Consider the following 56,186-nt stretch of genomic DNA (forward strand, 5'->3'; position numbering starts at 1 on the left):
AAAAATTCATTCTGCTTTCAGCGAGATGCGTGCAAACGCTTTTTTCCCCGCCTGGCATACATGACTCTTGCCTAGCTCGAAGACAAACGAACGATCAACCACTTCCCCATCAACACGCACACTGCCTGCTGCCAGAAGATCACGCGCCGCCGCAGCATTCTTGACCAGCCCTGCCTTATTAAGGACAGACGAGATCGGCATAGCCTCAGGCGCAAGCAACTCCACTTCCGGCAAGTCGTCCGGCAGCTCGCCATCCTTCATGCGGTTGCCTGCCGAGCGATGAGCACTGGCTGCTGCCTCTTCCCCATGGAACCGGGCAACAATCTCTTCGGCCAACTTGATCTTGATGTCACGAGGATTAGCGCCCGCCTCGACGTCTCGCTTGAACTGATGGACCTCATCCATGGACCGGAAGCTGAGCAACTCGAAGTAGCGCCACATCAAACTGTCTGGCATCGACACCAGCTTGTTATACATGACGCCCGGCGCCTCCTGGATACCCACATAGTTACCAAGGGACTTGGACATCTTCTTGACACCATCGAGCCCCTCGAGCAGCGGCATGGTGACGATGCACTGGGATGCCTGCCCGTAGGCACGCTGCAACTCACGCCCCATTAGCAGGTTGAATTTCTGATCGGTACCACCCAACTCGACATCAGCACGGAGCGCAACGGAGTCATAGCCCTGAACCAGCGGATAAAGGAACTCATGGATGGCGATAGGCTGATTGGTAGCATAGCGCTTACTGAAGTCATCCCGCTCAAGCATTCGCGCCACGGTGTACTGAGAAGACAAACGAATGAAATCGGCCGGTGACAGCTGGTCCATCCAGGTGGAATTGAACGCCACTTCGGTGCGTTCAGGGTCCAGGATCTTGAAGACCTGAGCCTTGTAGGTCTCGGCATTCTCCAACACCTGCTCACGGGTCAGTGGAGGACGGGTAGCACTCTTCCCACTAGGGTCCCCAATCATCCCGGTGAAGTCTCCGATCAGGAAGACCACCTGATGCCCCAGCTCCTGGAACTGACGCAGCTTGTTAATCAGAACGGTATGCCCCAAGTGCAGATCAGGCGCCGTCGGATCGAAGCCAGCCTTGATGCGCAGCGGCCGCCCCGTCTTGAGCTTCTCGATCAGCTCCGCTTCGACCAGTACTTCTTCCGCGCCGCGCTTGATAAGCGCCAGCTGCTCCTCAACCGACTTCATGTAAGGCCCCGTGCCACGTAAATACAAAAGGGAACCAAACATACAAGATCGCTGACTAATTACAAGTTTTGCGCCCGCGGCCAGACCGACCGCCGAAAGGTCGGTTCTCAAGGTTGCCTGAGGGCCTATTTGATTATATTTTAGGCAGTTAGATCACTTTCTTAATAACACCACACGCCATGACGCATAACGTTCCCAAAGCGCCGCGCTATCCGAAGAGCCACCTGCTGGCCGCAAGCGGTGTAGCTGCGCTTCTGAGCCTGGCCTTGCTGGTGTTCCCGTCTCGGGAAGTCGAGGCGAAGAAGACCTACATCAATCTGGACATGGACAACAGTGCCGAAGCACTGATTCAGGAGAAGGACGATCTCCGACAGGGCCTATCCAGCGAAGGCGAGGCGATCACTCCCTTTGCCACCATTGCGCCGTCCGCAGATGCCAAGGACAGCGCTGATAACGATTCCAGCACGGACAAGCAGGATGCTTCCACTTCAGCCTCCTTATCGAACGCACCTGTCGACCCTGGTCTGAAGACCGTCAAGGTCGAAAGTGGCGATACACTGTCCACACTGTTCGCCAAAGTCGGCCTGTCCGCGAGCGTGCTGCACGAGATTCTCGACAGTAGCAAGGATGCCAAGACGCTCACCCGCCTCAAGGTCGGCCAGCCCTTCGAGTTCCGGCTGACCCCGGAAGGCGAGCTCCAGAGCCTTCATTCCCGGCTTAGCGATCTGGAATCAGTAACGCTCGCCAAGACCGAAAAAGGCTACGACTTCAAGCGCGACATCGCCAAACCCGACATTCATTCCGCTTACGCGCACGGCGTGATCGACAGCTCTCTGTTCCTTTCCGCCAAACGCGCCGGTCTCTCACACAACCTGACGATGGACCTGGCAAACATCTTCGACTACGACATCGACTTTGCCCTTGATATCCGTGAAGGCGACGAGTTCGAAGTCATCTATGAGAAAAAGACCGTCAACGGCAAAGAAGTAGGCTCAGGCGCTATCCTCGCGGCGCGGTTCACCAACCGCGGCAAAACGTACACCGCTGTCCGCTTTGCCAATGCCCAGGGTATCGCCAGCTATTTCCGTGATGACGGCACAGCGATGCGCAAAGCCTTCATCCGCACTCCCGTGGATTTCGCTCGAATCAGCTCTCGCTTCTCGTTGGGCCGCAAGCACCCCATCCTGAACAAGATCCGCGCGCACAAGGGCGTTGACTACGCCGCCCCACGCGGAACACCGATCAAGGCAACGGGTGATGGCAAGGTCATGCTCGCCGGGCGTCGTGGTGGTTACGGTAATGCCGTGATCATCCAGCACAGCGGCAAATACCGCACCCTCTATGGCCACATGCAGGGCTTTGCCAAAGGGATCAAGACCGGCGTAAGTGTCAAACAGGGACAGATCATCGGCTATATCGGCACTACCGGGCTCTCCACTGGCCCACACCTCCACTACGAGTTCCAGGTCAACGGCCAGCACGTCGACCCGCTCAGCGTGAAGCTTCCAATGGCCGACCCACTCATCGCCAGTGAGAAGAAGCGTTTCCTGCAACTGAGCAAACCGCTGATGGCACGCATGGACCAGGAAAAGGCCACCATGCTCGCTCAGAACAAGCAGCAGTAACTGCCGCATGCCGCACTACATCGGGGTCATGTCCGGCACTAGTCTGGACGGGCTGGACATCGCCCTGATCGTGCAGGAAAGCCGCACGCGGCTCCTCGCTTCCCATTACATCCCCATGCCTGCCGACTTGAAGGAGGATCTCCTCAAGCTCTGCACCCCCGGCAATGACGAACTCGCCCGCGCAGCCCTTACCGAGCAGCGCTGGGTCCGGCTCGCTGCACAAGGCATCCAAAAACTCCTGCAACAGACGGGACTCACCCCTGATTCCATTCGAGCCATTGGGAGCCACGGCCAGACGGTACGCCACGAACCCGCCCTCGGCTTCACGATCCAGATCGGCAACTGCGCACTCCTTGCAGAGCTGACCGGCATCACCGCGGTCGGCGACTTCCGTCGTCGGGACATGGCGGCGGGTGGACAAGGTGCGCCCTTGGTGCCCGCCTTCCACGAAGCCCTTTTCGGCAACGATGCCCATCGGGCCGTCCTGAACGTCGGTGGTTTCAGCAACCTCTCGCTGTTGCAGCCGGATCGCCCGGTCTTCGGTTTCGACTGCGGCCCCGGCAATGTCCTGCTGGATGCCTGGATAGCCCGCCATCAAGGCAAACCCTACGATGCGGATGGCGAATGGGCCGCCAGCGGCAAGATCGACGCCGCCTTGCTCCAGGCACTGATGGCAGACGACTTCTTCTCGACTCAAGGCCCCAAAAGCACGGGGAGGGAGCACTTCAACCTGCCGTGGCTGGACCACAAACTGGCACGAATGAGCACACAGCCCGCTGCCAAAGATGTCCAAGCCACTCTGTTGGAGTTCACCGCACGTACCGCCATCGACGCCCTGCTGGTGGCACAAGCGCATACCGACGAACTACTGGTCTGCGGTGGTGGTGCCCGCAATCACACGCTGATGAAGCGATTGGCCGAGTTGCTCCCCTCTTCCCGGGTTTGCAGCACCGATGAGGCGGGCGTACCTGCGGACTGGATGGAAGCCATGGCCTTTGGCTGGCTCGCCCACTGCTGCCTGGAAGGTATTCCTGCCAATCGCCCAAGCGTGACCGGCGCCAAAGGCCCCCGCATCCTCGGCGCGATTTACCCCGCCTGAAACGAAAAAGCCGTGCATGAGCACGGCGTTCGACAAACGAGATCCAATCAGATCGAGAAGGATTGCCCGCAACCACAGGTGGTGGCCGCATTCGGATTCTTGATCACGAAGCGCGAGCCCTCCAGGCCTTCCTGGTAATCCACCTCCGCGCCTGCCAGATACTGGAAGCTCATGGGGTCGACTACAAGACTCACGCCGTCACGCTCGACGATGGTGTCGTCGTCGGCCACCTCTTCATCGAAGGTGAAGCCGTACTGGAACCCGGAGCAGCCGCCACCGGTGACGAAAACGCGGAGCTTCAGGCGCGGATTGCCCTCTTCATCGATCAGGTTCTTCACCTTGCTTGCGGCTCCCTGGGTGAACATCAGGGCGGTGGGGGTGAAGGATTCGACACTCATGATGCAACTCTCCCGGCTTGACGCCGCCATACTGCGCTATGGCGGCGCATTATCCGCTTACCCTAGAAAACTGGTCAACTATTAAGCATCGGCCTCATCGACCCGCGACGGCAGCTCAAGCGGCTTGGCCGACTCCTTGATCTGGCCCAGGCGCCCGTCTATCTGCGCTCCCATCGCCATCTCCATCAACCCATACAACACCGTACCCTTGACCCGCGCCCGCGCGCCCAGTTCCAGGTGCTCGCTCGCGTACACATCACCCTGCACTTCCCCATCAATGATCACGTGGGGCGCACGGATCTCACCCTGGACCAGCCCGTCCACGCTGATGCGCACCATGCCCTCAACGGCAGACAGATTGCCCGTAAGGCGCCCATCAACCTGAACCGCGCCCTGGAAGCGCAGGTCGCCCACCAGTTCAGCACCGGTCGCGATGATGCTGGTCTTGCCGCTGTAGCGCTGCAGGTCTGCCTTGGGTTTCTGCTTGTTCCACATAGATTCATGACTCCTCGTCGGTCCAGTCGAACGTGCGCAACAGCGGCTCACGCTGCCCCTCCACCCGCGCACTCACCTCGATGCGACGTGGAACGAAGCCTTCCGGCAACTCCAGTTCGATGAAGCGCCCGGCATCGGGAATGGCCTGGAAATACTTGAATGAAAAAGGCACGCCGCCCTTGGGCAGGTCCTTCGCCAGCTCAGCCAGGAGCAAGGCCGTCTCCTTGTTCCCCTGGCGACCCAGGATGCGAATCGATAAAGCCCCAGCGAGGGCACGCTCGTCCTTGCCCACCCGGCTCAGCATCAGGCGCATACGGTAGCGGGACGGCATGTCCGTGCCGTGCACCTCTAGGGCGCGAATACGCAACCCATCCGCCTGGCGGTCGGGAGCCAGCACGCCCTTGTAGACCGCCAGCTCCTGCTGCAAGGCAAAAACCTGCTCCTCCATCATCTTGATAGCCTGCCGACTCTGCTCATTGGCCTGCTGGCCCAAGCGCTCGCCGCTCTCCAGCACCGCCTGGCGCTGACGCAGTTGCTCCAGTTCGCGAGCCTGCTGCTGATTCTCTTGCAACAACTGGTCCCGCTGCTCGACCACGTCGCGGGAACGCTCAGCCTGCTGCCAGCCACCGGCAAAGAAGGAGGCCGGCAACGCCAGAACCAGTGCGCACAGCACCAGCCTCAACAGACGTTCGCGACGCGGATCACTGACACGAACTTCCCAACTGGCCATCAGCGAGCGCAGTCCGCGGATCGAAGCAGGAAGGATGAGAAAAGAGCCATGCGAAACCACCTAGCCAGAGCGGCCCATTGCAAAGGCGCCGATGATAAAGCCCGATCCGCCATGGGCCAACCGTCAGGGTGACGCGCTGCCACCTGTGCCTCTACTATCGGACCGATCTCACACAACGGACATTTTCCATGCTCTACCTCTGGCTAAAGGCCCTGCACATCATCGCCGTCGTCTGCTGGTTCGCCGGCCTCTTCTATCTGCCGCGCCTGTTCGTCTATCACGCTGCGGCGGAAGACCAACCCAGCCGAGAGCGCTTCTGCATCATGGAGCGCAAGCTCTACCGCGGCATCATGGGCCCCTCGATGATTGCCACCCTCCTGCTGGGCGGCGCGATGCTCTACCTCAACCCTGGTTGGTTCAGCCAGGGCTGGCTGCACGCCAAACTCACTCTCGTGGTGCTGCTGATCGGTTACCACCATGCCTGTGGCGCGATGCTCAAGCGCTTCGCCCGTGGCGAGAACGCCCGCAGCCATGTCTTCTACCGCTGGTTCAACGAAGTCCCTGTGCTGTTCCTGCTGGCCATCGTCATTCTGGTCGTGGTCAAGCCCTTCTGATCCCATCCAAGAGGACCGTCGGATGTCACTGCCCGCCCTGCTTGAGAATCGCCTGCGTCTGCCCCTCGTCACCGCTCCGATGTTCCTGGTCTCGGTACCGCCCATGGTCCTGGCCAGTTGCAACGCCGGTGTCGTCGGCAGCTTCCCCGCCCTGAACCAGCGCGAGAGTGCCGGCTTCGCCGCCTGGCTTGATGAAATCACCGCTGGGCTGGCAGCCGATGCAGCCCCCTACGCCGTCAACCTGATCGTCCACGGCAGCAACCCCCGCCTGCAGGCCGACCTGGCCATCTGTGTGGAAAAAAAGGTCCCCATCGTCATCACCAGCCTTGGCGCCGTGAAGGAAGTGGTGGACGCCGTGCACGACTACGGCGGCCTGGTATTCCATGACGTCACCACCCGGCGCCATGCCGAAAAGGCTGCAGAAGCGGGTGTAGACGGGCTGATCGCCGTCGCAGCAGGCGCCGGTGGGCACGCCGGAACCTGGAGCCCCTTCGCCCTGGTCGCCGAGATCCGCCAGTTCTTCGACAAGACCCTGCTCCTGGCCGGCTGCCTCAACCACGGCCACGAGATCCTAGCGGCCCAGCTCCTCGGGGCGGACCTCGCCTACCTGGGCACTCGCTTCATTGCCACCCGGGAGAGCCAGGCCAGCGCCGCCTACAAGCAAATGCTGCTGGACGCACGGGCGGCCGATATCGTCCACACCCCCGCCGTCTCGGGCGTTCCGGCCAGCTTCATGCGCCAGAGCCTGGAGGCCGCCGGATACGACCTCACCCGCCTCAACGACAAGGGGGACGTCAACTACGGTGAAAAACTCAAACCCGTGAGCGACGAAGCCAAGGCCTGGAAGACAGTCTGGTCAGCGGGCCAGGGCGTCGGAGGCATCCACGACCTCCCCTCCATCGATGAGTTGGTGCAGCGCCTCGACAGCGAGTACCGTGCTGCTGTCCAACGCATCTCCCACCTGGCACAGCCTTACCAGGGATGAAGCGTCGCCGTCTGCTCGCCGGCCTCGGAGCGCTGGGCACACTGGGGCTGTGGGCGGCCCGCCCCACCGACCGGGGCGCGCCTCATGCGCCTTACTTCGCCCAGTTGCAGGCCCTGCTGCACCAGCAGGGTGGCGGCGTGCCCCAGCTGGTGATCGACCTTGATCGCCTGGACGCCAACGCGGACCTGTTGAACAGCCGTCTAGGCAGCATGAAACTGCGCCTGGTGAGCAAATCGCTCGCCTCAACGGCTCTGCTCGACTACCTCGCCAAGCGCCTAGGCACTCGGCGTTTCATGGTCTTCCATCAACCCCAGGTTAACCAACTGGCCGAGGCGTTCCCCGACAGCGACCTACTGCTCGGCAAGCCCCTGCCGGTCGCCGCAGCCCTGGCCTTCTACCAACAACTCCCCGCGGCTGCAGCATTCAACCCCGACCGGCAGCTCACCTGGTTGATGGACAGCCCGGAGCGCCTGGTGCAATACCGCGACATGGCACTCGCCCTGCAGCGCCCGCTGTCCATTGCCCTGGAAATCGATGTCGGCTTGCGTCGCGGCGGTCACACCTCACCCGAGCAGTTTGCTGCCAGCCTCTCACTGATCGAACATCATCCCGACGTGTTCACGCTGCGTGGGCTGATGGGCTATGACGCCCAGGTCGCCCATGCGCCCTTCTGGAGCGGGGGCGCCCTCGTGCAGGCCAACACCTGCTACCGAGCCTTCCTGGAACAGGCCATGCGCGCAGGCAAGGTCTGGCCAGAAACACCTTTGTTGAATGGCGCCGGCAGCCTCACCTGCATGCAACACCTGTCTGGAGCCAGCCCACTAAACGAAATCGCCGTGGGTTCGGCGCTACTCAAACCTTCGGACTTCGATACCGAAAGCCTCAGCGCCTACCAGGCAGCCTGCTGGATCGCCGCTCCCGTGCTCAAAACGGTCAACGGCGACCTGCCCTACCTTGAGAGCGCCCATGGCCTCATGAGCAGTTGGGACCCGAACCGCGAACAGGCCTTCTATTTATATGGCGGTGGCTGGCAAGCCATCCCGGCCTCACCAGCCGGACTCGCCTACGACCCGCTCTATGGCCGCAGCGCCAATCAGGAGCGGCTGATCGGCTCCGCAGCCAATCGACTGCAACCCGATGACTGGGTGTTTCTCCGTCCACACACTGCCGAAGGACTCCCGGCACGATTCGGCTCCATGAGCCTGTTGCGGCGCGGCCGTCTCGTCGGGCGCTGGAAACCCTTGCCTACAGCGTGAAGCCCCCCGCTTTTTCCTGCCTCCACGGCTTGTAAGCCAGGCGCTGCCACCAGTACGCTTGGCCATCCTCAACCCTACAGCCGACAAGGATGCCCGCATGTCCGACGCTCGCTACAAGATCGTATTCGAAGGTGAACTGATGCCCGGTGCGGCACTGGACTCGGTCAAGGAGAACCTCGCCCGCCTGTTCAAGAGCGACGCCGACAAGATCGAAGCCCTGTTCAATGGCCGTCCCGTTGCCCTGAAGCGCGACCTCGAGGACGGCGAAGCGGACAAGTACCTGGCGGCCCTGCAGCGCGCCGGTGCCAACGTCCGCAAGGAGCCCGACATCGCCGCCGGACTGAGCCTGGTGGAGACCGAGGACCACCCCACCCCGGATGCCTCGCCCCAGGCCGAAGAAGACCAACCCAACATGACCTGTCCCAAGTGCGGCCATGAACAGCCCAAGGCAATCGAGTGCAAGGCCTGCGGCATCGTCATCGAGAAGTTCCTGGCCCGCCAGGCCCAAAAAGCCGAAAGCGCGCCGGCCGTGATGGCGCCGGCAACCGGTGCAGCATCGCCCTATGCCACGCCCCAAGCGCAGGTAGGTGAAGCCCTGCCGGAGTTCGGCGAACTGCGCCCCTTCGGTGTCACCGGTCGAATCGGCAGGATGCGCTACCTCGCCTGGTCGATGGTCCTGATCCTGGCAGCCCTGCCGATCGTGGGCCTCACCGCACTGCTGATGTCCGAGTTCCCGGTGATCGGCGGTATTCTTTTCGCACTCGAAATTATCGCTCTGGTGGTGGTCAACGTTCAGTTCGGTGTCCAGCGCCTGCATGACATCGGCTGGTCGGGCTGGTTGTACCTGCTGAACTTCGTCCCCTTCGTCGGCTCGGTCTTCCCGATTCTGATGATGGTGATTCCCGGCACCCAGGGCCCCAACCGTTATGGCCAGATCCAGCCGCCGAACAGCACCTCGGTACTGGTCATGGCCTGGATCTCCATCGGCAGCGGCATCCTCGCCGTCCTGGCCATCATCGGCGTGCTGATGTTCGCCGGCGCCGGTGCCCTCAGTGCCCTGGACTCCGACTTCTCCGGCAGCAGCTACGAGATGCCGGCCGACGTGGACAGCAGCGATTACGCCGCCACTCCCGCCGACGAAGCGGAGTACTCGGATGACCAGGGCATGGAAGCCGAAGCACCGGCCGAACAGGACGACTACGAGTCGAACTGAGCAACCTCCCGGGGCCGGCGCTGTCCAACCCGGCCCCACCAGGAGATTAACGATGCCCCGCTATGCCCTCATCACCGGCGCCTCCAGCGGCCTGGGACTGGCCCTCGCAGAGGCCCTGGCTCGCCGGGGTCGCCACCTGATCCTGGTGGCTCGCCAGCGTGATGCGCTCGAGAGCATCGCCTATGAGCTGACCCAACGCTTTGGCGTCGAGGTCCTCTACCGCACCTGTGACCTCGCCGAACCCCTCCAGCTATCCGGCCTGCTGCATGAGCTCAACCAGGGCGGTCGCCAGATCGACCTGCTGGTCAACAACGCCGGCATCGGCAGTGCCGGCCTCTATGTCCAGCAACCGTGGAGCCGTGAACAGGAGCTGATCGAGTTGAACATCCTCGCCCTGGCACGGCTCTGCCATGAGCTCGGTGGCGCCATGGCCGGGCGGGGCGAAGGGCAGATCCTCAATGTCGCCTCCGTTGCCGGGTTCCAGCCCGGCGGCTGGATGAGCAACTACTACGCCAGCAAAGCCTACGTGCTGCACTTCTCCGAAGGCTTGCGCGAAGAGCTGAAGCGCCATGGTGTGAAGGTTTCCGTCCTCTGCCCCGGGCCCGTGCGCACCGCCTTCTTCCGCCATGCCCGCATGGTCGGGGAGAAGCTGGAGAGCTCGCCCCTGCTGATGAGTGCGGAAGAGGTGGCGCTGTACACCGTACGCGCCCTGGAAAAGAACCGCGCCATCATCATCCCAGGCTGGCGCAACCGCCTGGCGGCAATAGCATCACGCTTCATGCCGCGCTGGCTGACACGTCGACTCACTGCCCGCATCAACCGCCGATTCGTGGCCGGCTGAACGCGCCCGCTCAGTCCGCGCGCACGCAGCGGCTGGCTGCCCAGCTGCGCAGGGCCGCCAACTCTTCCGACATGATCACCGACAACGGCGCCGTCCCATGCAACTGCTGCAGGAGCAGCGCCTGGCTGACATCGCTTTGCGCTGCCTGGGCGGCGTAGTACATGCCCACGACGGCCTGCTCGATCTCGGCACCGGAAAATCCATCGGACGCCGACGCCAGTGCCGACAGATCGAACAGAGCAAGGTCCATGCCCCGGCGGGACAGGTGGATGCGGAAGATCTCCGCGCGGGTCGCCGGGTCCGGCAGGTCGACGAAGAACAGCTCGTCGAAACGCCCCTTGCGCACCAGCTCCGGCGGCAGGCGATGAATGGCGTTGGCGGTGGCGATCATGAAGACCGGCGCCTTGCGCTCAGACATCCAGGTCAGCAGCGTCCCGAGCACACGCTGGCTCACACCCCCGTCATGGTCGCCGCTGGCCAAGCCCTTTTCGATCTCGTCCATCCACAGCACGCACGGCGCCATCTGCTCGGCGAGGCGAAGCGCCTCCCGCAGGTTGCGCTCGGTCTCACCGAAGAACTTGTTGTACAGGCAGGCGAAGTCCAGGCGCAGCAGGGGCAGTCCCCAAAGGCCGGCGACCGCCTTGGCGGCCAGGCTCTTGCCGCCGCCCTGTACCCCCACCAGCAGCATGCCCTTGGGCCGGTCCTCGGCCTTGCCATCGATGAAGGCCCCCTGGCGCTCACCGAGCCAGCGCTTGAGGTTGGCCAGGCCACCCACCTCGGCAAAACGTGCCGTGTCGTATTCGAAGCTGAGCACGCCCTCCAGGTCCAGCAGTTGGAACTTGGTCTTGTTCAGTTCCGGCAGGTCTTCCTGGGTGATGGCGCCGTCATCACAGATCACATTGCGGGCCAGGGAGCGCGCCTCACCATGGCTGAGCCCCCGCAGGTTCTTCACAACCTGCAGGAGGGTACGGTTGTCGGTACGCACCCGGGCGCCACGGTTGCGCTCGCTCCAGCGGGTCGCTTCCTCCCGGACGATGGCCAGCAACTCATCCTCGCTGGGCAACGCCAGGGCGAAGCGGGCGCTGTAGCGCTGCACCTCCGGCGGCAGGCGCAGGGCATGGGACACCAGCACCAGGGTCGGGCGCTGGGGCGAGTCGGCCATCGCCACTTCCTTCAGCAAGCGCACCAGCCGGGGGTTGTCCTCCAGGAACGGGTGCAGGTCACACATCACGTACAGGCTGGATTGGAGGTCGCCCTTGATCAGGCGCAGGGCCTTCTCCGGGTCGACCGTCTCCTCGCCCCCCAGAGGCTCGCCGCCGAAGCCGAGACGCTGCAGTCCCTCGGTCACCGACCAGGTGAACAGGCTCATGCCCCGCTTGACCGCAAGGGTAGTAAGGGTCTCCAGCACGCGTTGCTCATCCCAGGACTCGATGACGATGAGCTTGACCTTGGAATCGAGCACCAGGCCCAGGTCGTGGATGTCGTTCTTCACACAGGCTCCTTGTGGGTTTCACTGCTGGCCGGAGTCGATGGTCCGCCGCTAGACTCGGGCGATTCTTATATCAGCCCGCAGAACCCAGGTGGACTGTCTGTTCTGCAAAATAGTCGCTGCGCAGATCCCGGCACGTACGCTGTACGAAGACGATCACATTGTCGCGCCCCATGGCATCGCCCCACAGGCGCCGGTGCACTTCCTAGTCATCCCCAAGCGACACATCGAGACCCTAAACCACCTAAACCGAGGACGACCGTGAACTGGCCGGGCAGGCGGTCTACCACCACGTCCACATGCACCTGCTCGGGCAGCGCCAACTGGACTGGCCCCCGGGCTGAGCCTCAAGTCAGCGGGCAGCGCCGGAATGCGACTGATCCCGATCAAGCCCGGAGGGGAGCAATGGAGTAAACTCTCCGCCAGTTTTCGCCTGTCGAGGTGCCCCATGGCTACCGAACGTCACTACTCTCCCGCCGACCGCCTGCTGCTGCAGGCCGATGCCGCCCTCAAGACCCTCCTGCCGTTCAAAGGCCAGCCTTACCGCCCGTCGCCCGCCAACCTGCAGGACGATGCGCCGATGAGCGAGGACGACACACGCCACGTGGCCGGCCTGATGCGCATCAACCACACCGGCGAGGTCTGTGCCCAGGCGCTTTACCAGGGCCAGGCGCTGACCGCCAAGCTGCCCGAGGTGCGCCAGGCAATGGAACACGCCGCCGAGGAGGAGATCGACCACCTGGTCTGGTGCGAGCAACGCATCCGTGAACTGGGCAGCCGCCCCAGCGTGCTCAACCCGCTGTTCTATGGTTTGTCGTTCGGCGTGGGCGCAATGGCCGGTCTGATCAGCGACCGCGTCAGCCTGGGCTTCGTCGCGGCCACCGAGGACCAGGTCTGCAAGCATCTGGACGAGCACCTGCACCAGATCCCGCCGCAGGATGCCAAAAGCCGAGCCATCCTCGAACAGATGCGGGTCGACGAGGAACACCACTCCACCACCGCCTTGGAAGCCGGCGGCCTGCGCTTCCCCGCCCCGGTGAAGTTCGGCATGACGCTGCTGTCCAAGGTCATGACCAAGAGCACCTACCGGATCTGACCCGGGCACAGCACGTTAAAACAAAAGGGCGCCGTTCGGCGCCCTTTGTCATTCCAGCTCGCAGCCCTCAGCGGGGCATGTTGCGGGCATAGAAGATTTCCAGCATCTCGTGGCGCACACGCTCTTCCACCTGCTGCCGCTGTTCGGCGGTCAGGTTGGAGGCGGCATCGCCGAACAGGTAGTTGTCCAGTTCGAAGTCCTTGAGCAGCATCTTCGTGTGGAACAGGTTCTCCTGATACACATTCACGTCGGTCATCTGGTACGCGTCGCGGGTGTCGTCGGAGAGGTAGTTCTGGATCGAGTTGATCTCGTGGTCGATGAAGTGCTTGCGCCCTTCCACGTCACGGGTGAAACCACGCACACGGTAGTCGACGGTGACGATGTCGGAGTCGAACTGGTGGATGAGGTAGTTCAGGGCCTTGAGCGGCGAAATCACGCCGCAGGTGGACACGTCAATGTCCACACGGAAGGTCGCAATGCCTTCCACCGGATGGATTTCCGGGTAGGTGTGAACGGTGATGTGGCTCTTGTCCAGGTGAGCCAGGATCGTCTCGGGCAACGGGCCGGGGGATTCCTCAATCTGGCTGTCGGTAGGCGTCACCGGCTGCTCGGAAATGAGGATGGTGACGCTCGCTCCCTGGGGATCGTAATCCTGCCGGGCGATGTTGAGGATATTGGCACCGATGATGTCGACCACGTCGGTGAGGATCTGGGTCAGGCGTTCGGCATCGTACTCTTCGTCGATGTACTGGACGTAGGCCTGCTGGTCCTCGGGGGTTTCCGCGTAGCAGATGTCATAGATGTTGAAGCTCAAGGTCTTTGTCAGGTTATTGAACCCGTGGAGCTTGAGTTTGCTTTTCACCGTTTGTGAACTCTCGTCGTGTGCGGCTCTGCCGCGTGGTTGAGCATGCCCGTCAGAAGCGCACGACACTTCTGCGTAGGACGGTTTACACCTCTTCGCGATGGCGATTGTGGTTATCGGTTCTGGGGCAGAAGACCCCTGGAATTCGAGGGGGCGCATTATGCAGATGACGAAAGCCATCTACCAGAGTTTGCGCCCCCAATATGATGATCGGATGTCGAAGGCTCAGCCGAGTTCAACGATCTCGTAGTCGTGGGTGATCTCGACGCCCGCACGCCCCAGCATGATGGAGGCGGAGCAGTACTTCTCGGCAGACAACTCGACGGCACGCTTGACCTGGGCTTCCTTGAGGCCTCGGCCTTTAACCACGAAATGCACATGGATCTTGGTGAACACCTTCGGGTCCTCTTCAGCGCGCTCGGCTTCGAGGAACGCCTCGCAGCTCTCCACCGGCTGGCGCGACTTCTTGAGGATGCTCACCACGTCGAAGTTGGTGCAGCCCCCCAGCCCCAGCAGGAGCATCTCCATCGGCCGCACGCCGAGGTTGCGGCCACCGCTTTCCGGCGGGCCGTCCATCACCACAGCATGGCCGCTGCCGGACTCGCCGAGGAACAGGGCCTCGCCCGCCCACTGGATACGCGCTTTCATCACCAGACTCCAGGCTCTGAGAAAAAGGGGCGCCAGCTTATCACAGCGCCTGGCGACACCCCGGCGTCACATACGCTGGTCGAATAGTTACCCGGCAGTTGTTATCTGTGTCTCAAAATCGGCTCACCGGTCACGGTGCGTCTGTTAAGCTGACGTCGGATAACTGGCACACTTAGCCAGATAACTAATAAGAATGTGCCTGTTGGACAAGGGCTTATCTATTTATATTTCGGGACTCGGGCATGGTAGCTATTACCCTCACTCCAAAGATCAAGAACCTAGACAAGCTTCTCGCGCATTGTCATCGCCGTCGTTACACCGCCAAGAGCACCATCATCTATGCGGGCGACCGCTGTGAAACGCTCTTCTTCATCATCAAAGGCTCCGTCACCATCCTGATCGAAGACGACGATGGTCGTGAAATGATCATCGCCTACCTCAATGCCGGGGACTTCTTCGGTGAGATGGGCCTGTTCGAAAAGGAAGGCGCCGAGAAAGAGCGCAGCGCCTGGGTCCGTGCCAAGACCGAATGCGAAGTGGCCGAGCTCAGCTATGCCAAGTTCCGTGAACTGACCCAGCAGGACCCGGAAATCCTCTACGCACTGGGCAGTCAGATGGCCGACCGACTGCGTAACACCACCCGCAAGGTGGGCGACCTGGCCTTCCTCGACGTGACCGGCCGTGTTGCCCGTACCCTGCTGGACCTGTGCAAGCAGCCCGATGCCATGACCCACCCCGATGGCATGCAGATCAAGATCACCCGCCAGGAAATCGGCCGGATTGTCGGCTGCTCCCGCGAAATGGTCGGTCGCGTGCTCAAGAGCCTGGAGGAACAGGGCCTGGTGCACGTCAAGGGCAAGACCATGGTGGTCTTCGGGACACGCTGAGACGCGCATATGAAAAAGCCGGCAGGACGCCGGCTTTTCCATGTGCACATCGATCAGTTCGGGTCGGCGCTCAGCTTGACCCGCCCACGCTCCGGGAAGAACAACCGACGCAGTTCGGTCCCAGGCTCCTCGGCACGCATGAACGCCTCGCCAACCAGGAAGGCGTAGACCTCACTCACTTCCATCAGCTCGACATCCGCCCGGTTGAGAATGCCGCTCTCGGTGATGACGATGCGGTCGCGCGGGATGCGCGGCAGCAGGTCCAGTGTGGTCTCCAGACTGACATCGAAGGTGTGCAGGTTGCGGTTGTTGATGCCCACCAGCGGCGTATCGAGGGTCTTCAGTGCCCGCTCCAGCTCATCGCCATCGTGCACTTCCACCAGCACATCCAGCCCCACGTCCTTCGCCGTGGCAGCCAGCTCCGCCATCTGCAGGTCGGACAGCGCCGCAACGATCAGCAGGACACAATCGGCGCCCAATGCACGGGCCTCCACAACCTGATAGGGATCGATGAGGAAGTCCTTGCGGATCACCGGCAGGGAGCAGGCCGCCCGGGCTTCCTTCAGGTACTCATCGGCACCCAGGAAGAAATCCACATCGGTGAGCACCGACAGGCAGGTGGCGCCACCGTCCTGGTAGCTGCGGGCGATCTGTGCGGGCACGAAGTTCTCGCGGATGACGCCCTTGCTCGGGGACGCCTTCTTCACCTCGGCGATGACCGCCGGTTCGCGCAGCGCGACCTTGTCCTGCAAGGCCTGGGCAAACCCGCGTGGTGCATCGGCCGAACGGGCCAGCGCTTCCAGTTGGCTCAGCGACGTGCGAGCACGTCGCTCGGCGACTTCCTCGGCCTTGCGGGCGAGGATCTTTTCTAGGACGGTCGGGACGCTCACGCTTCGTTCTCCACTCGGAACACCGCGGTGAAGGAGGCCAGTTCCTCCAGCTTCTCGCGGGCAAGGCCGGTGTGCAGGGCATCGTGGGCCAATTGCACACCCTCTTTGAAGGTGCTCGCGTGGTCCGCTGCATAAAGCGCAGCGCCGGCGTTGAGCACGATCATCTCTGCGGCCTTCTGGCCGTTCTCGGTCTTGCGACGCCCCAGGGCATCGCGGATCAGTTCAAGGGACTGCTGCGGGCTGTCCACGGTCAGGCCGATCAGGCTCTGGCTCTTGATGCCGAAGTCCTCCGGCTGCACCTGATATTCAGTGACCACACCGTCCTTCAGCTCGGCCACATGGGTCGGTGCCGCCAGGCTCAGCTCGTCGAGGCCATCCTTCGAATGCACCACCAGGATGTGCTGGCTACCCAGTCGCTTGAGCACCTCGGCCAGTGGCCGGCAAAGTGCCTGGCTGAACACCCCCACCACCTGGTGCTTCACACCGGCCGGATTCGTAAGCGGGCCGAGCATGTTGAACAGTGTGCGCAGCCCCAGCTCGCGACGCGGGCCGGCGGCGTACTTCATCGCCTTGTGGTGGACCTGGGCGAACATGAAGCCGACGCCGACATGCTCGATGCAGCGGGCCACCTGCTCGGGTTTCAGGTCCAGGTAGATGCCGGCGGCCTCCAGCACGTCGGCGCTACCGGTCTTGCCGGACACCGCGCGGTTGCCGTGCTTGGCCACCTTGCCCCCTGCGGCCGCGACCACGAAGGTCGCCGCCGAGGACACATTGAAGATGTTGGCGCCATCGCCGCCGGTGCCAACCACGTCCACCACGCGATCCAGGCTCGACAGCTCCACACGGCTGGCCAGCTCGCGCATCACCGACACGGCCCCGACGATCTCGTCGATGGTCTCGCTCTTCATGCGCATACCCATCAGGAAGGCACCGATCTGCGCGTCGGTGCACTGCCCGGTCATGATCTGGCGCATCACCGCCTGCATTTCCTCGGTGGTCAGGTCCAGTTGGTTGACCACGCGGCCGAGGGCTTCCTTGATGTCCATGTCAGCGTACCCCGCCCTGTTGCTTGAGGAAGTTGGCGAACAGCTCGTGCCCCTGCTCGGTGAGTATGGACTCCGGATGGAACTGTACACCCTCGATGTTCAGGGTCTTGTGGCGCAGCCCCATGATCTCGTCCACCGAACCGTCTTCGTGCTGGGTCCAGGCAGTCACCTCCAGGCACTCCGGCAGGGTTTCGCGCTTGACCACCAGCGAGTGGTAGCGGGTCACCGTGAGCGGGTTGTTCAGGCCCTGGAACACACCCTGGTCATGGTGGAAGACCGGGCTGGTCTTGCCGTGCATCGCCTGGCGCGCCCGCACCACATCGCCGCCGAAGGCCTGGCCGATGCTCTGGTGGCCCAGGCACACGCCCAGGATCGGCAGCTTGCCGGCGAAATGCAGGATGGCCTCCAGCGACACCCCCGCCTCGGTGGGGGTGCACGGCCCCGGGGAGACGACGATGCGCTCGGGCTTGAGCGCCTCGATCTGGGCGATGCTCAGCTCGTCATTGCGGATCACATGGACATCGGCACCCAGCTCACCCAGGTACTGCACCACGTTGTAGGTAAAGGAGTCGTAGTTATCGATCATCAGCAACATGGCAGGGTCCTCAGGCGTCAGTCTTGGTGGTCTGCTCGGCGAGCGCCACGGCACGGAACATGGCGCGGCGCTTGTTCAGCGTCTCCTCCCATTCCAGTGCGGGGACCGAGTCGGCAACGATGCCGGCGCCAGCCTGCACGTGCAGTTGCCCATCCTTGATGACCGCCGTGCGGATCGCGATGGCGGTGTCCATGTTGCCGTTCCACGCCAGGTAGCCCACGGCACCGCCGTAGACCCCGCGCTTAACCGGCTCCAGTTGGTCGATGATTTCCATCGCACGGATCTTCGGCGCCCCCGACAGGGTGCCCGCCGGCAGGATCGCCCGCAGCGCATCCATCGCGGAGACGCCGTCCTTCAACTGGCCGGTGACGTTGGAAACGATGTGCATCACGTTGGAATAGCGCTCGATCACCATCTTCTCGGTGACCTTCACCGAACCGGTGGCGGACACGCGCCCCACGTCATTGCGGCCCAGGTCGATCAGCATCAGGTGCTCGGCCAGCTCCTTGGCGTCGGACAGCAGGTCCTCTTCCAAAGCCAGGTCGGCATCCTCGGTGGCGCCACGGGGACGGGTGCCGGCAATGGGGCGCACGGTGACCAGGCCATCCTCGACCCGCACCAGCACCTCCGGCGAACTGCCCACCACATGGAAGTCGCCGAAGTTGAAGAAGTACATGTAGGGGGTCGGGTTGAAGCAGCGCAGCGCCCGGTAGAGGTCGATCGGCGCTGCCTCGAAGGGCACCGACATGCGCTGGGAAATCACCACCTGCATGCAGTCGCCCGCGAGGATGTATTCCTTGATCTCGCCCACTGCCCGCTCGTAGTCCTCGCGGGTGAAGCTGGAGCGGAAGTCGCTCTGCAACTCCACCGGCAGGCTCGGGTCGACACCCAGGCGCGGCACCACCGGCTGGCGGAGTGTCTGCCGCAGCGCATCGAGGCGGGCCTGGCCCTGCTCGAAAGCGTCTGGCTGGCTCGGGTCCACCAGCACGATGGCGTGCAGCTTGCCTGCCAGGTTGTCGAACACGATCACCGCATCCGACACCATCAGCAGGATGTCCGGCGTGCCCAGGGGGTCAGGGTTCGGGCAGTTGGCCAGGCGCTTCTCGACATAGCGCACGCAGTCGTAGCCGAAGTAGCCCACCAGGCCGCCATTGAAGCGCGGCAGGCCGTCGATGGGCGCGACCTGGTAACGCTCCTTGAATGCCTCGACGAAGGCCAGCGGGTCTTCGCTGTCCACGGCCTCCACCACCTGGTCATCGACGCTGACGCTGACCCTCGCGCCATGGGCACGCAGCACCGTGCGACTGGCCAGGCCGATGATGGAGTAACGCCCCCACTTCTCGCCGCCCTGGACCGACTCCAGCAGGTAGGAGTACGGCGCATCGGCCAGCTTCAGGTAGAGGGAAAGCGGGGTGTCGAAGTCCGCCAGGGTTTCGAAGGCGAGCGGGATGCGGTTGTAGCCTTGGGCGGCCAAACGCAGGAATTCATCGCGGGTCATGATCTGCCTCGTGGGGCGAGGAGCCCGGGTGGGCTCCTGGATAAAAGACGTCGGTGTGCAAGCGCGCCGGACCGGTCCGGCCAGAATGGAATCAGGCGCGCCAGCGCCAACGGGCCACGGCCTTGATGATTCGCATGGAGGCTCGTTCGAGCCAGAGCTTGCAGGGAACCAGCACGTTTCTATCTCTTCTATGAGGCAGATGATCTGGGGAGTCGGGCGACATTAGCGCAGCGCCGTGTGCGGCGCAACCGCCAGGCAGCAGCTCGCGCAGGTCGTCCACCACCAGCGCCGGCTCCTCCTCGTCGATGGGCCGACCGTGGTTGTAGCCGTAGCTCAGCGCCACGCACTTGACCCCCGCCGCCTTGGCGGCCAGCACATCGTTGCGCGAGTCGCCGATGAACAGCGCCTCGTTGCGACTGACCCCGGTCATGTGCATCACATGCAGCAGCGCAGCCGGGTCCGGCTTCTGCTGGGGCAGGGTGTCGCCGGCGATGATCAGCGGGAAGTAGCGCCCCAGCTTCATCTGGTCCAGCAACGGCGCCACGAAACGCTCGGGCTTGTTGGTGATCAGCGCCAGCTCGATCTTGCGCTTGCGCAACCACTTCAGGGTTTCCGCCACGCCCGGGTAGACCTCGGTCAGCGCATGGCTGTCGGCATAGGCCTCCAGGAAGATCTCCAGGGCTTTCTCCGCGTCCTCGTCATGCACGGCGCTGTGGTCGATGCCACCAGCCAGGGCCCGGCGCACCAGCACCCGCGCACCGTTGCCGACCCAGTCGCGCACGCGCTCGACCCCGGCGGGTGGACGCCCGAGGCTGACCAGCATGCGGTCCACTGCGGCGGCCAGGTCCGGCACCGAGTCGATCAGGGTGCCGTCCAGGTCGAACATCACCAGACGCGGCAGGCGGCCGTCGAACAGCCGTTGCAGCGCGTTCATCAGGCCTGGGCCAGCTCGGCGCGCATGGCGGCGATGACTTCGGCGTAGTCCGGCGCATTGAAGATGGCCGAGCCGGCGACGAAGGTGTCGGCACCTGCGGCGGCGATCTCGCGGATGTTCTTCACGTTCACCCCACCGTCGATCTCCAGGCGGATGTCGCGGCCCGAGGCCTCGATCAGCGCACGGGCTTCGCGCAGCTTGTCCAGGGTACCGGGGATGAACTTCTGCCCGCCGAAACCGGGGTTCACGCTCATCAGGAGGATCATGTCCACCTTGTCCATCACGTACTTCAGGCTGTCCAGCGGAGTGGCCGGGTTGAACACCAGGCCGGACTTGCAGCCACCGTCGCGGATCAGTTGCAGGGAGCGGTCGATGTGCTGGGTCGCTTCCGGGTGGAAGGTGATGTAGGTGGCGCCGGCTTCGATGAAATCGCCGATGATGCGGTCCACCGGGGAGACCATCAGGTGCACGTCGATGGGCGCGGTCACGCCGTACTTGCGCAGCGCCGAACACACCATCGGGCCGATGGTCAGGTTGGGCACGTAGTGGTTGTCCATCACGTCGAAGTGGACGATGTCGGCGCCGGCAGCGAGCACCTTGTCCACATCCTCGCCCAGGCGTGCGAAATCGGCGGACAGGATCGACGGGGCGATGGCGAAGGGTTGCATGAGAGACCTCGGTGCAGAATCACGGTGGCGCGGATTGTAGCCGCATTCGTTTTTCACCGGTGACAATCGCGACATTCAGTCCTGAATGCGACAGACAGAGGAGCGAAGAATGGGTGCCTATACAACGGTGGCTGGCTGGATCGAACTGGATTACTCACTCACGACTGAAGAAATCGCAGGGTGTATTGAGACCACAGGGGAAGACGTTGCGAGACTGCTGAATGACGACCAGAAAGCGCTTTATCGAGGCGGCTGGATGATTCAACCCGAAGCGATCAACGGCTCTCGATTCGTGTTCTTTGGTGCGCCGATCAGAACGGCAGCCATTCCCTACATCCGATCCCAAGTGATGGCGCTTTCACGTTTGGTAGCGTGCGGCGATGACTACACCATCCACCCAAGCGGCCATTTTCTTCTGACTGAGGACGGCACTCACGGCATCCCGGATATGGAGTGGATCATCGAAGAGGGGCACATCAGCGACAGGCTGAAGTGAGTGCGCGCCTGGGAGCGCGCATGAACGCAGGGCCACGCCCTCGTTGTGAACGAGCACAACGAGGGAGTCGCCCTATATGGAAGTCACTCCGGCATGGAGGTACGCATCTTCTCGCTGCGGCCGCGCAGCCACTCCAGGGTCAGCAGCAGCACCACCGAGAAGCCGATCAGCAGGGTTGCCGCCGCGGCGATGGTGGGGCTGAGGTTCTCGCGGATGCCGCTGAACATCTGCCGGGGCAGGGTCGCCTGCTCGGGGCCGGCGAGGAACAGCGTCACCACCACCTCGTCGAAGGACGTGGCGAAGGCGAACAGCGCCCCGGAGATCACACCCGGTGCGATCAGCGGCAGGGTGACGCGGAAGAACGTGGTCAGCGGCGGCGCCCCCAGGCTGGCGGCGGCACGCACCAGGTTGTGGTTGAAGCCCTGCAGGGTGGCCGACACGGTGATGATCACGAAGGGCACGCCCAGCACGGCGTGGACCATGATCAACGACAGGTAGCTGTTGCCCAGGCCCATCGGCGCGAAGAACAGGTAGCTGGCGACACCGACGATCACCACCGGCACCACCATCGGCGAGATCAGCAGACTCATCACCAGCGCCTTGCCGCGGAACTCGCCCCGGGTCAGGCCGATGGACGCCAAGGTGCCGAAGACCATCGCCAGCAGGGTCGCGGCGGGCGCCACGATCATGCTGTTGGTCAGCGAGCGCATCCACTCGGCCGAGCTGAAGAAGTCGGCGTACCAGCGCAGGGAGAACCCCTGCAGCGGGTACACCAGGAAGGTGCCGGAGTTGAACGACAACGGCACGATCACCAGCACCGGAAGGATCAGGAACAGCAGCACCAGGCCGCAGAGGATGCGCAGGGTGTAGAACCACAGGCGCTCGACCGGGGACATGTAGGGACTCAGCATTTCTTATCTCCTCAACCCAGGCGCAGGCGGCCGGCGCCCACCAGCCAGCTGTAGACGACATAGAGCACCATGGTGGCCAGCAGCAGCATCCCGCCCAGGGCGGTGGCCATGCCCCAGTTGATGGTGGTGTTGGTGAAGAAGGCCACGAAGTAGCTCACCATCTGGTCATTCGGGCTGCCCAGCAGCGCGGGGGTGATGTAGTAGCCGATGGACAGGATGAACACCAGCAGGCAGCCCGCGCCCACGCCGGCCACGGTCTGCGGGAAGTACACCCGCCAGAAGCTGGCGAACGGGTGGCAGCCCAGGGAGATTGCCGCCCGCATGTAGCTGGGGGAGATGCCCTTCATCACGCTGTAGATCGGCAGGATCATGAACGGCAGCATGATGTGCACCATCGCCACGTACACGCCGGTGCGGTTGAACACCAGTTGCAGCGGCTGGTCGATCAGGCCCAGCTTGAGCAGCGCGCCGTTGATCAGGCCGCCGGATTGCAGCAGCACGATCCACGCCGCCACGCGCACCAGGATCGAGGTCCAGAACGGCAGCAGTACCAGGATCATCAGCAGGTTGCTCTTGCGCGTCGGCAGCGTCGCCAGCAGGTAGGCCAGCGGGTAAGCCAGCGCCAGGCAGAGCAGGGTGATCACCGCGCCCATCCAGAAGGTGCGGGCGAAAATGTCCAGATAGATGGCCTGGTCCGGCGTGGTCGGGGCCACCTCGCCGAGGTCGTCGATGCGATGGTCGACCGCCGCCAGCAGGTAATAGGGGGTCAGGTTCGAGACGTTGCGGCGAATGGCCTGCCAGTAGGCCGGGTCGCCCCAGCGCTCGTCGAGCCCCTCCATGGCGTCCTTGTAGGAGCCCGGTTCGTTCTTGAACGGCAGTGCCCGCGCGGTCTTGGCCATCAGGCTGCGGTAGCCGGCCAGCTCCATGTTCAGGCGTTTGGACAGATCACCGATGGTCTGTTTCTTGCGCGCATCGGCCAGGTCCAGGGCCAGCGCCTTGTAGACCGGCTCGGCGGGCAGGGCCTTGCCGTCCCAGGTGCCGATGGCTTCCACGGTACGCGGCAGGGCTGACACCACTTCGGGGTTGCTCACGCTCTTGTAGAGCAGCGCGCCGATAGGCACCAGGAAGGTCAGCAGAAGGAACAGCAGCAAGGGCAGGATCAGCGCCTGGGACTTCAGGCGGTTGACCCGTTCGGCACGCGCGAGGCGCTGCTTCAGGGTTGGGCCGGTGACGACAGTGGCCATGGCGAACTCCGGTGGATCTCTGGGTACTCCCCTCCCCCGCGAGAAGGAGGGGATGTGCTGGGTGGCCGGTTACTTGGCGGCCCAGGAGTTGAAGCGCTGCTCCAGCTGCTCGCCGTAGTCAGCCCAGAAGGTGACGCTCATGGCGACCTGGTCCTTGATGTTCTCCGGGGTGGTCGGCATGTCCTTGAGCAGCGCCTTGTCCAGCAGCGGCACCGCCTGCTTGTTGGCCGGGCCGTAGGCGATGTTCTCGGAGTAGATCTTCTGCTGCTCGGGCTTGACCGAGAAGGCGATGAATTCCAGCGCAGCGTCCTTGTCCTTGGCGCCCTTCGGAATGGCCCAGGCGTCGAAGTCGTAGATGCCACCGGCCCAGACGATCTTCAGGTTGCTTTCCTTCTGCACGGCGGCGATGCGGCCGTTGTAGGCGGAGCTCATGACCACGTCACCGGAGGCGAGGAACTGCGGCGGCTGGGCGCCGGCTTCCCACCACTGGATGCTGGGCTTGATCTGGTCCAGCTTCTTGAAGGCGCGGTCCTGACCCTCTTTGGTGGCCAGTACGGTGTAGACGTCCTTGGGCGGGACGCCGTCGGCCATCAGGGCGAATTCCAGGGTGTACTTGGCACCCTTGCGCAGGCCGCGCTTGCCTGGGAACTTGCTGGTGTCCCAGAAATCGGCCCAGCCGGTGGGGGCGGTCTTCAGCTTGTCGGCGTTGTAGGCCAGCACGGTGGACCAGACGAAGAAGCCGACGCCGCAGGGCTGGATGGCCCCCGGGACGAAGTCTTCTTCCTTGCCGAACTGGGCCGGGTCCAGCTCTTCGAACAACCCCTCGTCGCAGCCACGGGCCAGCTCGGGGGACTCCACTTCCACCAGATTCCAGGACACGCTGCCGGTGTCCACCATGGCCTTCACCTTGGCCATCTCGCCGTTGTACTCGCCGGCAATGATCGAGTTGCCGGTGGTGGCCTGGAAGGGTTCGTAGAACGCCTTCACCTGGGCATTCTTGTTAGCGCCGCCGAAGGATACGACGGTCAGGTCGGCTGCCATGGCCTGTGCGGCACATGCCAGCCCCAACGCAAGGGCAGTGAGCTTCAAGGATTTGGACATTGTTGTTCTCTCCATAGTGCAAGTGCAGGGTTGGGGTTAAGCCTCGGGCAGGCGTCAGCCGTCCACCGCCGCCGGGTCCAGCGCGCGGACATGCTCCACATGCCAGCCAAGCGGCACCACGTCACCGACGGACAGGGACGGGTCCAGCTCGGCAATGGGCTGCTTGACGAAGAAATCGGAATGACCACAGACCTCCAGGCGAATGCGCACGTGGTCGCCCAGGTAGATGAACTCTTCCACGCGGCCGGAGAAGCGGTTGGCACAGGACTCGCTGGCGCTGTTCAGGCGCACGCGCTCCGGGCGCACCGAGAGGGTCACCGGTTCGCCGGGCTGGCCGACCTTGACCGCCAGGGCCTGGATCTTCTCGCCGCGCGGCAGCACCACCACGCACTGGTCACCGTCACGGCTGAGCAGTTGGCCGTTGATGCGGTTGTTCTCGCCGATGAAGTTGGCCACGAAGGTGTTGCAGGGGAACTCGTACAGTTCGCGCGGCGGGGCGATCTGCTGGATCTCGCCCTGGTGGAACACGGCCACTCGGTCGGACATGGTCAGCGCCTCGCCCTGGTCGTGGGTCACGTACACCACGGTCACGCCCAGGCGCTGGTGGATGTGCTTGATCTCCATCTGCATGTGCTCGCGCAACTGCTTGTCGAGTGCGCCCAGCGGCTCGTCCATCAACACCAGTTGTGGCTCGAACACCAGGGCACGGGCCAGGGCCACGCGCTGCTGCTGGCCGCCGGAAAGCTGGGCGGGGTAGCGGTTGCGGAAGCTGTCGAGCTGGACCATGGACAGCGCACGCTTCACGCGCTCGCTGATATCGGTCTTGTTCATGCCACGCACGGTGAGCGGGAAGGCCAGGTTCTCGGCCACCGTCATGTGCGGGAACAGGGCGTAGTTCTGGAACACCATGCCGATGTCGCGCTTGTGCGGCGGCACGTTGTTGATCGAGCGACCAGCCAGGAGGATCTCGCCATTGGTCGGGGTCTCGAACCCGGCGAGCATCATCAGGCTGGTGGTCTTGCCGGAACCGGAGGGGCCCAGCAGGGTCAGGAATTCGCCTTTGCGAATGTCCAGGTTGAGGTCTTTGACGATGAGGGATTCGCCGTCGTAGCTCTTCTGCACGCCACGGAAGCTGACCAGTACATCGTTCGCCGGAATCGAGGCCATCACCGCACCTTTTTTGATTTTTGTTTATGCCGTGCCGAGAGACTAGAGAAGCCGGCAGGCCACGAAAATCGGGCGCCATGAGACTTTGCTATCAGGGTGGCAGAGGATCGCCTGTAGGGATCGCCCTACAATCCAGAGCGATCCGCTCGGACATTCCCAGGCTGGAACACGGCCGCACCTTCCCTGGCGAAAGCCGCTTCAGAGCAGCTTGTGCTCCACCGCGTACTTCACCAGGTCCGCCACCGAATGCACCGCCATCTTCTGCATCAGGCGGGCCTTGTGGGTGCTCACCGTCTTGCTGCTGACGGCCAGGTGCTGGGCGATCTCGTTTACCCCCTCGCCCCGCACCAGGCGCTCGAACACCGAGAACTCCCGCTCCGAAAGCAGCGCGTGGGGCGGTCGCGAGTCGGTCAGGCCGACTTCGAACACCATGCGGTCGGCCAGGTCCGGGTCGATGTAGCGCCCGCCGGACGCCACCTTGCGGATCGCCGTGAGCAGCAGCGCCGGGTCGCTGTCCTTGGTGGCGTAGCCGGCGGCGCCGATCTTCAGTGCGCGCGCCGCCATCTGTGCCTCATCGTGCATGGACAGCACCAGCACCGCCGGCGGGTTGCTCAGCGCACGGATGCGCGGAATCGCCTCCAGGCCGTTGACCCCGGGCATGGAGATGTCCAGCAGCACCACCTCGCAGGGTGTGTGCCGCAGGGTTTCGAGCAGTTGCTCGCCATTGCTCGCCTCGCCGACCACGGACAGGTCCTTGGCCAGGCCAATGAGCTGCTTGATGCCCTCACGGACGATGGTGTGGTCTTCGGCCACCAGTACTCGGATCACGCGGTCGTCTCCTTCTCCAGGGGAATGCGCACCTCCAGGGTGCTGCCTTCGCCCGACTGGCTGTGGATGGACAGGCTGCCGCCCAGCATCAGCACGCGCTCACGCATGCCCACCAGGCCGAACGATGCCCCCGGACGGCAGGCATCGGGGTCGAAACCTATGCCGTCGTCGCTGATGGAAAGCCGCAGCCAGCCGTCTTCCGGGGCCAGCTCCAGCTCGACGCTCTGCGCGCGGGCGTGGCGCAGCACGTTGGTCAACGCTTCCTGCAGGATGCGGAACAGCCCGATGGCCTTGGCATCGGACAGCGCCGGCGGCGCCTCAGGCACCGTCACCAGGCAGGGGATGCCGCTGCGCGCCTCGAAGCGCCGGGCCTGCCATTCGATGGCCGAGCCGATGCCGGCGTCGAGGATCGGCGGGCGCAGCGCCGTGGCCACGTCGCGCACCAGTTGGAAGAGCTGGGCGATCAGGCGCTTCATGCTGTTCAGGCGCTCGCCCAGGCCGGCATCGCTGCCGCCGTAGGCCAGCTCGCACATGGAGGTTTCCAGCTTGAGCACGGTGAGCACCTGGCCGAGTTCGTCGTGCACTTCTCGGGCGATGCGAGCCTTCTCCTCCTCCCGCACACTTTCCAGATGCGCCGACAGGTCACGCAGTTGCGCCCGCGAGGCGGCCAATTCCAGCTCGATGCGCTTGTTGCCGGTGATGTCCCAGACCACGCCGTCCCACACCGCGCGACCATCCTCGAAGACCCGCGCACTGGCCTTGATATCGGCCCAGCGCTGCTCGCCGTCGCGGGTAAGGATGCGGCCCTGCCAGTGCCAGTCGCGGTCCTCCGCCAGGGCGGCCATCTGGCTGGCCCAGTAGCCGGCCTCGTCATCCGGGTGGACCAGCCCGCGAATGCCGCGCCCGGTGTTCAGCAACTCCTCGGCGCTGTACCCCACCAGCGCCTCGCTGCCGGCGCCGATGAAGGCGAACGCCGCATGGGCGCTGCCACTGGGCCGCTCCAGTCGGAACACCAGCCCGGGTACGTTGGAGGCGATGCCCTTGAGCCGCGCCTCGCTCTCCTCCAGCGCTTCGTGAGCGCGGCGGCGTTCGGTGATGTCGGTGAGGAACACCACCAGGTATTCGGAGGTGCCGAAGCGCAGGAAGCTCAGTGACACGTCCATGGGCACCAGGCGCCCATCCTCGCGCTGGCAGAGGGTCTCGATGTTCTGCGCGCTCTCGCTGCTGTTGCGCGCACGGCGCCAGAGGTTGAGCCAGCGGTCCATCGTGAGATCCGGCTGCAGGGCCGAGAGCGGGCGGTCCACCAGCCCGCCCGGTGCGTAGCCGAGCATCTGCTCCACCGCCCGGTTGGCGTAGCGCACATGGCTGTCCCAGTTGACCCAGAGGATGCCCACGGTGCTGTGGTCGATGGAGAACTGCGTCAGCCGCAGGGCTTCCTCCGCCGCCTCCCGCAACTGGATCGCATGGCGAGCCTCCAGCAGGCGCTTCTCCAGCGCACGCTGCTGCCGCCGCAACCAATAGATGATGGCGCCCGCACTGGCGAGCAACAGGCCGAACAGCAGGCAGAGGTTCTGCCAGAAGCCCGGGGACTCACTGGCACGCGGGTAGCGGGCCTGCAACCAGCGCTCGTGCAACTGATCCAGGTCCTTCGGCGGGATCGCCCGCAGGGCGACGTCCACCAGGGTGGACAGCTCCGGCCAATCACGCCGCGTGGCGACCCGCAGCAACTGCGGGAAGCCGATGTCCGCCACCACAGCCAGGCCGGTGAACTCCTGCTCGCGGGACAAGCGGCTGAGCTGTGCCTCATCGATCACCGCGTAGCGCACCTGCTGCTCCAGCACCGCACGCAACGCCTGGCGCTCGCTGGTGACCGGCTGCAAAGCAAGGCCGGAATAGGTGGCCCGCAGGTAGTCGGCCACCGGGCTCGGCGAGCGCAGCGCCACAGGCTCGTTCGCACCGAGCTGTTCGATGTCCACCGCGCCGGTGGTGGCACTGCGCTCGCCCACCATCAGTTGCGGCACCCGCATGTAGGGGTCGGAGAACAACCACAGGCGCAGGCCGGCGGGGGTCTGGATCAGGCCGGGGGCGATGTCCACCTGCCCATTGCGCAGGGCGTGCTCCAGCTCAGCCATCTCGTTGAAACTGCGCCAGACGAGCTGCACGCCGAGTTCCGTGGCCAGGCGCTCCATCAGCTCGACGTTGAGGCCGGAGAGTTGCTGCAAGCGGCGATCCAGTTGCGCATAAGGTGCCTGCAGCATGATGCCGACACGCAGTTCGGCATGATTCTTCAGCCAGGCACGTTGGCCGTCATCAAGGGGCAGCGTCGACGCCGGCTGCGCCAGAGACAGTCCCGGCAGCAGGCAGGCGAACAGGATGGACAGGCACAACGTGCGAATCATGCGACGGGACACCACGACGACCCGGGATCTGGGGCGGACATACCTTACTCCAGCGCCGCCCCTGGAGGCGAAGGCAGGCCTGACAAAAAAACAGCCAACCTATAGGCTTCCGCCAGTTGCCCCACCCGGACGCCTGCCATGCCCCGCCTTCCTTCCATCCTCGCGCCCCTTGCCCTGGTTCTGCTCTGCACTGCCGCCCTGGCCGAAGACCCGCCTGCCGGGAACAGCGATCAGGCACCGACCGAAGGCAATGAGCAGCCGGCCGAGAAGCCGGTGGAACGGGCGCCACTCGACGAGCGCAGCGAGGAGGATGCCAAGGCCCTTGAGCAGCGCCTGCCACTGAGGGAGCAACAACGGCTGGGCGCAGGCAGCGAGCAGTTCCTCGCTTTGTGGCGGCCCGCCAATGTCGCCGAGCCCTATGGGGTGGTGATCCTGCTACCGGGGGATGGCGAAAACGCGGACTGGCCCCGGGCGATCGCACCACTGCGAACCAGGTTGCCGGACGTGGGCTGGCACACCCTGAGCCTCACCCTGCCCGACCCGGCCGGCGATGAACCCCCACCGCGCCCGGCAGGCACCTCGCTGCCTGCGGCCAGCGAAGGAAGTACGCCTGCAGAGCCGCCGAAGCCCGAAAGTGCAGACCCGGCCGATCCGCCACCACCGACGGAGCAGGCCGGCACCACCGAGCCCAGTGCTGATCCGCCCCCCCCTCAGCCCACCGCCGAAGAGCGACGCAAGGCTCAAATCGAGCGGATCGCCGCACGGATCCAGGCGGCCGTCGACTTTGGCCGCCAGCAACAGGCCACTACTGTCGTCCTGCTAGGGCATGGTACTGGCGCCTGGTGGGCGGCACGTTTTCTGACCGACAACCCATCCAGTGGCATCGAGAACCTGGTGATGGTGGCGGCGGACGTGCCGGCTGGCTACGAGCCCCCGCTTGAGGAGCTGGCCACACGCCTACCCCAGGCAGTGGGGGATCTCTACTACCAGGAAGTCCCCGCCGCTGCCGCAGCGGCCCTCAAGCGTCTGCAGGCCAGCAGGCGGGTCAAGCATCTGGACTATGTACAGGTACCGCTGGCGAACTGGTCCGCCAGCCGCGATGCCAAGCAGGAGCAACTGCTCCGTCGGGTACGTGGCTGGCTGGACAACCACCTGGGAAGAGCCGCACCGAACAGTCCGGTGAGCGGCGGCGCTACGGCGCCCACGCCACCAATAGCGCCGCCGACGCCGAGCATCTGATCAGCGGAAGCCGTGACGCTCGCGGATAAGGTTGTAGGCGTTGTGCAGCTCACGGGTCCGCTCGGTGGCCTCGCGCACCCGCTGCGGGGTGGCGCCTGCACCCGCAAGCTTGTCGGGGTGGTGCTGGCTGATCAGGCGCCGGTAGGCCCGTTTGATGACGGCAGGCTCGCTGTCAGCAGCCACGCCCAGTAACGCCAGCGCCTCCTGATAGGCACCGCCGCGCTGCACCGGCGCACCGCTGGGCCTGTCGAAACCGACGCTGAGCGCTTCCACTTCGTTGGCCGGCCAGTCCAGCCATTGCCCCCATTGCAGGATCAGCTCCCGCTCCTGACGACCGATGCGCCCATCGGCGGCCGCCATCTGCCAGCAGGCGCGCAGCAGGGCTTCGCCCGCCGCGCGCTGATGGCGCAGGCGACGCAGCGGCCGGCGCAGGTCGCCCTCACCGTTCTTGCCACGGGTAAAGGCCTTGATGGCACGACGCTGGGCGGCGTCGTCCAGCCCGAGGCGACGCATTTCGGCACGGGCCTGCTGGATGTGCACTTCGAGCACCCGTCCTCCACTCTTGGCCAGGCGGCCGAGGAGGCGGAACAGCAGCTCATGCTCATCGCGGCGGCGCACCCACTGGACCAGGCGTGACCAGGAGTTGAGCTTGAAACGCCGGTCCGCCACCTGGCCCAGTAAACCGCCGAGCAAGGCACCGGGGATGCTGGCGATGAACATGCCGGCGACGACACCCAGGAGGGTCATGGGCCAGAACATCTCAGCGGCCCGCCTCGACCAGACGCTCGACTTCAGCCAGGCGCTCCAGGGTGCCCACATCCACCCAGTGGCCCGGGTGATGCTCACCACTCACCTGGTCGTGTGCCATCGCGTCACGCAACAACGGGGCGAGCTTGAAGGCGCCGGCGTGGCAACCGTCGAACAGGCGCGGGTCGAGCACGGCGATGCCGCTGTAGGTCAGCCCTGGCTTGCCAGGCACGCCATCGCTGACGCGCCCTTGGTGGAGTTGGAAATCGCCACCCGGGTGATGGGCCGGGTTGTCCACCAGGACCAGGTGGGCCAGGCCGTCGAGCGGTGTGCGCAAACGAGCGAAGTCGTAGTCGGTCCAGATGTCGCCGTTGACCACCAGGAAGGGCTCGTCGCCCAGTAGCGGCAGTGCTCGATGGATGCCGCCGCCGGTCTCCAGCGGCTCGCCCTCGGGGGAGTAGCGGATGCGCAGACCGAACCGCGCGCCGTCGCCGAGGTGGTCCTCGATCTGCTGGCCGAGCCAGGCGTGGTTGATCACCACGTCGACGAACCCGGCTACAGCCAGGGCATTGAGGTGGTACTCGATCAGCGGAACGCCGGCCGCACGGACCAAGGGCTTGGGCGTGTGCAGGGTGAGCGGCCGCATGCGCTCGCCCTTGCCGGCGGCAAGGATCATCGCCTTCATGCGGGAGTCCCCGCTTGGCGGGGCAGGCTGGCCAGCAGCTCGGCCAGGGGCGCGAGTTCGGGCCGGCGCGCCAGCACGGCTTCTATATAGGAGAAGAAGCGCGGGACATCGCCCAGGTAGCGGGGCTTGCCGTCACGGTGGCAGATGCGGGCGAAGATGCCGATGACCTTGAGGTGGCGCTGCACGCCCATCAGGTCGCTGGCGCGGAGGAAGTCATCGAGCTGCGGCTGCACCGGGATGCCGGCCTCGCGAGCGAGGTTCCAGTAGCACTCCAACCAACCGCGCACCCGCGCCTCGGGCCAACTGAGGAAGGCATCCTTGAACAGGCTGGTGACGTCGTAGGTGACCGGGCCGTAGACCGCGTCCTGGAAATCCAGCACGCCGGGGTTGGGCGTACTGAGCATGAGGTTGCGCGGCATGTAGTCGCGGTGGACCAGCACGCGGGGCTGTGCCAGGGCGCTGTCGACCAGCAGGGCGCAGGTCTTCGACCAGAGCGCCTGCTGGGTGGCGTCCAGGGTCACTTCGAGATGGCGCTGCAGATACCAGTCGGGGAACAGCTGCAGCTCGCGACGCAGCAGGGCGTCGTCGTAGCAGGGCATCGGCACATCGAGGCGGCGTCGCTGCAGAGCAATCAGGGCCTGGAGGGCATCCTCGAACAGGGCCTCGGCGTTGTCGGTATCGATCACTTCCAGGTAGGTCTGGCGCCCCAGATCGTCCAGCAGCAGGAAGCCCTGCTCAAGGTCGGCCGCGAGGATGCGTGGCACATGCAGGCCGGCTTCGGCCAGCATGCCAGCGACCTTGACGAAGGGGCGGCAGTCTTCCTGAGGCGGCGGAGCATCCATCACGATCAGCGTGCGGGCCTCGCTTTGCCAGCGGAAATAGCGGCGGAAGCTGGCGTCGCTGCTGGCCGGAGCCAGGCTCGCCGTGGGCACTTCGCCCCAGCCCTCACGCTGGAAAAGAACGGGGAGCTGCTGCTCCAGCCAAACGCTAAGTTGTTGAAGCCGTACATCTTGGTGGGGCATCGAGAGGTCTCCGACGGCGCTAGCCGTTGCGCGGGTCATGCTTTATTATCCAGCATCTTTTTCAGCCCATCGAGAGGCGTGCGGCCCCCGCGGGCCGATGGCGCGCAGGAAGCCCGGACTAACAAGATGGCAGTAAAATCTCCCGCGTTTCGTAAAAAATTCCCCTTGCTGGTCACCGGCGGTCTGCTGGCCCTGCAACCTGTAGCCACTCCATTCGTTGTCGCCGCTGATCAGTTTGACTGCCAGGCGTCCACCACGGGCGGCTGGGCCTGCACCCCCAAGGCTTCCGCGTCGAACCTCCCGCCCCGGCCGATCCACAGCGAGAGCGCCGTCAGCTCCACCGTGGGTGTCGCCAGTGCGCAGGCAGGCAGCGACGGCCAGGTAGCCCGCGGCGAAGAAGCCAAGCCGACGCTGGTCACCGAATCCGGTGGTCGCGCCCTGGCTTCCCGCAGTGCCGACTACAGCCACCTCGACTGGGTCCCGCGTGAAAAGCTCACCGCCGCACAACTGGCCGAGGCCGGCCCGTACTGCGCAGGCGCCTACATCGAGCCGACCCGCCCGGGTATGAACGACAAGACGCCCAAGGCGGATGCGCCCACCTATATCTCTGCCAAGGCCTCGCGCTACGAGCAGGAGCAGCAGGTGGCTACCCTCGCCGGTGACGTGGTGATGCGCCAGGGCAGCATGCAGGTCGAGGCCGACGAGGCCAACCTGCGCCAGGCCGAGAACCGTGGCGAGCTGGTCGGGAACGTTCGCCTGCGTGACAACGGTGCACTGGTAGTAGGCGACCGGGCCGAGCTGCAACTGGACAACGGCGAGGCAAAGATCGACAACGCCGAGTACGTCCTGCACAAGGCACACGTACGCGGCAGCGCCCTGTACGCCAAGCGCCAGGACGACGCGATCATCCGCCTGAAGGACGGCACCTACACCCGCTGCGAACCAGGTGACAACGCCTGGAACCTGAAGGGCAACAACATCAAGCTGAACCCGGCCACCGGTTTCGGCACCGCGACCAACGTCACCCTGCGGGTCAAGGATGTGCCGGTGTTCTACACCCCCTACATCTACTTCCCGATCGACGACCGTCGCCAGTCCGGTTTCCTCCCACCGAGCATCGGCAGCGGCAGCGACACCGGCTTCACCCTGTTGACCCCCTACTACTTCAACCTCGCCCCCAACTACGACGCGACGCTTTACCCGCGCTACATGGCCAAGCGAGGTCTGATGATGGGCGGCGAATTCCGCTACCTCACCAAGAGCAGCGAAGGCCAGGTCAGCGGCGCCTACCTGAACGACGAGAACGACGACCGCAAGCTGCAGTCGGAGTACAAGGACAAGCGCTGGCTATACAGCTGGCAACACACCGGCGGTCTGAACTCCCGCCTGCTGGCCGAGGTGGACTACACCGACATCAGCGACCCCTACTACTTCCAGGACCTGCCCACTGACCTTGACGTACAGCGCAACACCTACGTCAACCAGCGCGGCACCCTGACGTGGCGCGGCGACAGCTATACCGCGCGCCTGAACGCCCATGCCTATGAAATGGCGACCGTCACCGACATCACCCCCTACAACCGCCTGCCCCAGCTCACCCTGGATGGCACGTTGCCGGTAGACGCAGGCGGCCTGAAGTTCGACTATTCGACCGAGTTCGCGCGCTTCGAGCGCAGCCTGCGCAACGGCAACTTCATCGACGAGAACGGCCAGGCCACTCCTTGGAACGACACGCGCATCCAAGGTCTGGCGCGCGCCGACGGCAACCGTATCCATGTCGAGCCGGGCGTCAGCCTGCCGCTGGACTGGAGCTACGGTTTCCTCAAGCCCTCGGTGAAGTACCTCTACACCCAGTACGACATCGACCTGGACAGCCAAGGCAAGTCGACGTTGCTCGCCGGGCAGACCTTCAAGAGCAGCCAGGACCGCACCGTACCGATCTTCAGCGTGGACAGCGGCCTGTACTTCGACCGCAACGCCACCCTGTTCGGCAACAACTACCGTCAGACCCTCGAGCCACGCCTGTTCTACCTCTACGTTCCCGAGGAGAAGCAGAGCGACATCCCGGTCTTCGACACCGGCGAAAGCAGCTTCAACTATGCCTCGCTGTTCCGCGAAAACCGCTTCACCGGACGTGACCGCATCGGTGATGCCAACCAGGTTTCCCTGGGCGTGACCAACCGCTGGATCCAGCCCAACGGTTTCGAACGCCAGCGCTTCAGCATCGGCCAGGCCTTCTATTTCGAAGACCGCAAGGTCCAGCTACCCGGTATCGACTACCGCTTGCGCAACTCCGCCCAGGCCAGCAGCTCGCCCTACGCGATGGAATACCTGTATCGCTTCAACCGCGACTGGCGCCTGAGTTCCGAGTACAACTGGGATCCTGACGCTGGCCAGACCCGCTCCGGCAACCTGATGTTCCACTACCAGCCGGAAGACGAAGTCAACAAGGTCGTCAACTTCGGTTACCGCTACCGCAATGACGCCGTGGTCTACAACCAGACTACCGGCCGCTGGCAGGAAGGTGGCGACTACAAGGACCCGGTCACCGGTAACGTGATCAAGGACTACTACAAGATCCAGCAGCACGACGCCTCGGTCATCTGGCCGATCGTGCCGCAGTGGGCCGCCATCGCACGCTGGCAGTACGACTACAACCGCAACCGCACACTGGAAGCCTTCGGTGGCTTCGAGTACGACAGCTGCTGCTGGAAGCTGCGCCTGATCAACCGCTACTGGGTCAGCTACGACGAAACCACCCTTTCGCCCGACCTGAACGAAAAAGCCGACCGTGGCATCTTCCTGCAGATCGTCCTGAAGGGCCTCGGCGGGATCATGGGCAACAAGGTTGAAAGTTTCCTCGACACCGGCATCCAAGGTTACCGTGAACGTGAAGACCAAGCTTTCTGATTGTCTGCGCCCGCTGATGCTGGGCGCCCTGCTCCTCGGGACCGGTGCGCAGGCCGAGGTTCAGACCCTCGACCGCGTAGTGGCGATCGTCGACAACGACGTGGTCATGCAGAGCCAGCTGGACCAGCGCGTCCACGAGGTCCAGCAGACCATTTCCAAGCGCGGCGCCGCACTCCCCCCGGAGCACGTCCTGCAGCAACAAGTGCTCGAACGCCTGATCATCGAGAACATCCAGCTGCAGATCGGCGACCGCTCCGGCATCCGCATCACCGATGAGGAACTGAACCAGGCCATCGAATCCATCGCCCAGCGCAATGGCATGAGCGTGGATCAGTTCCGTTCGGCACTGGCCCGTGATGGCCTGTCCTACCAGGACGCCCGCGACCAGGTCCGTCGCGAGATGGTCATCAGCCGAGTGCGCCAACGCCGCGTGGCCGAGCGCATCCAGGTCACCGACCAGGAAGTGCAGAACTTCCTGGCCTCCGACCTGGGCAAGCTGCAGCTGTCCGAAGAGTTCCACCTGGCCAACATCCTGATCCCGGTTCCGGACGGCTCGTCCCCGGACACCATCCAGGCTGCCGAGCGCCAGGCCCGCGACCTCTACCAGCAACTGCGTCAGGGCGCCGACTTCGCCCAGCTGGCCATCTCCCGCTCTGCCGGTGAAACCGCCCTGGAAGGCGGCGAGATCGGCTGGCGCAAGGCTGCCCAGTTGCCCCCGCCCTTCGATGCCATGATCAGCGCCCTGTCGCCGGGCGAGGTCACCGAGCCGGTACGCACTCCGAGCGGCTTCATGATCCTCAAGCTGCTGGACAAACGTGGTGGCAGCAGCCAGGTTCGCGACGAAGTGCATGTGCGTCACATCCTGCTCAAGCCCAGCGAGATCCGCAGCGAAGCCGACACCAAGCGTCTGGCCGAGCGTCTCTACGAGCGCATCCAGTCCGGGGAAGACTTTGCCGAACTGGCGAAGAATTTCTCCGAAGACCCGGGTTCGGCCCTCAACGGTGGCGACCTCAACTGGATTGATCCCAATGCTCTGGTGCCCGCGTTCCGCGAGGTGATGGAGAACACGCCGGCCGGCAAACTCTCCCGTCCGTTCAAGAGCCCCTACGGCTGGCACGTGCTCGAAGTACTCGGCCGTCGCGCCACGGACAGCAGCGACCAGATGCGCGAGCAGCAGGCCATCAACGTCCTGCGCAACCGCAAGTACGACGAAGAGCTGCAAGCCTGGCTGCGTCAGATCCGCGACGAAGCCTACGTCGAAACCAAGCTCTGACCCGCTTCACCGGCGAGGACTCGCCAGCGCTAGAATGAGCGCCCGAGTTCCCCGCCGGAGCCCTCCTGATGCCCCCCCTGCGTTTTGCCCTCACCCCCGGCGAGCCTGCCGGTATCGGTCCCGACCTGTGCCTGCTCCTTTCTCGCGAAGCCCAACCCCATCCGCTGATTGCCATCGCCAGCCGGCAACTGCTTGAGCAGCGCGCCCGCACCTTGGGCGTCGATATCAACCTCATCGACGTCACAGCCGAGCGATTGCCCACCGTCCCCGCTGCCGCGAGAGCGCTCTACGTCTGGGATACCCCCTTGGGGGCAGAAGCCACGGCCGGACAGCTCGACACCGCCAACGCGGCCTATGTCCTGCAGACGCTCACCCGCGCCGGCCAGGGCTGCCTGGATGGATTGTTCGACGGCATGATCACCGCCCCGGTGCACAAGGGCGTGATCAACGACGCCGGCATCGCCTTCTCCGGCCACACCGAGTTCCTCGCCGACCTCACCCGCACCCAGCAGGTGGTGATGATGCTCGCGACCCGGGGCCTGCGCGTCGCCCTGGTCACCACTCACCTGCCGCTGAAGGATGTCGCCGCCGCTATCACAACCGAGCGCCTGGAACGGGTCACGCGCATCCTCCATGCCGACCTGGTGGACAAGTTCGGCCTGAGCCAGCCGCGCATCCTCGTCTGCGGCCTCAACCCCCACGCTGGGGAAGGCGGTCACCTGGGACGGGAAGAGATCGAGGTGATCGAGCCCTGCCTGCAGCGCCTGCGCGCCGAGGGCATGGACCTGGTCGGCCCGCTGCCGGCCGACACCCTGTTCACCCCCAAGCACCTGAAGCACTGCGACGCTGTCCTGGCCATGTACCACGACCAGGGCTTGCCCGTGCTCAAGTACAAGGGCTTCGGTGCCGCCGTGAACGTCACCCTGGGCCTGCCGATCATCCGCACCTCGGTGGACCATGGCACCGCCCTGGACCTCGCCGGCACCGGTCGCATCGACGGTGGCAGCCTGCAGGTGGCGCTGGAGACCGCCTACCAGATGGCCACCAGCCGCCAACGCACCGCTTGATGCCGACCGACCGCTGCCCGGATTGCCACCGGGCAGCGGCGAGCAGCACCTGATCGCCGCTTTTGCCTTAAACTACGCGACCTCGTTTTTTCGCTTTGTGCTCTTGCTTGATGCTTGCAGCTTGAAGCCTGGAGCCGCCTCTCTATGTCCGAATACCAACACCGCGCCCGCAAACGCTTTGGCCAGAACTTCCTGCACGACGCCGGCGTCATCCACCGCATCCTGCGTGCGATCCACGCCAAGCCTGGCGAGCACCTGCTGGAGATCGGCCCCGGCCAGGGCGCGCTGACCGAAGGGCTGCTGGGCAGTGGCGCGCAACTCGACGTCATCGAACTGGACCTGGACCTGATCCCGATCCTCAACGCCAAGTTCGGCGCCGAGCCACGCTTTCGCCTGAACCAGGGCGATGCCCTGAAGTTCGACTTCCACCAGTTGGGCGCCGAGCCCCGCTCCCTGCGAGTCGTGGGCAACCTGCCGTACAACATTTCCACCCCGCTGATCTTCCACCTGCTGGACAACGCACCGCTGATCCGTGACATGCACTTCATGCTGCAAAAGGAAGTGGTGGAGCGACTGGCAGCAGAGCCCGGCGGTGGCGACTGGGGCCGCCTGTCGATCATGGTCCAGTACCACTGCCGCGTGGAGCACCTGTTCAACGTCGGTCCGGGCGCCTTCAACCCGCCGCCGAAGGTGGACTCCGCCATCGTCCGCCTGGTCCCCCACGAGACCCTGCCGCATCCGGCCAAGGATCACCGCCTGCTGGAGCGCATCGTCCGCGAAGCCTTCAACCAGCGCCGCAAGACCTTGCGTAACACCCTGAAGGCCCTGCTGGACGCCGAAGCCATCGAAGCCGCCGGAGTGGATGGCAGCCTGCGCCCCGAGCAACTGGACCTGGCCGCGTTCGTCCGTCTGGCTGACCAGCTTGCCGCCAGGACAGGCACCGCCTGAGCTCCTAGACTTTTTTCACCGCGCGAGAGAGCCCACCCAGTGTCCGAATCCCGCTACCAGATCGACGTCAGCGTCACCACCCGCTACCTGCCTGAGCAGTCGCAACCGGACGACAGCCGCTACGCCTTCTCCTACACCATCACCATCGCCAACCGCGGCGATGTGGCCGCACGGCTGATCTCCCGCCACTGGGTCATCACCGATGGCGACGGCCAGGTGCAGGAAGTGCGCGGAGCCGGCGTGGTCGGGCAACAGCCGCTGATCGAGCCGGGTGCTCAGCACGTCTACACCAGCGGCACAGTGATGACCACCCGCGTGGGCGCCATGCAGGGCAGCTACCAGATGCTGGCCGAGGATGGTCACCACTTCGACGCCCCCATCGCCCCCTTCCGCCTGGCCGTACCCGGCGCACTGCACTGAGGCCCGCCATGACGACCTATGCCGTTGGCGACCTTCAGGGCTGCCTGGATCCCCTGAAGTGCCTGCTCGACCGGGTCGCCTTCGATCCCGCCCGGGACCGCCTCTGGCTGGTGGGCGATCTGGTCAACCGTGGCCCGAAATCCCTCGAGACACTGCGGTTCCTGTTTGCCATGCGCGAGTCGGTCACCGGCGTGCTCGGCAATCACGACCTGCACCTGCTGGCGGTGGCTCACAATGTCGAACGGCTGAAGAAGTCCGACACCCTGCGGGAAATCATCGAAGCCCCCGACGCCGGGGACCTGCTGGACTGGCTGCGCCGGCAGAAGCTCGTCCACTACGACGAGGCCCGTGACCTCGCCATGGTGCACGCCGGCATCCCGCCCATGTGGACGCTGGCCAAGGCCCTCAAACGGGCTGCCGAGGTGGAGGAGGCGCTGCTCGACGACACGCGCCTGCCGCTGTTCCTCGAGGGCATGTACGGCAACGATCCCGCCCGCTGGGACAGCGACCTGCATGGCATCACCCGCCTGCGAGTGATCACCAACTACTTCACCCGTATGCGCTTCTGCATGGCGGACGGTACCCTCGACCTGAAAAGCAAGGAGGGCGTGGACACCGCCCCGCCAGGCTACCGCCCCTGGTTCGCCCACCCGACTCGCAAGACCCGCGGACAGAAGATCATCTTCGGCCACTGGGCAGCCCTCGAGGGCAAATGCAGCGAACCCAACTTGCATGCTCTCGACACCGGCTGTGTCTGGGGCGGCACCATGACCCTGCTGAACATCGACAACGGCCAGCGCATCAGCTGCGACTGCAAGGAGCACCGACATGAGTGAATTCCAGCGAATCCCGCCGGAGCGGGCCCAAGCCCTGCGCGAACAAGGCGCCGTGGTGGTCGACATCCGCGACCCGCAGAGCTTCGCCCTCGGCCACATCAGCGGCTCGCGCCACCTGGACAACTACTCCCTGGCCGACTTCATCGCCCAGGCCGACCTCGACGCACCACTGATCGTCACCTGCTACCACGGCAATTCCAGCCAGGGCGCCGCCGCCTATCTGGTGGGCCAGGGCTTCTCCGAGGTCTACAGCCTTGATGGCGGCTTCGAGCTGTGGCGCGCCACCTATCCCGGCCACGTAGCACATGGTGGCGAAGAGTAAAAAAACTGCGAATGGCGCAAACCCGCGCCGTTCGCAGCCTTGCGCCCTCTCCTGACGAACGGCAACACGCTGTGATCACTCCGTCATCCTTGACCTCGCCGATTCCGAACTACTCTTAGCGCAGGCCATCCAAAAAAGGAGAGCCGGCACACCGGTTCCGGGCCATCGGCAGCGACCATTTGGTGTACTGGGGGATTCTCTTCGGCCGACTCGTCGGACGACTGCCCACCCGCGTGACCGATCCCGCCGGCTCCCGTATCCAGCGAGGTGACGCAATGAGCATTTTCAGCCACTTCCAACAGCGCTTCGAAGCCACTCGCCAGGAAGAGTATTCCCTGCAGGAGTACCTGGACCTCTGCAAACAGGACAGGAGCGCATACGCCACCGCTGCGGAGCGCATGCTCATGGCGATCGGCGAGCCCGAGCTGTTGGATACCTCTTCCGATCCACGCCTGTCGCGGATCTTCTCCAACAAAGTGATCCGCCGCTATCCGGCCTTTGCCGACTTCCATGGCATGGAAGAGTGCATCGACCAGATCGTCGCGTACTTCCGCCATGCCGCGCAGGGCCTGGAAGAGAAGAAACAGATCCTCTACCTCCTGGGCCCGGTGGGCGGCGGCAAGTCGTCCCTGGCCGAGAAGCTCAAGCAATTGATGGAGAAGGTGCCCTTCTACGCCATTAAGGGCTCTCCGGTATTCGAGTCCCCGCTGGGCCTGTTCAACGCCGCCGAGGATGGCGCGATCCTCGAAGAGGACTACGGCATCCCGCGCCGCTACCTCTCCAGCATCATGTCGCCCTGGGCCACCAAGCGCCTGCAGGAGTTCGGCGGCGACATCAGCCAGTTCCGCGTGGTGAAGCTCTACCCCTCGATCCTCAACCAGATTGCCGTGGCCAAGACCGAGCCGGGTGACGAGAACAACCAGGACATCTCCGCCCTCGTCGGCAAGGTCGACATCCGCAAGCTGGAGGAGTACCCGCAGAACGACGCGGACGCCTACAGCTACTCTGGCGCCCTGTGCCGCGCCAACCAGGGCCTGATGGAATTCGTCGAGATGTTCAAGGCACCCATCAAGGTCCTGCACCCGTTGCTCACCGCCACCCAGGAGGGCAACTACAACAGCACCGAAGGCCTGGGGGCGATTCCGTACAGCGGCATCCTGCTGGCCCACTCCAACGAATCCGAATGGCACAGCTTCCGCAACAACAAGAACAACGAGGCCTTCATCGACCGGATCTACATCGTCAAGGTGCCCTATTGCCTGCGCGTCACCGACGAGATTCGCATCTACGACAAGCTGCTCATCAACAGCTCGCTGGCCAAGGCCCACTGCGCGCCCGACACCCTGCGCATGCTCGCCCAGTTCTCCGTCCTCTCGCGCCTGAAGGAGCCGGAGAACTCCAACATCTACTCCAAGATGCGCGTCTACGACGGCGAAAACCTCAAGGACACCGATCCCAAAGCCAAGTCGATCCAGGAATACCGCGACTCGGCAGGCGTCGACGAAGGCATGAACGGCCTGTCCACCCGCTTCGCCTTCAAGATCCTCTCCAAGGTCTTCAACTTCGACCCTCACGAAATCGCCGCCAACCCGGTGCACCTGCTCTACGTGCTGGAGCAGCAGATCGAGCAGGAACAGTTCCCCGCCGAAGTGCGCGAACGCTACCTGCGCTACATCAAGGAGTACCTGGCACCGCGCTACATCGAATTCATCGGCAAGGAAATCCAGACCGCTTACCTGGAGTCCTACAGCGAGTACGGCCAGAACATCTTCGACCGCTACGTGCTGTACGCGGACTTCTGGATCCAGGACCAGGAATACCGCGACCCGGAAACCGGCGAGATCCTCAACCGCGTCGCCCTCAACGAGGAACTGGAGAAGATCGAGAAACCCGCCGGCATCAGCAACCCGAAGGATTTCCGCAACGAGATCGTCAACTTCGTGCTGCGGGCCCGTGCCAACAACAACGGCAAGAACCCCAGCTGGCTCAGCTACGAGAAGCTGCGGGTGGTCATCGAGAAGAAGATGTTCTCCAACACCGAGGACCTCCTGCCGGTCATCAGCTTCAACGCCAAAGGCAGCAAAGAGGAGCAGCAAAAGCACAACGACTTCGTCAAGCGCATGGTCGAGCGCGGCTACACCGAGAAGCAGGTCCGCCTGCTGTCCGAGTGGTACCTGCGGGTACGCAAGTCGCAATAACAGCAGCCGCAAGTCATCAACTGCACACTGCGCGCGGGGCTCCCCGCCGCAGCCTGCGGTTGGCAGCCTGACGCTGCCCCGGAGGGGCATCTATGAGCTATGTGATCGACCGTCGCCTGAACGGCAAGAACAAGAGCACCGTGAACCGCCAGCGGTTCCTGCGGCGCTACCGCGAGCACATCAAGAAGGCCGTGGAGGAGGCCGTCAGCCGGCGCTCCATCACCGACATGGAGCACGGCGAGCAGATCAGCATCCCCGGTCGCGACATCGACGAGCCCGTGCTGCACCACGGCCGTGGCGGCCGACAGACCATCGTCCACCCGGGCAACAAGGAATTCACCGCCGGTGAACGCATCCCTCGTCCCCAGGGCGGAGGCGGCGGACGCGGCAGTGGCAAGGCCAGCAATCAGGGCGACGGGATGGACGAATTCGTCTTCCAGATCACCCAGGAAGAGTTCCTCGACTTCATGTTCGAAGACCTCGAACTGCCCAACCTGGTGAAACGCCACCTGACCGGTTCCGATACCTTCAAGACCGTGCGCGCCGGCATCAGCAACGAGGGCAACCCCTCGCGCATCAACATCGTCCGTACCTTGCGTTCCGCACACGCCCGGCGCATTGCCCTGTCCGGCTCCAGTCGCGCCAAGCTGCGGGAAGCAAAAGAGGAACTCGCGCGCCTCAAGCGGGAGGAGCCGGACAACTTCGGCGACATCCAGGAGCTGGAAACCGAGATCGCCCGGCTGCGCGCCCGCATCGAGCGTGTGCCCTTCCTCGACACCTTCGACCTCAAGTACAACCTGCTGGTCAAACAGCCCAATCCCAGCTCCAAGGCCGTCATGTTCTGCCTGATGGACGTCTCCGGCTCCATGACCCAGGCGACCAAGGATATCGCCAAGCGCTTTTTCATCCTCCTGTACCTGTTCCTCAAGCGGAACTACGACAAGATCGAAGTGGTGTTCATCCGCCACCACACCAGCGCCAAGGAAGTGGACGAAGAGGAGTTCTTCTACTCCCGCGAAACCGGCGGCACCATCGTCTCCAGCGCGCTCAAGATGATGCAGGAGATCATGGCCGAGCGTTACCCCGTCAACGAATGGAACATCTACGCCGCCCAAGCCTCGGACGGCGACAACTGGAACGACGACTCACCCATCTGCCGCGACATCCTGATCAAGCAGATCATGCCGTTCGTCCAGTACTACACCTACGTCGAGATCACCCCGCGCGAGCACCAGGCGCTGTGGTTCGAGTATGAGCAGGTGTGCGAGACGTTCGCCGACACATTCGCCCAACAGCAGATCGTATCGGCGTCCGACATCTATCCGGTGTTCCGCGAACTCTTCCAGCGCCGGCTGGTTACCTGAGGGCTGCGCCATGACCGCGAAAGAGAAGAAAAGGCAGCCGATCTCCACGGGATCGGAGTGGACCTTCGACCTCATCCGTGCCTATGACCGCGAGATCGGCCGCCTGGCCGAACGCTATGCACTCGATACCTACCCCAACCAGATCGAGATCATCACTGCCGAACAGATGATGGATGCCTACGCCTCCGTGGGCATGCCCCTGGGCTACCACCACTGGTCCTACGGCAAGCACTTCCTCAGCACCGAGAAGTCATACACCCGCGGCCAGATGGGCCTTGCCTACGAGATCGTGATCAACTCCGACCCCTGCATCGCCTACCTGATGGAAGAGAACACCATCACCATGCAGGCGCTGGTGATCGCCCACGCCTGCTATGGCCACAACAGCTTCTTCAAGGGCAACTACCTGTTCCGCACCTGGACTGACGCCAGCTCGATCATCGACTACCTGGTATTCGCCAAGCAGTACATCAACCAGTGCGAAGAACGGCACGGGATCGATGCCGTGGAAAACCTGCTGGACTCCTGCCACGCCCTGATGAACTACGGTGTGGACCGCTACAAGCGTCCCTACCCCATCTCCGCCGAAGAGGAGCGGCGCCGGCAGAAGGAACGCGAAGAGCACCTGCAACGGCAGATCAACGACCTCTGGCGCACCATTCCCAAGGGCCACGGCAAATCCGGCGACAAGGACAAGGGCCGCTTCCCGGCCGAACCCCAGGAGAACATCCTCTACTTCATCGAAAAGCACGCCCCGCTGCTGGAGCCCTGGCAGCGCGAGATCGTGCGCATCGTGCGCAAGATCGCCCAGTACTTCTACCCACAGCGCCAGACCCAGGTGATGAACGAAGGCTGGGCCACCTTCTGGCACTACACCCTGATGAATGACCTGTACGACGAAGGCCTGGTCACCGACGGCTTCATGATGGAGTTCCTCCAGTCCCACACCAGCGTGGTCTACCAGCCCAGCTTCGACAGCCCCTACTACAGCGGCATCAACCCCTACGCCCTGGGCTTCGCCATGTACCGCGACATCCGCCGCATCTGCGAGGAGCCCACCGAGGAAGACAAGCGCTGGTTCCCCGACATCGCCGGCAGCGACTGGCTCTCCACCATCAAGTTCGCCATGAAGAGCTTCAAGGACGAGAGCTTCATCCTGCAGTTCCTCTCGCCCAAGGTGATCCGCGACTTCAAACTGTTCAGCATCCTCGACGACGACCAGAAGGACGAACTGCTGGTCCCGGCCATCCACGACGAACCCGGCTACCGGATCATCCGCGAAACCCTCGCCGCCCAGTACAACCTCGGCAACCGCGAGCCCAACGTGCAGATCTGGAGCGTCGACCGCCGGGGGGACCGCTCGCTCACGCTGCGCCACCAGCAGCACGATCGCAAACCGCTCGGCGAATCCACCGAAGAGGTTATGCGCCACCTGCACCGCCTGTGGGGGTTCGACATCCACCTGGAAACACTCAACGGCGACAACATCACGGGGACCTTCCACATGCCCCCAAAGGGTGAACGGGGCGAGGACGGCGAGTACCCGCGCCTGGATCTGGTCATCCCGCCCATTTGATCGGTTGACCGCCTGCCCGGGTGCACCCGAGCATGCGGTCCATCGCCCATGGAGAGCGTCGATGCGCCTGTTCCTCGTCCTGCTGCTGTGCCTGGCACTGGCCACCTGTTCCAGCCACATCCCCGGCATCCAGGTCACCCAGCCGGCCAGCCCCTCCCTGGTCGGACACGCCAGCTTCGAACTCATCGCCCCCGAGCAGGCCCTGCAGGACGAAGCCCCCTACCGCGCCCGCTACCGGCAGCTCGCCCCGTTGCTGCGCCAGCAACTGGCCGAGCGCGGCTACCACGAAAGCCAGCAGCCGGAACTGCGCGTCTACTACTGGCTGGCCCTGCAGGATGCGCCGCTGGAGTTCCGTGTCGACGAGGCACCGCCCGCCCCCCTCGGTTCCTACCAGGCCATCCACCGCCTGCGCGACGCCACCGGCACCCTGCGTCTACGCATTACCGACCTGGCAGGCCAGGTGCTCTGGGAGGGTACCGCCAGCACCGGCCTAAGCCCCGCCTGGGACAGTGCCGAACTGCTGCAAACCGCCGTCGAGGCGCTGGTCCGGCAGATACCGGTCGCCACGGCCGGCCAGGCTGCTATCCTCCGCAGCCTCGGAGGAAATGAGCATGCAGATATACAAGGTGGGCGGCGCCGTACGTGACCGTCTTTTGGGCAGACCGGTCACTGAAAACGACTGGGTCGTGGTGGGGGCAAGCGCCGAACAGATGCTGGCGCTCGGCTACAAACCGGTGGGTGCCGACTTCCCGGTATTTCTCCACCCCGATACCGGCGAGGAGTACGCCCTGGCCCGCACCGAGCGCAAGAGCGGGCGCGGCTACGGCGGCTTCACCTTCTACGCCAGCCCGGACGTGACCCTCGAAGACGATCTGATCCGCCGCGACCTTACCGTCAACGCCATCGCCGAGGACGCCGACGGCCGTCTGATCGACCCCTACGGTGGCCAGCACGACCTGGAACAACGCATCCTCCGCCACGTCTCCCCAGCCTTCGCCGAAGACCCACTGCGCGTCCTGCGGGTCGCCCGTTTCGCCGCCCGCTACGCACCACTGGGTTTCCGCGTCGCCGAGGAAACCCTCAGGCTCATGGGCGAGATCGCCGCATCCGGCGAACTCGATGCACTGACAGCCGAACGCACCTGGAAGGAAGTCTCACGTGCCCTGATGGAGCCCCGACCCGATGTATTCATCGAGGTCCTGCATAACTGCGGTGCCCTGAGGGCCTGGATGCCGGAGCTGGATGCCCTGTTCGGCGTGCCCCAGCCGCCCGCCCATCACCCCGAAGTCGACACCGGCCTTCACGTCCTCGCGGTCCTGCGTCAGTGCGCCGAGCACCAGCAGCCACTCACCGTGCGCTGGGCCTGCCTGCTGCACGACCTGGGCAAGGGCCTGACCCCGCCGGAAGAATGGCCGCGCCACCTCCAGCACGAGCAACGGGGCCTGGCACCGATCAAGGCGGTGAACGAGCGCTGCAAGGCACCGCGCGACTGCCAGGAGCTGGCGTTGCTGGTAGGCGAGTACCACACCCACGCCCACCGCGCCCAGGAGCTGCGTCCAGGTACTCTGGCCACGCTGATGCAGGCTTTCGATGTCTATCGCCGTCCGCAGCGCTTCGACGAATTCATCGCCGCCTGCGAGATGGACGCCCGAGGCCGCACCGGCATGGAAGACCGTGACTATCCCCAGGCCGCTTACCTGCGTGGTGCCGCCGCTGCCGCACGAGCCGTCGGCGTGAAAGAACTCATGGCCAAGGGGCTCAGCGGCGCGGTGCTCGGCGAAGCGCTGTCACGCGAGCGAATCGCGGCACTTGCCGCCTACCGTTCAGCCCAGCCCGCTGCTAGCCAGTAGCCACACTTGCTTGTCCTTGATAGGCTGCCAAATATTTGGCCCATCTAGACTTTTGAGACATCAAACGGATGTTGGCGCCGTATTTTTGGCGAATGCTCTCGCGCATTGCGAGAGCCCTGGAGGCTGCAGGTGCTCTCATGGAACCTTCGTCCCTGGCAGCTGGGCCTGCTGCTGGGGCTGCTGGCGCTCAGCGCAACGGCCCAGGAGCCGACACCGAACCCGGCCGAGGTCCGTGGCGAGCGGGTACGCCAGGTAGTAGAAGGCATCCTGGCCTACAGCCGCTGGCCGCAACCCAAGGACCAGATCGCCCTGTGCATCACCGGCCCGACCCAATACGCGGACAGGCTGCTTGCCGGCGTGAGTCGCGACTACGAAATACCCGTTTCCGGTCGACGCCTGCTCCAGGACTCTGCAGACCTGGAAACCACGTGCGACGCTCTCTACATCGGCATTCTCGACCCAGGGTCGCGACGCCGGCTGCTGGGCCGCCTGGCCGACAAACCCGTGCTGACCATCAGCGAAAGCGCCGATGCCTGCAGTGATGGCAGCCTGTTCTGCCTGGATATCGAGAATACCCACGTCAGCTTCGCGGTTAATCTGGATGCCGTCGCGCGCAGCGGTCTGCGCATCCATCCCCAGGTCCTGCAACTGGGGCGTCGCAACAGGGCTCAGCCATGAACCGCCGGCGCCAAGTCACCCGCCCTCACGCCTACACCCTCAGCCGACTGCTGTGGCGCACTCAACTACGCGGCATCCTGCTGGCCATGAGCCTGACCGCACTCTCACTGACCCTGCTGGGCGTGTTTGCACTTCGCAACTACGCCGAGTACCAATTGCAACTGCTGGCCCGCTCCCTGGGCTACACACTCGAAGCCGCCGTGATCTTCCGTGATGCAGTGGCCATACAGGAAAGCCTTGAGCTGATCGCCGCCCCCGAGGACCTCGCCGAAGTACGCGTGCTCGACGGCCAGCGATCCCTGCTGGTGGACTGGCAACGCCCCACCACCCATGGCTGGAGTGGGCTTGAACGCGGCCTGGCCGACCTGCTGCTCAACCAGCCCCTGCGCTACCCCATCCAGTACCAGGGGCGCACCGTCGGCGAGCTGCAACTGAGCAGCCAAGGCAGCAACCTGAGCCGCTTCCTGCGGAATGGAGCGCTTGCACTCCTGCTTTGCCTGGCCCTCGGCAGCCTGGTCGCCAACCTCTATTCGCGCCGCACCCAGCGCGAGCTGATGGCACCGCTGCGGGCTTTCTCGGCCGTGGCCCGCACCATCGCCCGGGAGCGCACCTTCGCCCGCCGCGTGCCCTCGTCCCCAATCGCCGAGCTTCATGAATTGGGGGAGGACTTCAACCAACTACTGGATGAGATCGAGGCCTGGCAGAACCAGTTGCAACGCGAGAATGCCTCGCTCGCCCACCAGGCCAGCCACGACCCACTGACCGGCCTGCCGAACCGCAGCCAATTCGAACCAGCGCTCACCCGGGCCATGCGACAGGCCAAACTGACTGGCGGGCGCTTTGCCCTCCTGTTCCTCGACTGCAACCGCTTCAAGGCCATCAACGACGAACTGGGGCACGGAGCAGGCGACCAGGTCCTGATCAGCATCGCCGAACGCCTGCGCAGCCAATTGCGCGAGGAGGACCTCGTGGCCCGCTTGGGCGGGGACGAGTTCGCTGTACTGCTCTCACCGCTGCATGACCTCGAAGACGCCCAGCACATCGCCGACAAGATCCTCGCCAGCATGCTGCCCCCCATTCCCCTGCCAGGCAGCGGCGAGATCGTCGCCTCGCTCAGCATCGGTATCGCCATCTATCCCCAAGACGCCAGCTCCCTCGACGAACTGCTCCAGCAGGCGGACACCGCCATGTACAGAGCCAAGAGGAACCAGAGCGGTCGGCAGGCCGCCTCTCTGCGTTAACGCTGTCTTTCACCCCCGCTGTTCAGGAGAACCACCATGAAAATCCACCCGAGCCTCCACCTAACCTGGCTGCTGATCGCCTTCCTGTGGATAACCGGGTGCCAGAGTGCACCACCCCAGCAAGGCCTGAGCGAAGAGCAGGTGGCCATGCTCAAGGCCAAGGGCTTCAAGCTGACGGACGAGGGCTGGGCCTTCGGCCTCTCTGGCAAGGTGCTGTTCGACAACAACTCGGAGCGCATCTCCGACACCAGCCGCCAGACCATCGCGGACATCACCCGCTCTCTGCTGAAAGTGGGCATCACCGGCGTGATCCTCGAAGGCCACACAGACAACTACGGCGCGCCGGACTACAACCGGCAACTCTCCGAGCGCCGGGCTGGCAGCGTGGGGGCGGTGATGGAGGAAAACGGCATGCAGAAGCACGCCATCCAGCTACGAGGCATGGGGCAGACCCGCCCAATCGCCGACAACGCCACCTCGGCAGGCCGCAAGGAGAACCGCAGGGTGGTGATCATCGTCGTCGCGGACTGAGGGTCAGGCAGGCGCCGGGTAGCCCTGGAGCAGCTCGCCCGGCGTCAAGGCCAGGCCTCGCCAACGGAAGGGGGCAGGCCACAGCGCCTGGTCGATGGACGCCTCCAGCCAGAGGTCGGCAAACGGGCGCTGCACGCCGGGGTGTGACAGTTCCGGCGCCAGCAGCGCCAGGGGCCAGAGCACAAAAGCATTCTTCAGGACTTCCGCCCGCGGCAGCACCAGGCCATCGAAGTCACCCACCAGATCGCCGTACAGCAGCACGTCGATGTCCAGGGGCAACCCCTTGCGTCCAGGCGCATAGCGGCCGTTGTCCGCCTCGATCTCCTTGAGCCGGCGATCCAGGTCATGCAACGGCAGATCGGTGCGGGCCTCGACCACCAAATTGAAGAAATTCCCACTGCGAATCCCCACCGGCAGGCTCTCGAAAACCGGCGAGCAGCGCATGTCCTGCAGGAAGCCGGAAAGGGCTTCGAGCCCCGCCACGAGATGGTGCTCCCGGTCGATGTTGCTGCCCAGGCCCAGGTAGATCGTGGTCAGCGGCATCCGCGTTCGATCTCCACGCCAACACTGCTGGCAGCGGGCACCGCGCCGGGCTTGTGCAGCCGCAGGCGGATCCACGGAATGCCGAACTCGCTCATCAGCAGCGCCACCAGACGCTCGGCAAAGGTTTCCACCAATTCGAAAGTCGCCTCGGCAGCGAAAGCCTGGATGCGCTGGGAAACAGCGGCGTAATCGAGCGCCTTGCTCAGATCGTCGCCTTCGGCAGCAGGGCGGTTGTCCCAAGCCATGCTGAGGTCCAGGCGCAGGCACTGCCGGATACTGCGCTCCCAGTCATACGCCCCGATAACGGTATCGACTTCCAAGCCTTCGATGAAAACCGTGTCCACGTCAGTGTTGCCCCGCTAGAATCAGGGCTTCCTCGCCCTGGAATGGATACCAATGTTCTGGCTGCTGGCGATCCTCGCCTACCTGCTCGGCTCGCTGTCATTCGCCATCCTGCTCAGTCGCGTGTTCGGCACTGCCGACCCACGCGCCGAAGGCTCGGGCAACCCCGGGGCCACCAACATGCTGCGGGTGGCCGGCAAGCGCCTCGCCATCCTTACCCTGCTGGGCGACCTGCTCAAAGGGCTGCTGCCCATACTGGTCGCCCGCCTGCTTGGCCTCGACCTGCAGGAGCAGGCCTGGATCGGCCTGACTGCCGTGCTTGGGCATCTCTACCCGCTGTACTTCAACTTCCGTGGCGGCAAAGGCGTCGCCACCGCCGCCGGCATGCTCCTGGGGCTCTACCCGCCGGCGGCACTGCTGGCACTGTCGGCGTGGGTACTGACCTTCTACCTGACCCGCACCAGCTCGCTCGCCTCACTCATCGCCACGCCGCTCACCCTGCCCCTGCTGGCCTGGCAGCAGCCGGCGGCACTGCTGCCGATGTCCGCGCTGTGCGGGCTCATCGTCTGGCGGCACCGGGGCAATCTACGCGACCTTTTCGCAGGACGCGAACGACATTTCTGAAAATCGGAGTGGATGCCCGGAAGCCTCCGGGCAGCCCGGCCTCAGATGGCCGGGAGACTCTCCATCGGCCAACGTGCCTGCACGCCAATGGCCGGGCCATCCTTCTGACCACCCAGCAGCCGCTGGCAACCGGCATAGGCGATCATCGCGCCGTTATCGGTGCAGAAGCGCGGGCGAGCATAGAAGACCTCGCCGCCCAGTTCACCCAGCATCGCCCCGAGTGACTCGCGCAGGGATTGGTTGGCGCTGACGCCACCGGCGATGACCAGGCGCTTGAGGCCGGACTGCTTGAGCGCACGCTTGCACTTGATCACCAGCGTCTCGACCACCGCCTGCTGGAAGGCCAACGCGATGTCGCAGCGCGTCTGCTCGCCGGCATCACCCGCGTCGCGGCACTGCTGCCAGGTGTTCAGTGCGAAGGTCTTGAGGCCGCTGAAGCTGAAATCCAGCCCGGGCCGATCGGTCATCGGCCGGGGAAAGGTGAAACGCCCCGGCGTGCCGGACTGCGCCAGTCGGGCGATCTCGGGGCCGCCCGGGTAGCCCAGACCGATGAGTTTGGCGGTCTTGTCGAACGCCTCACCGGCTGCGTCGTCCACCGACTCGCCGAGCACCTGGTAGCGGCCAATACCATCCACCCGCACCAGTTGGGTATGCCCGCCGGAAACCAGCAACGCAATAAAAGGAAAGGCGGGAGGCTGCTCCTCCAGCATCGGGGCCAGCAGGTGCCCTTCCATGTGGTGGACGCCCAGCGCCGGCACGCCCCAGGCGAACGCCAGGGCCTGGGCGCAGGATGCGCCAACCAGCAGAGCCCCCACCAGACCGGGGCCGGAGGTGTAGGCAATGCCATCGATGTCCTGCGGACTGCGGCCGGCCGTCGCCAACACCTCGCGAATCAGCGGCAGCATGCGCTTCACGTGGTCGCGGGAGGCAAGCTCCGGCACCACGCCACCGTAAACGCGATGGAGATCGATCTGACTGAACAGCGCATCGGCCAGCAGGCCCTGCTCACTGTCGTAAAGAGCGACGCCGGTCTCGTCGCAAGAGGTCTCCAGACCCAGCACCAGCATGAGGATCGAACCTTGAAGGACTAGCCAATGAAGAAGGCGCGCATCATAATCGTCGCCCCCCTCCCCGGCCAGCGCTTTTCGACTGAAGGCTTTGCATTCCAGGGGGCAAGGGGTTAATATCCGCAACCCTTGAAAACCGACGTTCTCCCGCACTCTAAGCCAGGAGCACGTTCACCCCCGGTAATTAGTGAAGGTACGACCTGGATGCCAGCCGTCAAAGTTAAAGAGAACGAACCCTTCGACGTAGCCCTGCGTCGCTTCAAGCGCTCCTGCGAGAAAGCCGGTGTACTGGCCGAAGTCCGCAGCCGTGAGTTCTACGAGAAGCCCACTGCCGAGCGTAAGCGCAAAGCCGCTGCCGCCGTTAAGCGCCACGCCAAGAAAGTGCAGCGCGAACAGCGTCGCCGCGAGCGCCTGTACTGAGTTAACAGGCTTCGCCGCACGCTCAAGCATCGCCCGGCCTCGGCCGGGCGAGTGCATTAATGGGGCACCGCAATCCACTCCGCTTCGTCTTGCGAAGATCGGAGTTTTTGTTTTTACAGCCCGGGTCCACCCGACGTCGCAGTGATTGCGACAAGGGCCTATGCTTTGAGCCTTTTCGTCTCCTGAGCACCCTATGGCCGGCCTGATCCCGCAAGGATTCATCGATGACCTGCTGAACCGCACCGACATCGTCGAGGTGGTGGCATCGCGCATCCAGCTAAAAAAGGCCGGAAAGAACTACAGCGCCCTCTGTCCGTTCCACAACGAGAAGAGCCCCTCCTTCAGCGTCAGCCCCGACAAGCAGTTCTACTACTGCTTCGGCTGCGGCGCCGGCGGCAACGCGCTGGGCTTCATCATGGATCACGACAACCTGGACTTTCCCCAGGCTGTCGAAGAGCTGGCCCGCAAGGCCGGCATGGAAGTGCCGCGCGAGGAAGGCAGTCGCAGCAATCGCCCGCGCCAGCCGACCGATTCCCCGCTGTACGCCCTGCTCAACGCGGCCTCCGACTACTACCGGAGCGCTCTGAAAAACCACCCGACCCGCAAGGCGGCCGTCGAGTACCTCAAGGGGCGCGGCCTCTCCGGCGAGATCGCCCGCGACTTCGGTCTGGGCTTCGCCCCCCCCGGCTGGGACAACCTGCTCAAGCACATGGGCGCCGATGCTCTGCAGCAGAAGCACATGATCGACGCCGGCCTGCTGATCGAGAACAGCGAGACCGGCAAGCGCTACGACCGCTTCCGCGACCGGGTCATGTTCCCCATCCGCGACAGCCGCGGACGCATCATCGCCTTCGGCGGCCGAGTACTGGAGGATGACAAGCCCAAGTACCTCAACTCGCCGGAAACACCCGTCTTCCACAAGGGGCAGGAACTCTACGGGCTCTACGAAGCGCGCAAGAGCAACCGCAACCTCGACGAGATCATGGTCGTCGAGGGCTACATGGACGTGATCGCCCTCGCCCAACAGGGCTTGCGCAACGCCGTGGCCACCCTTGGCACGTCCACCAGCGAAGAGCACGTCCGCCGCCTGTTCCGCCTCGTACCCAGCATCCTGTTCTGCTTCGATGGCGACCAGGCCGGGCGCAAGGCCGCCTGGCGCGCTCTGGAAGCCACCCTGCCGAGCCTGGAAGACGGGCGCCGCGCGCGCTTCCTGTTCCTCCCGGAAGGCGAAGACCCGGACAGCCTGGTCCGAACTGAAGGCACCGACGCCTTCCGCGCCCGCATCACCCAACACGCCCACTCACTGGCGGACTACTTCTTCCACCAACTGCAGGAAGAGGCAGACTCGCGCTCCCTGGAAGGCAAGGCGCACCTGGTGACACTCGCCTCACCGCTGATCGAAAAAGTGCCCGGCGCCAACCTGCGTACCCTGATGCGCCAGCGATTGGCCGAGATCACGGGTCTCAGCGGCGACGCAATCGGCCAGATGGCACAGGCAGCCCCCGTCAGCGAACACATGCCGTACACGGAGGATTACGCCTACGAAGCCGCCCCCGCCTACGACGCGTATGGCGACTCCATGCGGGAGATGAGCTACGAACCACCCGTCGCCCAACCGAAGCGCGAGTGGAAAAAGGACGGCTGGAAGAAGGATGGCCGCAAGTGGGATCGCAAGGGCGAACCGCGCCGCCCACCGCGCACCGAAGTGCATGTCGAATCCCCCACGCTGACCGCGCTGCGCACGCTGCTGCACCACCCGCAACTCGCGCAGAAAGTAGAGAATGCCAGCCACTTCGCCGCAGAAGACGACAGCTACGCCCAGCTCATGGTGTCGCTGCTGGAAGCCGTACAGAAAAACCCCCAGCTGCGCTCCCTGCAACTGATCGCCCGCTGGCACGGCACCGAGCAGGGCCGCCTGCTGCAGGCACTGGCGGAAAAGGAATGGCTGATTTCCAGCGACAACCTTGAACAACAGTTTTTCGACACTATAACTAGGTTGTCGGCCCGCCAACGCGAGCGCAGCCTTGAGCAATTGCTACGCAAAGCCAAGCAAAGCGAACTCAGCGCAGAAGAGAAAGACCAACTGCGTGACCTTCTCAGCCGTAGTCCATCCTCAGCCCCCTCCCGCCCAACTGGCGCGTGAGGCCCCGGTTCTGGTATAATCCTCGGCTTGTTTTCAGCCCGCCAAGACCTTCAGTGGATAGGGTGTTATGTCCGGAAAAGCGCAACAGCAGTCTCGCCTCAAAGAGTTGATCGCCCGTGGTCGTGAGCAGGGTTACCTGACTTACGCGGAGGTCAACGACCACCTGCCGGAGGATATTTCCGATCCGGAACAGGTGGAAGACATCATCCGCATGATCAATGACATGGGGATCAACGTATTCGAGAGTGCTCCGGATGCGGATGCCCTGTTGCTGGCCGAAGCCGACACCGACGAAGCCGCAGCGGAAGAAGCCGCAGCCGCTCTCGCCGCGGTGGAGACCGACATCGGCCGCACCACCGACCCGGTCCGCATGTACATGCGCGAAATGGGCACGGTCGAGCTGCTCACCCGCGAAGGCGAGATCGAAATCGCCAAGCGCATCGAGGAAGGCATCCGCGAAGTGATGAGCGCCATCGCCCACTTCCCGGGCGCCGTGGACAGCATCCTCGCCGAATACCAGCGCGTCACCACCGAAGGTGGCCGCCTCTCCGACGTCCTCAGTGGCTACATCGACCCCGACGACGGCAGCCTGCCGGCCGAGGAAGTCGAGCCTGTCGAACTGAAAAACGACAAGGCCGCCAAAGCCAAGGATGACGACGAAGAAGACGAAGAAAGCGAATCCGACGACGCCGAGGAAGAAGGCGACGGCGGTCCGGACCCGGAAGAGGCCCTGCGCCGCTTCACCGCGGTATCCGACCAGCTCGAGAAGGCCCGCAAGGCCCTCAAGAAGCACGGCCGTGGCAGCAAGCAGGCCACCGAGGAGCTGCAAGCCCTCGCCGAACTGTTCATGCCGATCAAGCTCGTGCCCAAGCAGTTCGACGCACTGGTCGAGCGCGTCCGTGGCGCCCTGGACCGTGTC

55 protein-coding genes and 1 pseudogene (1 of these 56 running past the window's edge) are annotated in these 56,186 nt (G+C 64.3%); 31 read left to right on the forward strand and 25 right to left on the reverse strand.

Translation table 11 applies throughout. The features are described 5' to 3' along the window. Positions 1-6 precede the first annotated feature (6 nt). On the reverse strand, positions 7-1,206 hold the full coding sequence (gene tyrS, locus A7D27_RS08515; protein WP_069564683.1) for a tyrosine--tRNA ligase: 1,200 nt from the start codon (positions 1,204-1,206) through the stop codon (positions 7-9). 179 nt (positions 1,207-1,385) lie between these two features. On the opposite strand from tyrS, the gene A7D27_RS08520 reads away from it, so the two are divergent. Beyond that, positions 1,386-2,831 carry a peptidoglycan DD-metalloendopeptidase family protein gene (locus A7D27_RS08520; protein WP_069564610.1) on the forward strand — a complete coding sequence of 482 codons (1,446 nt, stop codon included), beginning with the start codon at positions 1,386-1,388 and terminating at the stop codon, positions 2,829-2,831. 7 nt (positions 2,832-2,838) lie between these two features. Beyond that, entirely contained in the window at positions 2,839-3,930 is a 1,092-nt protein-coding gene (locus A7D27_RS08525) for an anhydro-N-acetylmuramic acid kinase (protein ID WP_069562485.1), read from the forward strand. A 47-nt stretch (positions 3,931-3,977) separates the two neighbouring features. On the opposite strand, the gene erpA is transcribed toward A7D27_RS08525, so the two are convergent. The 3 genes from erpA to A7D27_RS08540 all read right to left on the reverse strand — a co-directional run bounded on the left by erpA (position 3,978) and on the right by A7D27_RS08540 (position 5,553). Further along, complete coding sequence (erpA, locus tag A7D27_RS08530; protein ID WP_069562486.1) at positions 3,978-4,328, reverse strand: iron-sulfur cluster insertion protein ErpA; 351 nt, start codon at positions 4,326-4,328, stop codon at positions 3,978-3,980. Positions 4,329-4,409: 81 nt separating this feature from the next. Further along, positions 4,410-4,823 (reverse strand): polymer-forming cytoskeletal protein, encoded by a 414-nt coding sequence (locus tag A7D27_RS08535; RefSeq protein ID WP_044405734.1) that lies wholly within the window; start codon positions 4,821-4,823, stop codon positions 4,410-4,412. Positions 4,824-4,827: 4 nt separating this feature from the next. Continuing rightward, positions 4,828-5,553: a DUF6776 family protein gene (locus A7D27_RS08540; protein WP_069564611.1), complete on the reverse strand. Its 726-nt coding sequence runs from the start codon at positions 5,551-5,553 to the stop codon at positions 4,828-4,830. Between the two features lie 188 nt (positions 5,554-5,741). On the opposite strand from A7D27_RS08540, the gene hemJ reads away from it, so the two are divergent. From hemJ to A7D27_RS08565, 5 genes are all read left to right on the forward strand, one after another. After that, complete coding sequence (gene hemJ, locus A7D27_RS08545) at positions 5,742-6,167, forward strand: protoporphyrinogen oxidase HemJ (protein WP_069562489.1); 426 nt, start codon at positions 5,742-5,744, stop codon at positions 6,165-6,167. A gap of 22 nt (positions 6,168-6,189) precedes the next feature. Further along, the gene (locus A7D27_RS08550) at positions 6,190-7,152 is read left to right on the forward strand and encodes a nitronate monooxygenase family protein (protein WP_069564612.1); all 963 of its coding nucleotides are present in this window, start codon (positions 6,190-6,192) and stop codon (positions 7,150-7,152) included. Continuing rightward, positions 7,149-8,408 (forward strand): alanine racemase, encoded by a 1,260-nt coding sequence (locus A7D27_RS08555; RefSeq protein WP_069564613.1) that lies wholly within the window; start codon positions 7,149-7,151, stop codon positions 8,406-8,408. Before A7D27_RS08550 ends, A7D27_RS08555 begins: the two co-directional genes overlap by 4 nt. A 97-nt stretch (positions 8,409-8,505) precedes the next feature. Then, positions 8,506-9,621, forward strand: coding sequence for a DUF805 domain-containing protein (locus A7D27_RS08560; protein WP_069564614.1), 1,116 nt, complete (start codon positions 8,506-8,508; stop codon positions 9,619-9,621). Positions 9,622-9,673: 52 nt separating this feature from the next. Continuing rightward, positions 9,674-10,462 (forward strand): SDR family oxidoreductase, encoded by a 789-nt coding sequence (locus A7D27_RS08565; RefSeq protein ID WP_069564615.1) that lies wholly within the window; start codon positions 9,674-9,676, stop codon positions 10,460-10,462. Positions 10,463-10,472: 10 nt separating this feature from the next. Here the strand turns inward: A7D27_RS08565 and A7D27_RS08570 are convergent, their stop codons facing one another. Beyond that, positions 10,473-11,954 (reverse strand): AAA family ATPase, encoded by a 1,482-nt coding sequence (locus A7D27_RS08570; RefSeq protein ID WP_069562494.1) that lies wholly within the window; start codon positions 11,952-11,954, stop codon positions 10,473-10,475. Positions 11,955-12,042: 88 nt separating this feature from the next. Between A7D27_RS08570 and A7D27_RS27080 the strand changes: the two are divergent. Beyond that, positions 12,043-12,295: pseudogene (locus A7D27_RS27080) on the forward strand (HIT domain-containing protein). A 104-nt stretch (positions 12,296-12,399) separates the two neighbouring features. Further along, positions 12,400-13,047: a 2-polyprenyl-3-methyl-6-methoxy-1,4-benzoquinone monooxygenase gene (gene coq7, locus A7D27_RS08575; protein WP_069562495.1), complete on the forward strand. Its 648-nt coding sequence runs from the start codon at positions 12,400-12,402 to the stop codon at positions 13,045-13,047. A 67-nt stretch (positions 13,048-13,114) separates the two neighbouring features. Here coq7 and speD read toward each other — a convergent pair whose 3' ends face one another. Beyond that, the gene (speD, locus tag A7D27_RS08580; protein ID WP_069562496.1) at positions 13,115-13,909 is read right to left on the reverse strand and encodes an adenosylmethionine decarboxylase; all 795 of its coding nucleotides are present in this window, start codon (positions 13,907-13,909) and stop codon (positions 13,115-13,117) included. 225 nt (positions 13,910-14,134) lie between these two features. Next, entirely contained in the window at positions 14,135-14,557 is a 423-nt protein-coding gene (locus tag A7D27_RS08585; protein ID WP_069564616.1) for an OsmC family protein, read from the reverse strand. 242 nt (positions 14,558-14,799) lie between these two features. Here A7D27_RS08585 and crp point away from each other — a divergent pair, with 242 nt between their 5' ends. Continuing rightward, the gene (gene crp, locus A7D27_RS08590) at positions 14,800-15,444 is read left to right on the forward strand and encodes a cAMP-activated global transcriptional regulator CRP (protein ID WP_044405715.1); all 645 of its coding nucleotides are present in this window, start codon (positions 14,800-14,802) and stop codon (positions 15,442-15,444) included. A gap of 53 nt (positions 15,445-15,497) precedes the next feature. On the opposite strand, the gene trpC is transcribed toward crp, so the two are convergent. From trpC to rpe, 6 genes are all read right to left on the reverse strand, one after another. Next, on the reverse strand, positions 15,498-16,334 hold the full coding sequence (trpC, locus tag A7D27_RS08595) for an indole-3-glycerol phosphate synthase TrpC (RefSeq protein ID WP_069562498.1): 837 nt from the start codon (positions 16,332-16,334) through the stop codon (positions 15,498-15,500). Then, complete coding sequence (gene trpD, locus A7D27_RS08600) at positions 16,331-17,380, reverse strand: anthranilate phosphoribosyltransferase (RefSeq protein WP_044405711.1); 1,050 nt, start codon at positions 17,378-17,380, stop codon at positions 16,331-16,333. The genes trpC and trpD overlap by 4 nt, the downstream gene beginning before the upstream one ends. 1 nt (position 17,381) lies before the next feature. Next, positions 17,382-17,975, reverse strand: a complete 594-nt coding sequence (locus A7D27_RS08605; protein ID WP_069562499.1) for an aminodeoxychorismate/anthranilate synthase component II — start codon at positions 17,973-17,975, stop codon at positions 17,382-17,384. Positions 17,976-17,985: 10 nt separating this feature from the next. Then, positions 17,986-19,473, reverse strand: a complete 1,488-nt coding sequence (gene trpE / locus A7D27_RS08610; RefSeq protein ID WP_069562500.1) for an anthranilate synthase component I — start codon at positions 19,471-19,473, stop codon at positions 17,986-17,988. Between the two features lie 91 nt (positions 19,474-19,564). Continuing rightward, positions 19,565-20,407, reverse strand: a complete 843-nt coding sequence (locus A7D27_RS08615; RefSeq protein ID WP_044405707.1) for a phosphoglycolate phosphatase — start codon at positions 20,405-20,407, stop codon at positions 19,565-19,567. Further along, positions 20,407-21,075, reverse strand: coding sequence for a ribulose-phosphate 3-epimerase (rpe, locus tag A7D27_RS08620; protein ID WP_044405705.1), 669 nt, complete (start codon positions 21,073-21,075; stop codon positions 20,407-20,409). The genes A7D27_RS08615 and rpe overlap by 1 nt, the downstream gene beginning before the upstream one ends. A 109-nt stretch (positions 21,076-21,184) precedes the next feature. On the opposite strand from rpe, the gene A7D27_RS08625 reads away from it, so the two are divergent. Further along, the gene (locus tag A7D27_RS08625) at positions 21,185-21,571 is read left to right on the forward strand and encodes a hypothetical protein (RefSeq protein WP_069562501.1); all 387 of its coding nucleotides are present in this window, start codon (positions 21,185-21,187) and stop codon (positions 21,569-21,571) included. Positions 21,572-21,654: 83 nt separating this feature from the next. On the opposite strand, the gene A7D27_RS08630 is transcribed toward A7D27_RS08625, so the two are convergent. The 6 genes from A7D27_RS08630 to A7D27_RS08655 all read right to left on the reverse strand — a co-directional run bounded on the left by A7D27_RS08630 (position 21,655) and on the right by A7D27_RS08655 (position 29,221). Then, positions 21,655-22,482 carry an ABC transporter permease gene (locus A7D27_RS08630; protein ID WP_044405701.1) on the reverse strand — a complete coding sequence of 276 codons (828 nt, stop codon included), beginning with the start codon at positions 22,480-22,482 and terminating at the stop codon, positions 21,655-21,657. An 11-nt stretch (positions 22,483-22,493) separates the two neighbouring features. Next, positions 22,494-23,726, reverse strand: coding sequence for an ABC transporter permease (locus A7D27_RS08635; RefSeq protein WP_069562502.1), 1,233 nt, complete (start codon positions 23,724-23,726; stop codon positions 22,494-22,496). 69 nt (positions 23,727-23,795) lie between these two features. Beyond that, positions 23,796-24,827, reverse strand: a complete 1,032-nt coding sequence (locus A7D27_RS08640) for an ABC transporter substrate-binding protein (RefSeq protein ID WP_069562503.1) — start codon at positions 24,825-24,827, stop codon at positions 23,796-23,798. Positions 24,828-24,881: 54 nt separating this feature from the next. Next, on the reverse strand, positions 24,882-25,994 hold the full coding sequence (locus A7D27_RS08645; protein WP_069562504.1) for an ABC transporter ATP-binding protein: 1,113 nt from the start codon (positions 25,992-25,994) through the stop codon (positions 24,882-24,884). Between the two features lie 198 nt (positions 25,995-26,192). Next, a complete protein-coding gene (locus A7D27_RS08650; RefSeq protein WP_069562505.1) occupies positions 26,193-26,822 on the reverse strand; it encodes a response regulator transcription factor in 630 nt (209 codons plus the stop codon). Further along, positions 26,819-29,221, reverse strand: coding sequence for a PAS domain S-box protein (locus A7D27_RS08655; RefSeq protein ID WP_069564617.1), 2,403 nt, complete (start codon positions 29,219-29,221; stop codon positions 26,819-26,821). Before A7D27_RS08655 ends, A7D27_RS08650 begins: the two co-directional genes overlap by 4 nt. 138 nt (positions 29,222-29,359) lie before the next feature. Between A7D27_RS08655 and A7D27_RS08660 the strand changes: the two genes are divergently transcribed. Next, entirely contained in the window at positions 29,360-30,460 is a 1,101-nt protein-coding gene (locus tag A7D27_RS08660; protein WP_069564618.1) for an alpha/beta hydrolase family protein, read from the forward strand. Here A7D27_RS08660 and A7D27_RS08665 read toward each other — a convergent pair whose 3' ends face one another. Genes A7D27_RS08665 through A7D27_RS08675 form a run of 3 tightly spaced genes read right to left on the reverse strand, consistent with a single transcriptional unit; the run spans position 30,461 to position 32,914 of the window. Further along, complete coding sequence (locus A7D27_RS08665; protein WP_069564619.1) at positions 30,461-31,219, reverse strand: TerB family tellurite resistance protein; 759 nt, start codon at positions 31,217-31,219, stop codon at positions 30,461-30,463. It abuts the gene before it with no gap. A 1-nt stretch (position 31,220) separates the two neighbouring features. Continuing rightward, complete coding sequence (murU, locus tag A7D27_RS08670) at positions 31,221-31,892, reverse strand: N-acetylmuramate alpha-1-phosphate uridylyltransferase MurU (RefSeq protein WP_069564620.1); 672 nt, start codon at positions 31,890-31,892, stop codon at positions 31,221-31,223. Beyond that, positions 31,889-32,914 carry an aminoglycoside phosphotransferase family protein gene (locus A7D27_RS08675; protein WP_069564621.1) on the reverse strand — a complete coding sequence of 342 codons (1,026 nt, stop codon included), beginning with the start codon at positions 32,912-32,914 and terminating at the stop codon, positions 31,889-31,891. The genes murU and A7D27_RS08675 overlap by 4 nt, the downstream gene beginning before the upstream one ends. 126 nt (positions 32,915-33,040) lie before the next feature. Here A7D27_RS08675 and A7D27_RS08680 point away from each other — a divergent pair, with 126 nt between their 5' ends. The 15 genes from A7D27_RS08680 to A7D27_RS08750 all read left to right on the forward strand — a co-directional run bounded on the left by A7D27_RS08680 (position 33,041) and on the right by A7D27_RS08750 (position 50,128). Beyond that, on the forward strand, positions 33,041-35,824 hold the full coding sequence (locus A7D27_RS08680; protein WP_069564622.1) for an LPS-assembly protein LptD: 2,784 nt from the start codon (positions 33,041-33,043) through the stop codon (positions 35,822-35,824). Then, positions 35,805-37,097, forward strand: coding sequence for a peptidylprolyl isomerase SurA (gene surA, locus A7D27_RS08685; RefSeq protein ID WP_170832285.1), 1,293 nt, complete (start codon positions 35,805-35,807; stop codon positions 37,095-37,097). The genes A7D27_RS08680 and surA overlap by 20 nt, the downstream gene beginning before the upstream one ends. Before the next feature lie 68 nt (positions 37,098-37,165). Further along, positions 37,166-38,164, forward strand: coding sequence for a 4-hydroxythreonine-4-phosphate dehydrogenase PdxA (gene pdxA / locus A7D27_RS08690; protein WP_069564624.1), 999 nt, complete (start codon positions 37,166-37,168; stop codon positions 38,162-38,164). A 144-nt stretch (positions 38,165-38,308) separates the two neighbouring features. Next, on the forward strand, positions 38,309-39,112 hold the full coding sequence (gene rsmA, locus A7D27_RS08695; RefSeq protein WP_069564625.1) for a 16S rRNA (adenine(1518)-N(6)/adenine(1519)-N(6))-dimethyltransferase RsmA: 804 nt from the start codon (positions 38,309-38,311) through the stop codon (positions 39,110-39,112). Between the two features lie 39 nt (positions 39,113-39,151). Then, on the forward strand, positions 39,152-39,532 hold the full coding sequence (gene apaG / locus A7D27_RS08700) for a Co2+/Mg2+ efflux protein ApaG (RefSeq protein WP_069564626.1): 381 nt from the start codon (positions 39,152-39,154) through the stop codon (positions 39,530-39,532). Between the two features lie 8 nt (positions 39,533-39,540). Then, the gene (locus tag A7D27_RS08705; RefSeq protein WP_069564627.1) at positions 39,541-40,368 is read left to right on the forward strand and encodes a symmetrical bis(5'-nucleosyl)-tetraphosphatase; all 828 of its coding nucleotides are present in this window, start codon (positions 39,541-39,543) and stop codon (positions 40,366-40,368) included. Continuing rightward, positions 40,361-40,690, forward strand: coding sequence for a thiosulfate sulfurtransferase GlpE (gene glpE, locus A7D27_RS08710; RefSeq protein ID WP_069564628.1), 330 nt, complete (start codon positions 40,361-40,363; stop codon positions 40,688-40,690). Before A7D27_RS08705 ends, glpE begins: the two co-directional genes overlap by 8 nt. A 275-nt stretch (positions 40,691-40,965) precedes the next feature. Continuing rightward, positions 40,966-42,888 (forward strand): PrkA family serine protein kinase, encoded by a 1,923-nt coding sequence (locus A7D27_RS08715; RefSeq protein WP_044405674.1) that lies wholly within the window; start codon positions 40,966-40,968, stop codon positions 42,886-42,888. 92 nt (positions 42,889-42,980) lie between these two features. Beyond that, a complete protein-coding gene (locus A7D27_RS08720) occupies positions 42,981-44,252 on the forward strand; it encodes a YeaH/YhbH family protein (RefSeq protein WP_069562516.1) in 1,272 nt (423 codons plus the stop codon). A 10-nt stretch (positions 44,253-44,262) separates the two neighbouring features. Next, positions 44,263-45,828, forward strand: coding sequence for a SpoVR family protein (locus A7D27_RS08725; protein ID WP_069564629.1), 1,566 nt, complete (start codon positions 44,263-44,265; stop codon positions 45,826-45,828). 61 nt (positions 45,829-45,889) lie between these two features. Beyond that, a complete protein-coding gene (locus tag A7D27_RS08730; protein WP_069562518.1) occupies positions 45,890-46,474 on the forward strand; it encodes a DUF4136 domain-containing protein in 585 nt (194 codons plus the stop codon). Next, the gene (locus tag A7D27_RS08735) at positions 46,440-47,678 is read left to right on the forward strand and encodes a multifunctional CCA addition/repair protein (protein ID WP_069562519.1); all 1,239 of its coding nucleotides are present in this window, start codon (positions 46,440-46,442) and stop codon (positions 47,676-47,678) included. The genes A7D27_RS08730 and A7D27_RS08735 overlap by 35 nt, the downstream gene beginning before the upstream one ends. A gap of 129 nt (positions 47,679-47,807) precedes the next feature. Continuing rightward, positions 47,808-48,356 carry a YfiR family protein gene (locus A7D27_RS08740; protein ID WP_256557152.1) on the forward strand — a complete coding sequence of 183 codons (549 nt, stop codon included), beginning with the start codon at positions 47,808-47,810 and terminating at the stop codon, positions 48,354-48,356. After that, entirely contained in the window at positions 48,353-49,597 is a 1,245-nt protein-coding gene (locus tag A7D27_RS08745) for a diguanylate cyclase domain-containing protein (RefSeq protein WP_069562520.1), read from the forward strand. Before A7D27_RS08740 ends, A7D27_RS08745 begins: the two co-directional genes overlap by 4 nt. 36 nt (positions 49,598-49,633) lie before the next feature. Continuing rightward, positions 49,634-50,128, forward strand: coding sequence for an OmpA family protein (locus A7D27_RS08750; protein ID WP_069564630.1), 495 nt, complete (start codon positions 49,634-49,636; stop codon positions 50,126-50,128). Between the two features lie 3 nt (positions 50,129-50,131). Here the strand turns inward: A7D27_RS08750 and folK are convergent, their stop codons facing one another. Together folK and folB are read right to left on the reverse strand one after the other, a co-directional pair. Then, a complete protein-coding gene (folK, locus tag A7D27_RS08755) occupies positions 50,132-50,671 on the reverse strand; it encodes a 2-amino-4-hydroxy-6-hydroxymethyldihydropteridine diphosphokinase (protein WP_069564631.1) in 540 nt (179 codons plus the stop codon). Then, the gene (gene folB / locus A7D27_RS08760) at positions 50,662-51,015 is read right to left on the reverse strand and encodes a dihydroneopterin aldolase (RefSeq protein ID WP_069562523.1); all 354 of its coding nucleotides are present in this window, start codon (positions 51,013-51,015) and stop codon (positions 50,662-50,664) included. The genes folK and folB overlap by 10 nt, the downstream gene beginning before the upstream one ends. Positions 51,016-51,067: 52 nt before the next feature. Here folB and plsY point away from each other — a divergent pair, with 52 nt between their 5' ends. After that, positions 51,068-51,637, forward strand: a complete 570-nt coding sequence (gene plsY / locus A7D27_RS08765) for a glycerol-3-phosphate 1-O-acyltransferase PlsY (RefSeq protein WP_069562524.1) — start codon at positions 51,068-51,070, stop codon at positions 51,635-51,637. A 41-nt stretch (positions 51,638-51,678) separates the two neighbouring features. Here plsY and tsaD read toward each other — a convergent pair whose 3' ends face one another. Continuing rightward, entirely contained in the window at positions 51,679-52,704 is a 1,026-nt protein-coding gene (tsaD, locus tag A7D27_RS08770) for a tRNA (adenosine(37)-N6)-threonylcarbamoyltransferase complex transferase subunit TsaD (protein ID WP_069564632.1), read from the reverse strand. Between the two features lie 204 nt (positions 52,705-52,908). Between tsaD and rpsU the strand changes: the two genes are divergently transcribed. The 3 genes from rpsU to rpoD form a co-directional block, all read left to right on the forward strand. Next, positions 52,909-53,124, forward strand: coding sequence for a 30S ribosomal protein S21 (gene rpsU, locus A7D27_RS08775; RefSeq protein WP_003085057.1), 216 nt, complete (start codon positions 52,909-52,911; stop codon positions 53,122-53,124). Positions 53,125-53,317: 193 nt separating this feature from the next. Beyond that, on the forward strand, positions 53,318-55,267 hold the full coding sequence (dnaG, locus tag A7D27_RS08780) for a DNA primase (protein WP_069564633.1): 1,950 nt from the start codon (positions 53,318-53,320) through the stop codon (positions 55,265-55,267). Between the two features lie 67 nt (positions 55,268-55,334). Further along, positions 55,335-56,186, forward strand: partial view of an RNA polymerase sigma factor RpoD gene (gene rpoD, locus A7D27_RS08785; protein WP_069562527.1) — the 5' portion only. 1,002 nt of this gene lie beyond the right edge of the window; only the first 852 of its 1,854 coding nucleotides appear in the window; it begins with the start codon at positions 55,335-55,337; its stop codon lies off the right edge, out of view.

This window comes from Pseudomonas sp. 1D4 (genome assembly GCF_001728925.1).
GTDB lineage: Bacteria > Pseudomonadota > Gammaproteobacteria > Pseudomonadales > Pseudomonadaceae > Metapseudomonas > Metapseudomonas otitidis.

Coding starts and splice junctions, on each gene's coding strand:
- tyrS (WP_069564683.1), bottom strand. CDS start 1,206: ATGAAGTCGGTTGAGGAGCAGCTGGCGCTTATCAAGCGCGGCGCGGAA.
- A7D27_RS08520 (WP_069564610.1), top strand. CDS start 1,386: ATGACGCATAACGTTCCCAAAGCGCCGCGCTATCCGAAGAGCCACCTG.
- A7D27_RS08525 (WP_069562485.1), top strand. CDS start 2,839: ATGCCGCACTACATCGGGGTCATGTCCGGCACTAGTCTGGACGGGCTG.
- erpA (WP_069562486.1), bottom strand. CDS start 4,328: ATGAGTGTCGAATCCTTCACCCCCACCGCCCTGATGTTCACCCAGGGA.
- A7D27_RS08535 (WP_044405734.1), bottom strand. CDS start 4,823: ATGTGGAACAAGCAGAAACCCAAGGCAGACCTGCAGCGCTACAGCGGC.
- A7D27_RS08540 (WP_069564611.1), bottom strand. CDS start 5,553: ATGGCCAGTTGGGAAGTTCGTGTCAGTGATCCGCGTCGCGAACGTCTG.
- hemJ (WP_069562489.1), top strand. CDS start 5,742: ATGCTCTACCTCTGGCTAAAGGCCCTGCACATCATCGCCGTCGTCTGC.
- A7D27_RS08550 (WP_069564612.1), top strand. CDS start 6,190: ATGTCACTGCCCGCCCTGCTTGAGAATCGCCTGCGTCTGCCCCTCGTC.
- A7D27_RS08555 (WP_069564613.1), top strand. CDS start 7,149: ATGAAGCGTCGCCGTCTGCTCGCCGGCCTCGGAGCGCTGGGCACACTG.
- A7D27_RS08560 (WP_069564614.1), top strand. CDS start 8,506: ATGTCCGACGCTCGCTACAAGATCGTATTCGAAGGTGAACTGATGCCC.
- A7D27_RS08565 (WP_069564615.1), top strand. CDS start 9,674: ATGCCCCGCTATGCCCTCATCACCGGCGCCTCCAGCGGCCTGGGACTG.
- coq7 (WP_069562495.1), top strand. CDS start 12,400: ATGGCTACCGAACGTCACTACTCTCCCGCCGACCGCCTGCTGCTGCAG.
- A7D27_RS08585 (WP_069564616.1), bottom strand. CDS start 14,557: ATGAAAGCGCGTATCCAGTGGGCGGGCGAGGCCCTGTTCCTCGGCGAG.
- crp (WP_044405715.1), top strand. CDS start 14,800: ATGGTAGCTATTACCCTCACTCCAAAGATCAAGAACCTAGACAAGCTT.
- trpD (WP_044405711.1), bottom strand. CDS start 17,380: ATGGACATCAAGGAAGCCCTCGGCCGCGTGGTCAACCAACTGGACCTG.
- A7D27_RS08605 (WP_069562499.1), bottom strand. CDS start 17,975: ATGTTGCTGATGATCGATAACTACGACTCCTTTACCTACAACGTGGTG.
- trpE (WP_069562500.1), bottom strand. CDS start 19,473: ATGACCCGCGATGAATTCCTGCGTTTGGCCGCCCAAGGCTACAACCGC.
- A7D27_RS08615 (WP_044405707.1), bottom strand. CDS start 20,407: ATGAACGCGCTGCAACGGCTGTTCGACGGCCGCCTGCCGCGTCTGGTG.
- rpe (WP_044405705.1), bottom strand. CDS start 21,075: ATGCAACCCTTCGCCATCGCCCCGTCGATCCTGTCCGCCGATTTCGCA.
- A7D27_RS08625 (WP_069562501.1), top strand. CDS start 21,185: ATGGGTGCCTATACAACGGTGGCTGGCTGGATCGAACTGGATTACTCA.
- A7D27_RS08630 (WP_044405701.1), bottom strand. CDS start 22,482: ATGCTGAGTCCCTACATGTCCCCGGTCGAGCGCCTGTGGTTCTACACC.
- A7D27_RS08635 (WP_069562502.1), bottom strand. CDS start 23,726: ATGGCCACTGTCGTCACCGGCCCAACCCTGAAGCAGCGCCTCGCGCGT.
- A7D27_RS08640 (WP_069562503.1), bottom strand. CDS start 24,827: ATGTCCAAATCCTTGAAGCTCACTGCCCTTGCGTTGGGGCTGGCATGT.
- A7D27_RS08645 (WP_069562504.1), bottom strand. CDS start 25,994: ATGGCCTCGATTCCGGCGAACGATGTACTGGTCAGCTTCCGTGGCGTG.
- A7D27_RS08655 (WP_069564617.1), bottom strand. CDS start 29,221: ATGATTCGCACGTTGTGCCTGTCCATCCTGTTCGCCTGCCTGCTGCCG.
- A7D27_RS08660 (WP_069564618.1), top strand. CDS start 29,360: ATGCCCCGCCTTCCTTCCATCCTCGCGCCCCTTGCCCTGGTTCTGCTC.
- A7D27_RS08665 (WP_069564619.1), bottom strand. CDS start 31,219: ATGTTCTGGCCCATGACCCTCCTGGGTGTCGTCGCCGGCATGTTCATC.
- murU (WP_069564620.1), bottom strand. CDS start 31,892: ATGAAGGCGATGATCCTTGCCGCCGGCAAGGGCGAGCGCATGCGGCCG.
- A7D27_RS08675 (WP_069564621.1), bottom strand. CDS start 32,914: ATGCCCCACCAAGATGTACGGCTTCAACAACTTAGCGTTTGGCTGGAG.
- A7D27_RS08680 (WP_069564622.1), top strand. CDS start 33,041: ATGGCAGTAAAATCTCCCGCGTTTCGTAAAAAATTCCCCTTGCTGGTC.
- pdxA (WP_069564624.1), top strand. CDS start 37,166: ATGCCCCCCCTGCGTTTTGCCCTCACCCCCGGCGAGCCTGCCGGTATC.
- rsmA (WP_069564625.1), top strand. CDS start 38,309: ATGTCCGAATACCAACACCGCGCCCGCAAACGCTTTGGCCAGAACTTC.
- A7D27_RS08705 (WP_069564627.1), top strand. CDS start 39,541: ATGACGACCTATGCCGTTGGCGACCTTCAGGGCTGCCTGGATCCCCTG.
- glpE (WP_069564628.1), top strand. CDS start 40,361: ATGAGTGAATTCCAGCGAATCCCGCCGGAGCGGGCCCAAGCCCTGCGC.
- A7D27_RS08715 (WP_044405674.1), top strand. CDS start 40,966: ATGAGCATTTTCAGCCACTTCCAACAGCGCTTCGAAGCCACTCGCCAG.
- A7D27_RS08720 (WP_069562516.1), top strand. CDS start 42,981: ATGAGCTATGTGATCGACCGTCGCCTGAACGGCAAGAACAAGAGCACC.
- A7D27_RS08725 (WP_069564629.1), top strand. CDS start 44,263: ATGACCGCGAAAGAGAAGAAAAGGCAGCCGATCTCCACGGGATCGGAG.
- A7D27_RS08730 (WP_069562518.1), top strand. CDS start 45,890: ATGCGCCTGTTCCTCGTCCTGCTGCTGTGCCTGGCACTGGCCACCTGT.
- A7D27_RS08735 (WP_069562519.1), top strand. CDS start 46,440: ATGCAGATATACAAGGTGGGCGGCGCCGTACGTGACCGTCTTTTGGGC.
- A7D27_RS08745 (WP_069562520.1), top strand. CDS start 48,353: ATGAACCGCCGGCGCCAAGTCACCCGCCCTCACGCCTACACCCTCAGC.
- A7D27_RS08750 (WP_069564630.1), top strand. CDS start 49,634: ATGAAAATCCACCCGAGCCTCCACCTAACCTGGCTGCTGATCGCCTTC.
- folK (WP_069564631.1), bottom strand. CDS start 50,671: ATGCCGCTGACCACGATCTACCTGGGCCTGGGCAGCAACATCGACCGG.
- plsY (WP_069562524.1), top strand. CDS start 51,068: ATGTTCTGGCTGCTGGCGATCCTCGCCTACCTGCTCGGCTCGCTGTCA.
- tsaD (WP_069564632.1), bottom strand. CDS start 52,704: ATGCTGGTGCTGGGTCTGGAGACCTCTTGCGACGAGACCGGCGTCGCT.
- rpsU (WP_003085057.1), top strand. CDS start 52,909: ATGCCAGCCGTCAAAGTTAAAGAGAACGAACCCTTCGACGTAGCCCTG.
- dnaG (WP_069564633.1), top strand. CDS start 53,318: ATGGCCGGCCTGATCCCGCAAGGATTCATCGATGACCTGCTGAACCGC.